General features: G+C 73.1%; 45 protein-coding genes and 1 pseudogene. 32 read left to right on the top strand and 14 right to left on the bottom strand.

The window, feature by feature from the left end; genetic code table 11:
• Positions 1–341 precede the first annotated feature (341 nt).
• Positions 342–1,097, top strand: a complete 756-nt coding sequence (locus AB0K25_RS29775; RefSeq protein WP_357534184.1) for an IclR family transcriptional regulator — start codon at positions 342–344, stop codon at positions 1,095–1,097.
• A gap of 21 nt (positions 1,098–1,118) precedes the next feature.
• Here AB0K25_RS29775 and AB0K25_RS29770 read toward each other — a convergent pair whose 3' ends face one another.
• Both AB0K25_RS29770 and AB0K25_RS29765 read right to left on the bottom strand, forming a co-directional pair.
• Positions 1,119–1,928 carry an IclR family transcriptional regulator gene (locus AB0K25_RS29770; protein ID WP_357534186.1) on the bottom strand — a complete coding sequence of 270 codons (810 nt, stop codon included), beginning with the start codon at positions 1,926–1,928 and terminating at the stop codon, positions 1,119–1,121.
• Between the two features lie 49 nt (positions 1,929–1,977).
• A complete protein-coding gene (locus AB0K25_RS29765) occupies positions 1,978–3,309 on the bottom strand; it encodes a hypothetical protein (protein ID WP_363823809.1) in 1,332 nt (443 codons plus the stop codon).
• A gap of 212 nt (positions 3,310–3,521) precedes the next feature.
• Between AB0K25_RS29765 and fdxA the strand changes: the two genes are divergently transcribed.
• Genes fdxA through AB0K25_RS29730 form a run of 7 tightly spaced genes read left to right on the top strand, consistent with a single transcriptional unit; the run spans position 3,522 to position 9,151 of the window.
• Entirely contained in the window at positions 3,522–3,833 is a 312-nt protein-coding gene (gene fdxA, locus AB0K25_RS29760) for a ferredoxin (protein ID WP_219463032.1), read from the top strand.
• Positions 3,833–4,813, top strand: a complete 981-nt coding sequence (locus AB0K25_RS29755) for an NAD(P)/FAD-dependent oxidoreductase (protein WP_208570009.1) — start codon at positions 3,833–3,835, stop codon at positions 4,811–4,813. The genes fdxA and AB0K25_RS29755 overlap by 1 nt, the downstream gene beginning before the upstream one ends.
• The gene (locus AB0K25_RS29750; protein WP_219463030.1) at positions 4,810–5,730 is read left to right on the top strand and encodes a fumarylacetoacetate hydrolase family protein; all 921 of its coding nucleotides are present in this window, start codon (positions 4,810–4,812) and stop codon (positions 5,728–5,730) included. Before AB0K25_RS29755 ends, AB0K25_RS29750 begins: the two co-directional genes overlap by 4 nt.
• Positions 5,727–6,893 carry a hypothetical protein gene (locus AB0K25_RS29745; protein ID WP_219463029.1) on the top strand — a complete coding sequence of 389 codons (1,167 nt, stop codon included), beginning with the start codon at positions 5,727–5,729 and terminating at the stop codon, positions 6,891–6,893. Before AB0K25_RS29750 ends, AB0K25_RS29745 begins: the two co-directional genes overlap by 4 nt.
• A gap of 7 nt (positions 6,894–6,900) precedes the next feature.
• Entirely contained in the window at positions 6,901–7,854 is a 954-nt protein-coding gene (locus AB0K25_RS29740; protein ID WP_363823806.1) for an aldolase/citrate lyase family protein, read from the top strand.
• A gap of 17 nt (positions 7,855–7,871) precedes the next feature.
• Entirely contained in the window at positions 7,872–8,246 is a 375-nt protein-coding gene (locus AB0K25_RS29735; protein ID WP_208570005.1) for a cupin domain-containing protein, read from the top strand.
• Positions 8,247–8,251: 5 nt separating this feature from the next.
• The gene (locus AB0K25_RS29730; RefSeq protein WP_219463024.1) at positions 8,252–9,151 is read left to right on the top strand and encodes a ribokinase; all 900 of its coding nucleotides are present in this window, start codon (positions 8,252–8,254) and stop codon (positions 9,149–9,151) included.
• 247 nt (positions 9,152–9,398) lie between these two features.
• Here the strand turns inward: AB0K25_RS29730 and AB0K25_RS29725 are convergent, their stop codons facing one another.
• Positions 9,399–10,508 (bottom strand): acetamidase/formamidase family protein, encoded by a 1,110-nt coding sequence (locus AB0K25_RS29725; protein WP_363823804.1) that lies wholly within the window; start codon positions 10,506–10,508, stop codon positions 9,399–9,401.
• Between the two features lie 309 nt (positions 10,509–10,817).
• On the opposite strand from AB0K25_RS29725, the gene AB0K25_RS29720 reads away from it, so the two are divergent.
• The 8 genes from AB0K25_RS29720 to AB0K25_RS29685 all read left to right on the top strand — a co-directional run bounded on the left by AB0K25_RS29720 (position 10,818) and on the right by AB0K25_RS29685 (position 17,540).
• The gene (locus AB0K25_RS29720; RefSeq protein ID WP_208570002.1) at positions 10,818–12,191 is read left to right on the top strand and encodes an aromatic ring-hydroxylating dioxygenase subunit alpha; all 1,374 of its coding nucleotides are present in this window, start codon (positions 10,818–10,820) and stop codon (positions 12,189–12,191) included.
• A complete protein-coding gene (locus tag AB0K25_RS29715; protein WP_219463020.1) occupies positions 12,188–12,724 on the top strand; it encodes an aromatic-ring-hydroxylating dioxygenase subunit beta in 537 nt (178 codons plus the stop codon). The genes AB0K25_RS29720 and AB0K25_RS29715 overlap by 4 nt, the downstream gene beginning before the upstream one ends.
• A gap of 11 nt (positions 12,725–12,735) precedes the next feature.
• Positions 12,736–13,065 (top strand): Dabb family protein, encoded by a 330-nt coding sequence (locus AB0K25_RS29710; RefSeq protein WP_088647650.1) that lies wholly within the window; start codon positions 12,736–12,738, stop codon positions 13,063–13,065.
• Positions 13,062–13,955 carry a VOC family protein gene (locus AB0K25_RS29705; RefSeq protein WP_219463018.1) on the top strand — a complete coding sequence of 298 codons (894 nt, stop codon included), beginning with the start codon at positions 13,062–13,064 and terminating at the stop codon, positions 13,953–13,955. Before AB0K25_RS29710 ends, AB0K25_RS29705 begins: the two co-directional genes overlap by 4 nt.
• Positions 13,956–14,265: 310 nt before the next feature.
• A complete protein-coding gene (locus AB0K25_RS29700) occupies positions 14,266–15,519 on the top strand; it encodes a S1 family peptidase (protein ID WP_363823801.1) in 1,254 nt (417 codons plus the stop codon).
• A gap of 29 nt (positions 15,520–15,548) precedes the next feature.
• The gene (locus tag AB0K25_RS29695; protein WP_219463014.1) at positions 15,549–16,109 is read left to right on the top strand and encodes a hypothetical protein; all 561 of its coding nucleotides are present in this window, start codon (positions 15,549–15,551) and stop codon (positions 16,107–16,109) included.
• Between the two features lie 124 nt (positions 16,110–16,233).
• Entirely contained in the window at positions 16,234–16,635 is a 402-nt protein-coding gene (locus tag AB0K25_RS29690) for a MerR family transcriptional regulator (protein WP_255598293.1), read from the top strand.
• On the top strand, positions 16,632–17,540 hold the full coding sequence (locus AB0K25_RS29685) for a TIGR03619 family F420-dependent LLM class oxidoreductase (RefSeq protein ID WP_357534199.1): 909 nt from the start codon (positions 16,632–16,634) through the stop codon (positions 17,538–17,540). The genes AB0K25_RS29690 and AB0K25_RS29685 overlap by 4 nt, the downstream gene beginning before the upstream one ends.
• 195 nt (positions 17,541–17,735) lie before the next feature.
• Here AB0K25_RS29685 and AB0K25_RS29680 read toward each other — a convergent pair whose 3' ends face one another.
• From AB0K25_RS29680 to AB0K25_RS29670, 3 genes are all read right to left on the bottom strand, one after another.
• Positions 17,736–18,602: a hypothetical protein gene (locus AB0K25_RS29680; RefSeq protein ID WP_219463009.1), complete on the bottom strand. Its 867-nt coding sequence runs from the start codon at positions 18,600–18,602 to the stop codon at positions 17,736–17,738.
• A complete protein-coding gene (locus tag AB0K25_RS29675) occupies positions 18,599–19,750 on the bottom strand; it encodes a DUF916 domain-containing protein (RefSeq protein ID WP_357534201.1) in 1,152 nt (383 codons plus the stop codon). Before AB0K25_RS29675 ends, AB0K25_RS29680 begins: the two co-directional genes overlap by 4 nt.
• Before the next feature lie 71 nt (positions 19,751–19,821).
• Complete coding sequence (locus AB0K25_RS29670; RefSeq protein WP_363823798.1) at positions 19,822–21,330, bottom strand: HtaA domain-containing protein; 1,509 nt, start codon at positions 21,328–21,330, stop codon at positions 19,822–19,824.
• Positions 21,331–21,525: 195 nt separating this feature from the next.
• Here AB0K25_RS29670 and AB0K25_RS29665 point away from each other — a divergent pair, with 195 nt between their 5' ends.
• The 6 genes from AB0K25_RS29665 to AB0K25_RS29640 are packed head-to-tail and all read left to right on the top strand — an operon-like array spanning position 21,526 to position 26,357.
• Complete coding sequence (locus AB0K25_RS29665) at positions 21,526–22,362, top strand: hypothetical protein (RefSeq protein WP_357534204.1); 837 nt, start codon at positions 21,526–21,528, stop codon at positions 22,360–22,362.
• The gene (locus tag AB0K25_RS29660; protein ID WP_308290803.1) at positions 22,359–23,375 is read left to right on the top strand and encodes an ABC transporter substrate-binding protein; all 1,017 of its coding nucleotides are present in this window, start codon (positions 22,359–22,361) and stop codon (positions 23,373–23,375) included. The genes AB0K25_RS29665 and AB0K25_RS29660 overlap by 4 nt, the downstream gene beginning before the upstream one ends.
• A complete protein-coding gene (locus AB0K25_RS29655; protein WP_219463004.1) occupies positions 23,372–24,469 on the top strand; it encodes an iron ABC transporter permease in 1,098 nt (365 codons plus the stop codon). Before AB0K25_RS29660 ends, AB0K25_RS29655 begins: the two co-directional genes overlap by 4 nt.
• Positions 24,466–25,374 carry a heme ABC transporter ATP-binding protein gene (locus tag AB0K25_RS29650; protein WP_357534208.1) on the top strand — a complete coding sequence of 303 codons (909 nt, stop codon included), beginning with the start codon at positions 24,466–24,468 and terminating at the stop codon, positions 25,372–25,374. Before AB0K25_RS29655 ends, AB0K25_RS29650 begins: the two co-directional genes overlap by 4 nt.
• Complete coding sequence (locus AB0K25_RS29645) at positions 25,375–26,052, top strand: biliverdin-producing heme oxygenase (protein WP_357534210.1); 678 nt, start codon at positions 25,375–25,377, stop codon at positions 26,050–26,052.
• Positions 26,049–26,357, top strand: a complete 309-nt coding sequence (locus AB0K25_RS29640) for a DUF2470 domain-containing protein (protein ID WP_307799991.1) — start codon at positions 26,049–26,051, stop codon at positions 26,355–26,357. Before AB0K25_RS29645 ends, AB0K25_RS29640 begins: the two co-directional genes overlap by 4 nt.
• 104 nt (positions 26,358–26,461) lie before the next feature.
• Here the strand turns inward: AB0K25_RS29640 and AB0K25_RS29635 are convergent, their stop codons facing one another.
• From AB0K25_RS29635 to AB0K25_RS29620, 4 genes are all read right to left on the bottom strand, one after another.
• Positions 26,462–28,564 carry a UvrD-helicase domain-containing protein gene (locus AB0K25_RS29635; RefSeq protein WP_357534212.1) on the bottom strand — a complete coding sequence of 701 codons (2,103 nt, stop codon included), beginning with the start codon at positions 28,562–28,564 and terminating at the stop codon, positions 26,462–26,464.
• A gap of 748 nt (positions 28,565–29,312) precedes the next feature.
• Positions 29,313–29,684: a metalloregulator ArsR/SmtB family transcription factor gene (locus AB0K25_RS29630; protein WP_219463000.1), complete on the bottom strand. Its 372-nt coding sequence runs from the start codon at positions 29,682–29,684 to the stop codon at positions 29,313–29,315.
• A 263-nt stretch (positions 29,685–29,947) separates the two neighbouring features.
• Positions 29,948–31,258 carry a cellulose binding domain-containing protein gene (locus tag AB0K25_RS29625; RefSeq protein WP_357534215.1) on the bottom strand — a complete coding sequence of 437 codons (1,311 nt, stop codon included), beginning with the start codon at positions 31,256–31,258 and terminating at the stop codon, positions 29,948–29,950.
• Between the two features lie 343 nt (positions 31,259–31,601).
• A complete protein-coding gene (locus tag AB0K25_RS29620) occupies positions 31,602–33,170 on the bottom strand; it encodes a cellulose binding domain-containing protein (protein ID WP_219462998.1) in 1,569 nt (522 codons plus the stop codon).
• Positions 33,171–33,558: 388 nt separating this feature from the next.
• On the opposite strand from AB0K25_RS29620, the gene AB0K25_RS29615 reads away from it, so the two are divergent.
• Positions 33,559–34,437, top strand: a complete 879-nt coding sequence (locus AB0K25_RS29615; protein ID WP_208570836.1) for an SGNH/GDSL hydrolase family protein — start codon at positions 33,559–33,561, stop codon at positions 34,435–34,437.
• A 132-nt stretch (positions 34,438–34,569) separates the two neighbouring features.
• Here AB0K25_RS29615 and AB0K25_RS29610 read toward each other — a convergent pair whose 3' ends face one another.
• Positions 34,570–36,231, bottom strand: a complete 1,662-nt coding sequence (locus tag AB0K25_RS29610; RefSeq protein ID WP_357534219.1) for a cellulose binding domain-containing protein — start codon at positions 36,229–36,231, stop codon at positions 34,570–34,572.
• A gap of 116 nt (positions 36,232–36,347) precedes the next feature.
• On the bottom strand, positions 36,348–39,194 hold the full coding sequence (locus AB0K25_RS29605) for a glycoside hydrolase N-terminal domain-containing protein (protein WP_219462995.1): 2,847 nt from the start codon (positions 39,192–39,194) through the stop codon (positions 36,348–36,350).
• A gap of 765 nt (positions 39,195–39,959) precedes the next feature.
• On the opposite strand from AB0K25_RS29605, the gene AB0K25_RS29600 reads away from it, so the two are divergent.
• The 9 genes from AB0K25_RS29600 (at position 39,960) to AB0K25_RS29560 (ending at position 50,434) form a co-directional block, all read left to right on the top strand.
• Entirely contained in the window at positions 39,960–41,567 is a 1,608-nt protein-coding gene (locus tag AB0K25_RS29600; protein WP_219462993.1) for a glycoside hydrolase family 43 protein, read from the top strand.
• A 10-nt stretch (positions 41,568–41,577) separates the two neighbouring features.
• Positions 41,578–42,618: a LacI family DNA-binding transcriptional regulator gene (locus tag AB0K25_RS29595; RefSeq protein WP_219462991.1), complete on the top strand. Its 1,041-nt coding sequence runs from the start codon at positions 41,578–41,580 to the stop codon at positions 42,616–42,618.
• Between the two features lie 314 nt (positions 42,619–42,932).
• Positions 42,933–43,361 carry a Fur family transcriptional regulator gene (locus tag AB0K25_RS29590; RefSeq protein ID WP_219462990.1) on the top strand — a complete coding sequence of 143 codons (429 nt, stop codon included), beginning with the start codon at positions 42,933–42,935 and terminating at the stop codon, positions 43,359–43,361.
• A gap of 23 nt (positions 43,362–43,384) precedes the next feature.
• Positions 43,385–45,661 carry a catalase/peroxidase HPI gene (katG, locus tag AB0K25_RS29585; protein ID WP_363823793.1) on the top strand — a complete coding sequence of 759 codons (2,277 nt, stop codon included), beginning with the start codon at positions 43,385–43,387 and terminating at the stop codon, positions 45,659–45,661.
• Between the two features lie 121 nt (positions 45,662–45,782).
• Positions 45,783–46,313 (top strand): hypothetical protein, encoded by a 531-nt coding sequence (locus tag AB0K25_RS29580; RefSeq protein ID WP_219462985.1) that lies wholly within the window; start codon positions 45,783–45,785, stop codon positions 46,311–46,313.
• A 56-nt stretch (positions 46,314–46,369) separates the two neighbouring features.
• Positions 46,370–46,909, top strand: a complete 540-nt coding sequence (locus AB0K25_RS29575) for a hypothetical protein (protein ID WP_219462983.1) — start codon at positions 46,370–46,372, stop codon at positions 46,907–46,909.
• Positions 46,910–46,922: 13 nt separating this feature from the next.
• Positions 46,923–47,915, top strand: coding sequence for a DUF916 domain-containing protein (locus tag AB0K25_RS29570; protein ID WP_219462981.1), 993 nt, complete (start codon positions 46,923–46,925; stop codon positions 47,913–47,915).
• Positions 47,916–47,983: 68 nt separating this feature from the next.
• Positions 47,984–48,604, top strand: a complete 621-nt coding sequence (locus AB0K25_RS29565; protein WP_219462978.1) for a TetR family transcriptional regulator — start codon at positions 47,984–47,986, stop codon at positions 48,602–48,604.
• Positions 48,605–48,874: 270 nt separating this feature from the next.
• Positions 48,875–50,434 (top strand): FAD-dependent monooxygenase, encoded by a 1,560-nt coding sequence (locus AB0K25_RS29560; protein WP_363823791.1) that lies wholly within the window; start codon positions 48,875–48,877, stop codon positions 50,432–50,434.
• 59 nt (positions 50,435–50,493) lie between these two features.
• On the opposite strand, the gene AB0K25_RS29555 is transcribed toward AB0K25_RS29560, so the two are convergent.
• Complete coding sequence (locus tag AB0K25_RS29555; protein ID WP_363823789.1) at positions 50,494–51,798, bottom strand: GTP-binding protein; 1,305 nt, start codon at positions 51,796–51,798, stop codon at positions 50,494–50,496.
• Positions 51,798–52,111, bottom strand: a pseudogene (locus AB0K25_RS29550) (sulfate adenylyltransferase small subunit); the annotation flags it as partial. The pseudogene AB0K25_RS29550 and the gene AB0K25_RS29555, both read right to left, overlap by 1 nt.

Below are 52,111 nucleotides of genomic sequence, written 5' to 3'. Positions count from 1 at the left end.
CGCGGTGGTGGGCGCAGCACCCCTGGGGGCGGCCCACCACCCCCCCGCCCCCCCGCGGGGGGGGGGCGGGCGGCCCGGCGTAACCCGCCCCCGCGCCGCGTCCCCGGGCGGCGATCTTGGTGGCAGATGGCCCCTCCGGGGGCCACGATCCTCCAAGATCTGTCGGGACACCGCGCGTCGCCGTGCGGGACCGGCCGCGTGCCGGGCCTGTCCGTTGTCGGGCGGGACGCCGGTTGCGGGGGAGAAGTCGGCGGCGTGGTGTGGTGTCCGTGTCGCCGGATGCGGTCCGTGCTCGGTAGAGTTCGCCTTTCGGTGGACGGCGGCGAGTGCGGGGTGACGTGGTGACGGGCGGAGTCGACGAGCCGGCCGGTGACGCGCCGGCGATCCAGACCGTGCAGCGCGCCGCCACGATCCTCCAGGCGTTCTCGGTCGAGCGGCCCCGGCTCACCCTGGCCGAGTTGACCGCCGACCTGGCCATCAGCCGGGCCACCGCGCACCGGTACGCCCGCGCGTTGCGGGCGGCCAACCTGCTGCGCTTCGACGTGGCCACCGCCACCTACACGCTGGGTCCGCAGGTGTTGGCGATGGAGGCCGCCGCCCGTGCGGCGCTGCCCATCGTCACCGCCGCCGAGCCGTACCTGGACCGGCTCACCCGGTTGACCAACCAGACCTCGGTGCTCAGCGTCTGGAACGGTGAAGTGCCGACGGTGGTCCGCTGCATGGACAACACCAGCGGTGACGTGCGGTTGAGTGTGCGCACCGGCTCGCCGTTGGACCTGCTCCGCTCGGCGCAGGGCCGGGTGTTCTGCGCCTACCTGTCGGCCGCCGAGGCGCCCGCGGTGGCCCGCCAGTTGCGACTGTCGGCGGGGTTGCGGGTGGTGGTCGAGCAGGTCCGCCGGGACGGTTTCGCCGCCAACTCCCCGGAGGATTTCGGGGTACGCGTACTGGCCGCGCCGGTGTTCGAGCGTACCCAGGTGGTGGCGGCGTTGGCCGTGCTGGGCACCAGCACGACGCTGTCCGGCGCGGTGGAGGCCGCCGCGGCGGACAGCCTGCGGCTGGTGGCCCGGGAGTTGTCCGAGGCGCTCGGCGCGAGCTGACGCCCGGGGCCTGCCCGCCCGTCAGCGGTGACCGTTGCTGCCGACCGGGGGGTGGTGGCCGTTGCCGCCGCTGCCCAGCTCGGCGGTGACCAGGGCGGCGACGCGTTGCAGGGCGATGGCGAGCGGGCTGTCGGTGCCCTCGGGGACCGAGGTGGTGGTGCCGACGATCGCCATGGCGGCGATCAGGGTGCTGCCCCGGAAGATCGGCGCGGCGATGCTGCGGACCCCGTTGGCCGAGGGCGTGTTGGCCGAGATGCCGGTACGCCGGATCTTGTCGACCTCCCGGCGCAGCTCGGCGGAGGCCGCGATCTCGCCGGCCAGCCCCGGGACGTCGGCCTCGGGGAGGAAGGCGCAGAACACCCGGCCCTGGGCGGACTCGGTGCGCGACAGCCGCGAGCCGGTACGCACGCTGACCCGGATGACCCGGTCGGTGTTGTCGTCGGCGCGGACCACCACGGCGGTGTCGCCGTCCCAGACGCTGAGCACGACGGTCTCGTCGATCTCACGGACCAGTTGCTGCATGCGCGGGCCGGCGATGCTGATCACCGGCATCGCCGCGCGGGCGGCGGCGGAGAGGGTCAGGATCTGCGGACCGAGGGAGTAAAGTCCCTCCCGCTCGTCGTAGCGCAGCAGGTTGCTCTCCCGCAGCGCCTTGGTGTAGCGGTGCGCGGTGGCCTTGCTGGTGCCGAGGCTGGCGGTGAGTTCGTTGAGGCTCAGGCGCGGACGTGCCGCCGTGAACGCGTTGAGGATGACCGCCGCGCGCTGCACGGTCTGGATCGCCGGTGAGCTGGGATCAGCGCTCTTGACCGGCGAAGGGGCATCGTCCGCCATCTGGATTCCTTTGTGCGCAGAGTGAGACAGTATCATGGCATATGACACGTCAGCCTGTCGATGCCTGCTGGTGCCGCAGTGCGATGTCGGCGTACAACCGGGCGAAGCGCATCAGTTCCGGCACCGCGTACCTTTCCCGTCGGGGATCGGTCGGATCGGGCGGTAGCGCCGGCGGGCCCAGTCGTACCGTCGGCACCCCCCGTCGACGCAGCACCACCCCGTCGGTCGAGCCGGTCCAGCCGCGCACCGGTGGAGCCGGCCGACCGTATGCGGCGAGCCAGGCTCTGCCCGCGTGCCGGCAGATCGGCGCGTCCGTCGGGGTGGCGGCGGACGGATGGGCCGGGTGGCCGGCCACCGCCAGCCCGCAGCCGGCCAGGGGAGTGCCCCGCAGTCGCTGGACCAGGGTCGCCCGCAGCGCGTCGGTGATCTGCCCCGGATCGTCTCCGGGCACCGTGGTCAGGTAGAGGTGGACGTCGACCACCCCGGGCAGCAGGTCGGGTTTGCCCGGTTGGCCGGCCCGGACCGCCCCGATGCCCAACTCCGCGCCGACCGGTGCGTCCGGGTCGGCCCGACGGGCCAGGTGTGCTTGCCGGAATTCCTCCAGCGCCTCGACGAGCACGCCCAGGTGGACGAGCAGCCCGCCGGGGGGCGTGGCGGTGTCCCGGAACAGGGCGGGATGGAACCCGCTGGTCAGCCGTACCCGCAGGAACATCGCCCCGGGCTCGGCGGTGAGGATGCCCGGGCTGGTCTTGGCCACGATCGCGGCGGCCGGCAGTGGCCGGTCGTCCAGGTGGTGGAGCACCCCACCGACGGTGGGGGCCGGCGCGACCCCGTCGTCCGGCCCGGCGGTGGGATCGTCGCGGTGGGTGCCGGTGGCGGCGAGCAGCAGGGTCAGCCGGTGCGGCCGGCCGGCGGCCCGGCAGGCCTCGGCCGCGGCGGCGTAACCGACCAGGGCGGCGGCGGCGGCCGCCCGCGCCACCCCGAGACCGAAGCCGCTGACCACCTCGCCGGCCGGGCCGGACAGCTCCAGCGCGGGGGCGGGGGTGTGCCGGCCGGTGATCGGGGCGTCGAAGTCGGTGGCACCGGTCAGCGAGGTGTCCAGGTGCGAGTAGATCAACAACTCGGGGCGCTCGCCGAGGTCGGAGCCGCCGACCAGGTTGGCGCTGTCCGGCGTGGTCGCCGTGCGCGGCACCGGGTCGACCCGCCAGGACAGCTCCGGCCAGCGGGTGGCGGCCCAGTCGGCGACGCGGTGCGCGGTGGCCCGCTCCCGGCCGTACGGGGTCGGCTGCGCGGTGAGCGCCGCCAGGGCGTCGAGCAGGGTGGCCTCGTCGACCGCCCGTTCGGCGGCGTGGCGCAGGGTCGCCGGCACCTCGTCGTCCATCCGGTTCCTCCCGCCTGCGTGACTTCATTCAAGATGACGTCTCGTATGTTGACATACTCTGGGCCAGGTCTCTAGCGTGGCCTGACACCAAACGACATCGCCCCCGCATCCGGCGACGTCGCGGAACGGGCCCGGCACGCCGGATCGGCTGCGCGCCCCGACCTGCCGCGTCGGCTCGGATGTGGCCGGCCGACCCAACCGCAGGAGGACCGATGGCCTACGTGGTCACCGACGAATGTGTGGACGTACAGGATCGGTCCTGCGTCGAGGAATGCCCGGTGGACTGCATCTACGAGGGCGACCGGATGATGTACATCAACCCGGACGAGTGCGTCGACTGCGGGCGCTGCGAGCCGGTCTGCCCGGTCACCTCGATCTTCCACTTCGACGACCTGCCCGCCGACCGGGCCCGGTTCGGCCCGATCAACGCCGAGTTCTTCTCCGAGATCGGCACCCCGGGCGGCGCCCGCAAGATCGGCCGGGTCGGCCACGACCACCCGGCCGTCGCGGAAAGCGCCAGCTGATGGCCGAGCGGCACGAGGTCGACCTCGCGATCGTCGGCGCCGGCCCGGCCGGGCTCTACGCCACCTACTACGCCGGCTTCCGCGGGATGAGCGTGGCGGTGATCGACTCGCTGCCCGAGGCCGGCGGGCAGATCGCCGCCCTCTACCCCGAGAAGGCGATCTACGACATCGCCGGACTGCCCGCCGTTCGGGGCCAGGAACTCGTCGACGCCCTGCTCACCCAGGCCGCCACCGCCAAGCCGACCTTCCTGCTCGGGCAGAGCGCCATCGAGCTGACCTGCGCCGAGGACCACGTGCTGATCGGCACCGACACCGGCACCGAGGTCCGGGCGGCCGCCGTGCTGCTGACCGCCGGCATCGGCACCTTCACCCCCCGCGAGCTGCCGGTCGGCAGCGGTCACCTCGGCCGGGGGCTGCGCTACTTCGTACCCCGGCTCGAGGAACTCGCCGGGCAGGAGGTCGTGGTGGTCGGCGGCGGCGACTCCGCCGTCGACTGGGCGCTGGCCCTGGAGCCGTACGCCAGCAGCGTCACCCTGGTGCACCGGCGACCGCAGTTCCGTGCCCACGAGCACAGCGTCACCCAGCTGCACGACTCGACCGTGCGGGTGCTCACCCCGTACGAGGTCTGCGGGATCGACGGGGAGCAGCACATCGAGGCGGTGCAGATCGCCGAGGTGCGCGGCGAGGGCCGCCAGACGCTGCCCGCCCAGGCGGTGGTGGCCGCGCTCGGCTTCATCGCCGACCTCAGCGCGATGGAGCAGTGGGGGCTGGAGATGCGTCGCCGGCACATCGCGGTGGACCGGTCGATGCGCACCAACCTGCCCCGGGTCTTCGCCGCCGGCGACATCACCGACTACGACGGCAAGGTACGCCTCATCTCGGTCGGCTTCGGTGAGGCCGCCGCCGCCGTCAACAACCTGGCTCCGCTGGTCAACCCGGCGCTCGGCACCGTTCCCGGCCACTCCTCGGACGCGGCATGACCGCCCCGGGGCCCGCCGACGCGCACCTGGTGGTCACCCGGTACGGGCTGGGCCGGATCGTCGGTGACGACGTCGAGCTGCTCGACCTGCCGTACCCGGACGTGGCGGCCATGCTGCGCGCCGGACTCGGCTTCACCCCGGCCGTCGAGGCCCGGGTCCGGCGGCGGCTGCCGCTGGAGACCCTCGTCGGCGACCTGCGCGCCCCGCTGTCCGGCACCCGGGCGGTGTGGGGGGTCGGGCTGAACTACCACTGCAAGGCCCGGACCACCGGACGGGCGCTGCCCACCCGACCGGTGCTCTATCTCAAGTCGCCAAGCGCCGGCTCCGGCCCGGGGGACACCGTGCCGCTGCCCGGCTCGGTCAGCGAACAGTCCGACTACGAGGGTGAGGTCGCCCTGGTCGTCGGTACGCGGATGCACCACACCCCGGCCGGGCAGGTCTGGGCGCACCTCGCCGCGATCACCGCCGCCAACGACCTGACCGCCCGGGACGTGATGGCCGCCACCGGCAACCCCACCCTGGCCAAGAGCTTCCCCGGCTTCGGCGCCCTGGGCGCCTCGGTGCTCGGCCTCGGCGCGGTCGCCGACCGGGAGGCCATCGGGGTACGCACCACCGTCAACGGGGAGCTGCGCCAGCAGGCCAGCACCGCCGACCTGATCTTCCCGGTGCCCGACCTGCTCGCCTGGATCACCAGTTACGTGGTGCTGGAGCCCGGTGACGTGGTGCTCACCGGCACCCCGACCGGCACCGGCCAGGACCGGGGCTGCTTCCTGAGCCCCGGCGACCAGGTCGAGGTCACCGTCGCCGGGGTGCTGCCCCTGCGTACCCGGTTCCGTGCCGAGGGCCCGGACCATCCCGCGCCGGCCGCCGTCAGCGCGTCGACCTACTCGCTTCGCACAGAGAGCCCGATGTCATGAGTGAGAATTCCGACCGATACGACCTGGTGCTGGCCGGCGGCCAGGTGTTCGACGGCGAGACCGGGGCCAGTCGGGTAGCCGACGTCGCGGTCACCGGCGACCGGGTGGCCCGGATCGCGCCCGGCCTCGCCGCCGACGCCGACCGGGTGATCGACTGCACCGGGCAGTACGTGCTGCCCGGCCTGGTCGAGGCGCACACCCACATCTTCGCCGAGGTCTCCAAGGTCGGTGCCCCGCCGGACGAGGCGCACCTGCACCGGGGCGTCGTCGCCGCCTGCGACGCCGGCACGGTCGGCGCGTCCACCTTCGCCGCGTTCGAGAAGTACGTCGCCGTCCCGGCCCGGATGCGGCTGGTCAACTTCCTCAACGTCTCGGTCCTCGGCCTGATCGACTTCCGGTTCGGTGAGCTGATCAACCCGGGCACGCTGGTCCCGGAGGACGCGCTGGCGGTGGCCGAGGCGAACCCGCACCGGGTGCGCGGTTTCAAGATCCGGCTCTCCGAGGACGTCGTCGGGATGGACTGGCGTCCGCTGCTCAAGCGGTCCCTGGCGCTCGCCGCCGAGGCCGGCCTGCCGCTCATGATCCACATCGGGGAGACGCCGGAGCCGCTGCCGGTGATCCTGCCCCTGCTGCGCCCTGGCGACGTCGTGGCGCACTGCTACACCGGCAAGCCGTACGGCATCCTCAACGACGGCACCGTGCTGCCCGAGGTGTACGCCGCCCGGGAGCGCGGGGTGCTGTTCGAGTCCGCCCACGGCAAGAGCAATCTCAGCTTCGCCGTCGCCCGCCCGGCGATCGAGCAGGGCTTCCTGCCCGACGTGGTCACCTCCGACACCAGCGCCCGCAACTGGCGCGGCCCGGTGTTCGACCTGGTCACCAGCATGGCCAAGTTGCGCGCGATGGGGATGACCCTGGAGCAGCTGGTGCCCCGGGTGACCTCCGCACCGGCCCGGCTGACCGGCCTGGAGGCCGAGGGCTACGGCAGCCTGGTCGAGGGCGGCCCGGCCCACGTCACCGTGCTGGCCGAGGCCGAGGAGGCGGTGCTGCCCGACGCCGCCGGCAACAAGATCACCGCGCCCCGGCTGGACCCGGCCGTGGTACTGCTCGCCGGTGAGCAGGTGCCGACCGTGCCGTGGCGCGGCCTGCCCGCCACCGGGGCGTGACCCGCTGATGTCCGCCGTCGAGCCGACCCCGCCGGGGCGTGCGCAGGTGTTCGCCGGGTCGACGCCACCGGGTTCGGCGTCCGCCGGGTCGATGCCACCGGCGTCCGCCGGGTCGACGCCACCGGCGTCCGCCGGGCCGCCAGCAGCGGGGGCGGCGTCCGCCGGGACGACGCCGCCCACCGGCGTGCACGCCGCCCGGGCCCGGCTGCGGGGCACGCTGCGCGACGGCGGGCAGCTCGTCGGCACCTTCGTCAAGCTGCCCGGTGCCGACGTGATCGCCCTGGCCGCCCGCGCCGGCCTCGACTTCGTCGTGGTCGACCTGGAGCACTCCGGGCTGGACGAGCGCACCGCCACCGACCAGCTCCGGCTCGCCGCCCTGGCCGGCCTGCCGGCGCTGGTCCGGGTCCCGGCCGTCGACCCCGGCCAGGTCAACCGGCTGCTGGAGGCCGGGGCCGTCGGGGTGCAGCTGTCGACCGTGCGTCGCCGGGCCGACGTCGAGGCGCTGCGCGCGGCCAGCCGGTACGCCCCGCACGGGCGGCGCAGCATCAGCCTGGCGCACCCGTCGGCGGGGTACGGCGGTGACGGCCTCGACCGGTACCTGGCGGCGGAGGCCGAGCACCCGCCCGTACTGGTGGCGCAGATCGAGACGGCGACCACCGACGACCCGCTGCCCGCCCTGCTGACCGGGGTGGACGTCGGCTTCGTCGGGACCACCGACCTGGCGGTGAGCCTGGGCCTGTCGACCACCGACGACCGGGGGCCGCTGCTGCGGCGCACCGGGGACATCGCCGACGCGGCCCGCGCGACCGGGGTCGCCCTCGGCGGTTGGGTCGCCGAGCGCTCCGCCGAAACGCTGGATGGCTGCGGCCTGACCGACGCGCGGTACCTCGTCGTCGGCTCGGACCTGCAACTGCTCGGGGCCGGCCTGCGTCGGCTCGCCGCACCTGCCCGACCCGCCTGAGAAGGGGACGCGTTCACATGCTCAATCCGCAGCTGTACGGCATCTCGGTCAACTGGGACGACATCCCGGCCACCGAGGTCCGGCCCGGGGTACGCCGCAAGGTGTACGCCACCGACGAGGTCCTCTTCGCCTGGCACGAGCTGGCCGTCGGGATGGACCTCAACCCGCACCACCACGACGACTTCGACCAGTTGGTGCTGATCCTCGGCGGCCGGTGCAACTACTACGTCGACGGCGTGCCGCACCCGATGGGGCCGGGCTCGCTGCTGCTCGTGCCGCGGGGCGCGGAGCACTACATCGAACCGACCGAGGGCCCGTGCATCAACGTGGACGTCTTCGCCCCGCCCCGGGCGGACTTCCTGCCGCACGCCTGGCGTCCGGGGCAGGGCTGACCGCGATGACCGACATCGTCGTGGTGGGCAGCCTCAACGTGGACGTGGTGGTGCCGCTGCACGAGCTGCCCGCCCCCGGTCAGACCGTGCTCGGCGCGGCCGACCACCGGCGTACCGGCGGCGGCAAGGGCGCCAACCAGGCGGTCGCCGCCGCCCGGCTGGGTCGCCGGGTGGCGATGGTCGGCGCGGTCGGCATCGACGCCGACGGGGACTGGCTGCTCGGGCTGATCGCCGCCGAGGGGGTGACCACCGAGTCGGTGCTGCGCGCTCCCCGGCCGACCGGGCAGGCGATCGTCCTGGTCACCGCCGACGGCGACAGCACCATCGCGGTGAGTTCGGGGGCGAACATGTGGCTCGCGCCCGAGCACCTCGCGCCCCTGCGTGACCTGCTCGGGTCGGCGCGGGCGGTGTTGCTGCAACAGGAGGTCGACGCCGCGGTGGTGGCCGAGGCGGTACGCCTGGCGGAGGGCCTGGTGGTGCTCAACCCGGCCCCGGCCCGCCCGGTCGACCCGGCGACCCTGGCCCGGGTCGACGTGCTGGTGCCCAACCGGGGTGAGCTGGCCGCCCTGGCCGGTGCGCCGACGCCGGACGTCGGGGTCGACGGGTTGGCCGCGATGGCCCGCTCGCTGGGCACCCGGGGGCCGGTGGTGGTGACCCTCGGCGGCGACGGCGCGCTGGTGGTGACCACCGACCGGCAGTGGCTGGTGCCGGCGGAGCAGGTCGACGCGGTGGACGCCACCGGTGCCGGGGACACCTTCTGTGCCGCCCTGGCCGACGCGCTGCTCGACGGCGCGGCGATCGACGAGGCGGCCCGGTGGGCGAGCCGGGCGGCGGCGGTCACCGTCACCCGGGCGGGGGCGATGGCCGCCGCGCCCCGCCGAGCCGAGGTGCCCACGGCCGCCTGACCTGTTCTCCCTGATCCTGCCGCCCGTCGTGCTGTTTCCGGCGACGGAGCGGCCCGGCTCCGGCCGGCTGCGCGTCGCCCCCGGTCTGTCCCGGTCGGGGGCGACGGCGTGGCGGCGGTGCCGCTGTGGGCCTCGCCGGTGCACCGTGCGGTGACCCGGGTCCGTTGGTGACCCCTTCCGGTCGTCCCGGCCGGTGGCGCGGTGCCACCGGCCGGGACCCGTGCCGTCGGTCAGCAGGGGCCGTCGGTCAGAAGTGGGCCGGGAAGTCGGCCTTGCGGATCAGGCAGTGGATGCCCTTCACCCCGTCGACGACCTGGCTGACCTCGAAGTCGGCGGCGGCGCTGAGGTAGGCCAGGGCGGTCTGCGAGGGCATGCCCTGGGTGCGGACGAGGAAGTCGACGGCGGCCCGGACGGCCCGCCGCATCGCCTCGTCGAGGTCGGCGTGCAGGCCGACCGGCAGCCAGTGGGTGGCGGTCTCGCCGAACGGCCCGTCGACCCCACCGAGCAGCAGGCCGGCCTGCGTACGGGGGATCACCGACAGCCGCAGGGTGGCCCGCAGCGGTGCCTCCAGGGCGGTCAGCGCCACCTCGCCGTCGCCCTGGGCGTAGTGCGGGTCACCGGCGTAGAAACCCGCCCCGGGCAGCTGCACCGGCAGGTAGAGGGCCGAGCCGACCTGCAACTCGTTGATGTCGAGGTTGCCGCCGAACGCGCCGGGTGGCACCGAGTGGACCGGCTCGTCGGTGTCGACGGCGACGCCCATCAGGCCGAGGAACGGTGCGAGCGGGAAGCGGGCCGCGCGGCCGTCGCCGTACGGCAGGGTGCCGAACAGCCGGCCGCCGTGGTGGATCACCTCGGTGAAGTGGCTGACGGTGCCGTACTCCCGGGGGCCGTCGCCGTCCGGGCCGGTGTCGGTCGGGGTGAGCGGGTACTCCCCGGGCAGCGCGCCGTAGCCGTGCCGGCTGCTGATGAAGCCGTACGGGGCGCGGACGAGCAGGTCGAGCACCTCGATCCGGAGCAGGTCGCCGGGTTCGGCCCCGGCCACCGCGATCGGGCCGGTGACCACGTGCGGGCCGTCGGCGTCGTAGTCGTGGGCGACGTCGGAGGCGGCCAGGTCGCGGGCGTCGGTGAGCACCCGGTCGGTGGGCACGTCGAACTGCTTGAGGTAGCCGACGGGGTCACGCCCCTGGTCCTCCAGGATCCCCTCGTGGCTGAGCGTGTCGATGGTCACGGTCTCCCCGGAGCCGACCCGCAGCACGGGGTCGTGCCGCCGGTTGGGCAGCCGGCCCCACAGGCAGGTGTCCGGGGTGCTGGGCAGGTAGTGGGTTCCACCGATCGGGCCATCGTGCGGCTGGAGCATGACATCCTCCGGGAGGGGTGACACCGGCTGGCGGTGCGACGGGACGGCGCTGCCCGGTGCGGGTGGCCGGCGGCCGGCGACGGGGTGCGCGGGCCGCATCCGGGGCCGGTGATCGCCGTGGGGCGGATCGGCCGGGCCGAGTCGGATGTGGGGCATCGTGGCCGGCGAATCAGCAGGTACGTGTTGCGTTCGTATTAACAGCGAGTAACCCGGTGCCGGAGTCTTCCCTGCTCTTGACAGTTGCCATGGCGGAGTAGCAGCATCGTGTAGCGAGATGCTGTCTCGCATGACGTAGAAGGCGGTGAGGTGATGGCGCAGCAGACGCCGGTACGTCCGCTCGGTGCAACCGGCGCGATGATCGACGAGGACTGGGAGGCGCTGCGGTTCCGGGTGCACCGCTCGGCGTACCGCGATCCGGAGGTCTTCCGGACCGAGGTCGACCGGATCTGGAATCACACCTGGCTCTATCTCGGTCACGAGACCGAGATCCCGAAGGCGGGCGACTTCAAGACCCGTACCCTCGGCGGTCGACCGCTGATCTTCTGCCGGGACGCCGACGGCCAGGTGCGGGCCTTCTTCAACGCCTGCACCCACCGGGGCACCGTGCTGTGCCGGCACAGCGAGGGCAACACGAAGTTCTTCCAGTGCTTCTACCACGCCTGGGCGTTCAGCAACTCGGGCGAGCTGGCCGCGCTGCCCGGTGACGACGCGTACCCCGACGACCCCGCCTTCCGGGCCTCGATGGCCCTGCGGCAGGTGCCCCGGCTCCAGATCCACGAGGGCTTCGTCTTCGTCGCCTTCGACCCGGACGTGCCGGACCTGCTGACCCACCTCGGGCCGGCCGCGCACTACATGTCGCTGACCGCCAAGATCGGCGAGCATGGCATGACCACCCTGCCGGGCGTGCAGCTCTACAGCGTGAAGGGCAACTGGAAGCTGGCCGTCGAGAACGCGATGGACGGCTACCACTTCGCCCCCACCCACAACACCTTCGTCGGCTACCTGCGCGAGACCGGCTTCGCCGTCACCGACGACGACCAGTACGCCTACGACCTCGGCGGCGGCCACGGGCTGCTCGTGCTCACCGGGCACAACGGCCGGATCGGCATGGTGTGGGAGCCCCGCTTCGGCGACGAGGAGAAGACCCGCACCGTCACCAAGCGCCGCGAGCTGGAGGCCCGCCTCGGCCCCGAACTCGCCGCCGAGGTGGCCGACGCCAGCCGCATCCTGTTCGTCTTCCCCAACCTGCTGCTGTTCGATCTGGAGGCGCTGACCATCCGGCAGCTCGAACCCGTCGCCGCCGACCGCACCGACGTGCGGGCCTGGCAGTTCGTCGAGGTCGGCGAGCCGGAGTCGGTCCGCGCGCTGCGGATCAAGACGATGGTCAGCTTCGTCGGACCGGGCGGTCTGGCCACCCCCGACGACATCGAGGCGTACGAGGCGGTGCAGCGCGGCATCACCGCGACCGCCGACTCGGTCGACCCCGCGCACGACTGGAGCGACATGTCCCGGGGCATGGCCAACGAGAAGCAGGGCAACCAGGGCCGCTCCATCGACGAGGGCGCGATGCGCAGCTTCTGGCGGCGCTGGGCCGAGGTCGTCGGGGCGGGCACCAGCGTGGCCGGCGACCCGCCGGCCGGTACGCCCGCCGCCGGACCCGCCGCGGGGGGTGCGGGCAAGTGAGCGCGTTGTCAACGACGGCCGGGAGCCGTGGGGGAGTGGTCAAGGTGGAGTCGCGCGAGGTGACCCGGGCCGAGGTGGAGGACTTCCTCTACCGGGAGGCGCAACTGCTCGACGAGTGGCGACTCGACGAGTGGCTCACCCTGATCGAGCCGGGTGGCCGGCTGGAGGTGCCGACCACCGACTGGGCCGGTTGGGACGCCACCACCGCCGGGTACTTCGTCGCCGACGACTACGAGCTGATCCAGGCCCGGGTCAAGCGGCTCAAGAGCCGCAAGGCGCACGCCGAGAACCCGCACTCGCGGACCCACCGGATGATCTCCAACGTGCTGCTGCTGGAGGCCGGCGCGGAGACCGTCTGGATCAGCGCCAACTTCCTCATCCACCGCTACCGCGACAACGGCGCCTACACCTACGTCGGCCGGTACGAGCACGTGCTCAAGGTCGACCCGGACGGGCTGCGGTTCCGGCTGCGCCGGGCCGTGCCGGTGATGGAGTCGATGGATCCCGGCGCCCGACTCAGCTTCATCCTCTGAGCCGGCCCGCCATGATCACCCACATGCTGGTCTTCCGGTTCCGCGACGACCTGCCGCCCGGCGCGGCCGAGTCCGTCCTGGCCGAGCTGGAGACCTTTCCGAGCCGGTATCCCGCGATGCGCAACTGGCGCAGCGGGGTCAACGTCAGCACCCGCGACACCAGCATGACCCACGGCTTCGTCGTGGAGTTCCCCACCGAGCAGGACCTGCTCGACTACCTGCACAGCGACTCGCACGAGCGGTTCGTCCGGGAACGCTGGCGGCCGGTCATCGAGCGTCAGGCCATCGTCAGTCTCCCCACCGCCGGGGACGCCCAGCCCATCGAGAGGGGTCACAGATGACCACCGAGGCCACCGCCCGCCGCCGTGGGCCCTACGGCATGGAGTACGCCCGGATCGAGGTGCCGGACCTGGCCGCCTCCATCGAGTTCCTCCAGTACCACGTCGGGCTGCAACTGGAGCAGCACGACGACGAGTACGCGTTCCTGCGCGCCGACCTCGAACACCACAGCATCGAGCTGGTCGCCGCGCCGCAGCGCACCGAGTCCTGGACCACCGCGGTCGGGTTCAGCGTCGAGAACGACGCCGTCCTCGACGACCTGCGCGAGCGGGTCACCGCCGCCGGGCACGAGGTCTTCGAGCTGGCCGACCGGGTCAAGGGCCTGGTCCAGCGGGGCTTCGCCGTCCGCGACCCCAACGGGCTGATCGTCGAGCTGTTCACCGAGTTCCAGGAGTACGCCGAGCCGCCGCTGATCGAGCTGCGCCCGCTGGACCTGGTGCACCCCTTCCTCGCCACCGACAAGTACGACGAGACGCTGGCGTTCTACACCAAGGTGCTCGGCTTCCAGGAGTCCGACCACGTCGGCGACGTCACGGTCTTCCTGCGCAGCGAGGACCGCTACCACCACAGCCTGGCGATCCAGCGCAACAACGAGTTCTACGTCGCGCACCTGTGCTTCATGATGAAGAGCTTCGACCACGTGATGCGCGGCCGGGCGCGGGCCCAGTACAAGCAGGTCCCGATCGCCTCGGACCTGGTCAACCACTCGGCCTCGACGTCGATTGCCTTCTACATGCACGACACCCGGCACGGGCCGCGCTACGAGCTGTGCGACAGGCACCGGGTGTTCACCCCCGAGGAGCACGAGACCCACCGGGCCCGCCGGATGGCGGTCGACCCGCGCAACATCGACGTGTGGCGGCCGGCCGCCGACGACTGGGCGCGCTTCTGACCCCTCGCCCGTGACCGGCGGGCGGGGCCGCACACCCGACCGGTCGGCGCGGTGCAGCGGGCGAGGGAACCTCGGACTCCTGATCTGCGGGTTCGGGGTTCGAGCCGCGGTGGACATGAACACGAAAGGCCCCGACCCGGGGACACACCCGGGTCGGGGCCTTTTCGGGCTCATGCCCGGTGTCCGGGTGTGTCCAGTCGCGTCCAGCATCCCGCCCCCAGTCTGCTGCCTGTTGCGAGGCTTGCCGTCCCGGTCCGGGGCGTTCGGCTCCTGACCCGGCCGACCAGTCCCCTTGCGATGGGAGCGGTGAATGTCAGAACGTGCCGTCAGTTACCCGGAATTGAGAAGACCAGGCCGCAGGGCCCTGCTCGCCGTGGCACTCGCCGCCGTGACGTCGGTGGCCTTCGTCCCGACAGCCGCAGCGGCCGGACCGGCCGGTGACCGTCCGGCCCGGCCCGGGGGCGGGGTGGATCTGTCCCGCACCGACGGCCGGGCAACCCCGGCTTCCATCGGCGGCGTCGCCGACCGGGGCCGGGCGGGCGGGGCCCCGGACATGGCCGAGGCGATCGCCGAGCAGCGCGGCATCAGCCGTGCGGCCGCCGAGAAGCTGATCAGCATCGAGAACGCCAACGTGCGACTCGCCAACCGGTTGACCACCGAGCTGGGTGCCAGCTCCGGCGGCGCGTACCTGTCCGACGGCAACCTCGTCGTCACGGTCACCGACGCGGCGGCTGCCGCGAAGGTGACCGCCGCCGGCGCCAAGGCACGCCTCGTCGCCCGCGGCGAACGGCAACTCCAGAGCATCCAGCGCGCGCTGGAGGCCGCGGCGAGTGAACCCGACACGACGTGGGGGGTGGACCCGCAGACCAACCAGGTGGTGGTGAGCCTGCCGGCGTCGGGGGCGAAGAACGCCGTGCAACGCTCGGCGGCGCGCAGGTTCGGCTCGGCGGTCCGGTTCGAGACCAGCACCGGCCGGATCCAGCCGAACGTCGGGATCTCCAGCGGGGACGCGATGGGCGGCTGTTCGGTCGGCTTCACCGCCACCGACTACACCTTCAACTACATCATTACGGCCGGCCACTGCACCCAGGGCTTCCCGCACTGGACGCTGCCCAACGGGCAGGACGTCGGGCCGACGCTGGAGAGCCACTATCCGGAGAACGACTTCGGTCTCATCTGGATGAACGGTCCGTCGGTCTGGGCCACCGGCACCATCAACCTGTGGAACAACACCAGCCGCAGCATCCACGGTTGGGCGACGGCCGTGAGCGGGCTGTCGGTCTGCAACTCGGGCCGGACCACCGGCTTCCGGTGCGGCTCCGTGCTCAAGACCAACGTGACGGTCAACGGCGCGGGCGGCACCGTACGCCAGATGATCGAGACCAACATCTGCACCCTTGGCGGCGACAGCGGAGGGCCGCTCTTCGCCACCAACACCGGGTACGGGCTGAACTCGCACGCCAACCGCAACGGCAGCCAGTGCAACTCCTCGCCCCGTACCTGGCACCAGCCGGTGGGAGAGGCGATCACCACGTACCAGGTCGTCATCTACGGCGCGCCGTGACGAGCGGCGACGAGCAAAAGGAGACCGCGATGAGAAACGCATTCACCCGCGCCGCACGCGTCACCGCCGCGGCCGTCATGGCGACGACGGTGGCCCTCACCGTGGCCGTCGGCCCCGCCCAGGCGGACCTCTGGCAGCACACCGACGGGTTCGAGAGCAGTCCGGCAGCGGTGTGGGAGTTCCACCGCTCCGGCGCCGGGAGCGGAGCCTTCGAGCTGGGCGCGGGGAAGGCCCGCTCCGGTGCCAACAACGCCATTCTCACCACGTCCGCCGGCGGCTGGTCCGGGGTGGGCAAGCTGCTCACCGTACGGCCGCGTACCGCCGGGCACAACACCACCTGCGGCGGCGGGTTCTTCGTCCAGGCGGTCAGCGGGCCGGCGGTGCTCAACGTCGAGGTGATCGATCCGGCGAGCTGGACCTATCTCGCGCTGCGCACCGTCCGGATCACCGACACCGTCTGGCGGCGGCACGACGTGGCCAGCTACGCGAACGGCCCGAGCCAGGTGTTCGTCCGGGTCTCCCTGCTGGGTGGCAGCGGCCCCGTACGGGTGGACGACATGGCGTTCCAGTGCACCTTCTTCAGTAACTGAGCAGGTCGACCACGGCGGGGCCGGCGCGCGTGGCGTCGGCCCCGTGACGCCCGCACGTGATGACTTGACCGTGACATCAATGTCAGGGTTTTAGCATCGCCGGGTGCGTAAGGGGACCAGTGACATGCGGATCGGAGAATTCGCGCGCCGCTGCGGCGTCAGCGCCCGTTCGGTGCGGTACTACGAGCAGCAGCGCCTGATCGCCCCGGGCCGTGCCGCCAACGGTTATCGGGAGTACGACGAGTCGGCGGTGGTCCGGGTCCGGAACATCCACGAGCTGCTCGACTCCGGCCTCACCATCGAGGACATCCGGCTCTCGATCGATGAGGGGTGCCTCGACGAGCCGTTGAGCACCCTGCCCCGGTGCCCCGACGCGCTCCGGGTCGCCACCGACCGGCTCGGTGCCCTGGACCGGCGGATCGCCGCTCTCCAGGACCTGCGCGGGCGGCTCGCCCGGCAGCTCCTGGCGACCAGGTCGGCGATGGCCTGCGGCGGGGAAACCGTGACCGACGAGTGGTCACGATGAGATTCGGACTCTCCCTCGAACCGCAGGCGTGGCCGGGCGACGCGGGTGCCGCCGTGCTCCGGGCGGCGCAGGACGCCGAGCGGATCGGCCTGGACTACGTCCTGATGGCCAACCACGTGCTGGAGAACCCGCACGGCGTCGGCTTCGACCCGGTGGTCCTGCTGGCGGCGGTCGCCGGGGCGACGACCCGTCTGGGGATCGCGACGAGCGTTCTGGTCCTGCCCTACTACCAACCTGTGGTGCTGGCCAACCAGCTCGCGACGCTGGACGTCGTGTCGGCGGGGCGGCTGGCGGTCGCCGTCGGCACCGGATGGAACCCGCAGGAGTTCACCGCGCTGGGGATGCCGCTGCGGCTACGTGGCCGGCGGACCGACGAGAGCCTGGAGGTCATGAAGGCCCTGTGGGCCGGCACCACCGCAGACCTGGACGACAGGTTCGCCGGCCTGCGTGACACCCGCATCGGTGTTCTCCCGTACCGGTCCGGCGGGCCACCGGTCTGGGTGGGTGGGCACAGCGACGCGGCGATCCGGCGGGCACTGCGGTTCGGGGAGGGCTGGCACGGTTCCGGCCTCGACCACGAGGAGGCCCGCTACTTCCGGCGTCGGATCGAGGAACTGGCCGACGGCACGGGACGTGACCCGGCGACGATCGAGATCAGCACGGTCGGGTTCCTGGTACCGCCGGGAATGCCGGCGGTCCGGCCCGCGCCGGGCCGGCTGCTCGGCGGCACCGACGCCAGCACCGAGGCGATCGTCGAGGACCTGGTCCGGCTCGGCGATGCGGGGGTGTCGATGTGCTCGCTGTGGATGCCGATCGACGGTCGCCTGCTGGATGCGGCGTTGGAGTGGCTCGCCGGCGAGATTCTGCCCCGGGTGCGACGCACGAGCGGGTCGGGCCCGCGCTAGCCGCCGCTCGGCGGGCGGCCGGAGTCGGTCCCGCCCGGCGTGCCGGCTCTGGCGGGGCGGGGCCCGTCGCCTCAGGGCGGTGGGACGACAGTCGACCGAGCGCGGCGAAGGTCGAATCGAGATCCGGGCCGGGTACGACGGGTACGGGGGCGGCGGGCACGGCCCCACCCCAGGCCAGGCACCCTGCGCGAACGGCTATTCGTCGACTGGATCCGCCGGTGTCGCGTCGGGCGTCGGGCGTCGTGCCGGCCGGGTGAGCAGCAGCACGACCGTGAGGACGGCGGCGGCGACCGGGAGACCCCAGGGCCGCCGGGTAGCCGCCACGGTGAACGCGAGCGGCCGACCGGGCACCGCGATCCGGCCGTCCACCTCGTACCGGCCGAACGGGGCCGCGTCGGTGGGCACCGGGACGTGGTACTCCCGGGTCTGCCCGGCGGCGATGGTGCCCAGCGCCGGGGCGGCCACGATGGTCCGGGCCCGGCCGGGTGGCCCGACGGTCAGTGCGAACGCCGGGTCGGTGATCTCCTGCGGGCCGGTGTTGTGCACGGTGATCCGGACCGCGAGTTCGCCCGGCAGGCCGAACCAGCCGCGCGGCCCGGACCGGTCGACGGCACGCAACGCCACCAGGGTCAGCTCGGGCGGGGCGATGGGCGCGGCGGCCGGGGCGGTCACCCCGGCCAACGTCAGGTCGGCGACGGCGGTGGCCGTGCCCGTCGGCGTCCGGACCCGCAGCACGCACGGGCAGGCCACCGGCGGGGCGACCAACAGCACCGGCAGGGTGGCCCGGCCGGACGGCGGCACCTGCCCGTGGGTGGCGGCCCCGGTCGCGCAGTCGAGCGCGCCGCGCCGGGCCGCGTTGCCGCACACCTCGGCCTGCACTGTGCCGGCCGGCCAGCCGTCGAGGCCGACCAGCATCCGCTGCCCGACCCGCAGCATCCCTGCCGGCACGGTGACGCCGGGACCGCCGCCCGCCGGGGTGCCGGCCGGGGCGGGTGTCCCGGGGGCCGGAGCCAGCGCGGCGGCCACGGCCAGCAGGGCGACGGCACGCAGCGGCCCGGTCATCGGGCGGGCGGGGCGTCGGGACGTGCGTCGACACCCGGGGTCGGCCCGGCGGCAGCGCCGGACGCGGCGGAGGCGGTCGCGGCCGGTCGCGGGGTGTCGGCAGGGTCCTGCTGACCGGGGGCGGGGTCCGGGGTGGACAGTCGACCGGCGGCAGCGGCCTTCCGTCGCCACCACCGTAGCCCGGCCCAGCCGGCCGCCCCGGCGAGCAGGGCCAGCAGCAGCCACGGCGCAGCCCACACCCCGGCGGTACGGACCACCGGCGGCAGGGCGGTGTCCGTGCTGGTGGCCGCGATGTCGACCTCGGCGGTCAGCCGCAGCAGCGGGGGTACGCCGGTGATCCGCTCGGTGACGGTGAAGGTGGCCCCGGGCAGCAGCTCCGGCAGGTCGGTGGGGGAGGTGCGGGCCTGTTCCCTGCCGAACGGCGCGCGTACGGTCACCGTGGCGCTGCCGCCGAGCCGGACGTTGCCGTCGTTGCGCAGCCGGTAGCGGACCACCACGTCGCCACCGGCGAACGGGTTGACCGGGTTGGCGTAGGAGACGTCGACCGCCTCGACGGTGACGGCCGGCCGGACCGGGCCGTTGACCCGCAGGTAGACCCGGGCGGCCAGGCGCTGGTCGACCAGCACCCGCTGCCCGTCGGCGGTGGTCCGGACCCGGGCGACGGCACCGATCACCCCGCCGGTGTGGTCGCCCGGGGTGGCGTTGGCCGGCACGGTGAGCCGGAACGGGATGTCGACCCGCTTGCCCGCCGGAATCGTCCATTCGCGCCGGTCGACCCTGATCCAGGAGCCCACGTCGGTGGCCGGCCGGTCCGCCGGCAGCAGGGCGAACGCGCCGTCGGTGGAGGTGTAGGCGTCGGTGCCGTACACGTCGAAGGTGACCGGGCGGTCGCCGAGGTTGGTGATGCCGACGTGGTCGGTCAGGGTGCTGCCCGGGGCCAGGTCGTAGATGAAGTAGTTGCGCCCGGTCGGGCCCTTGGCGCTGGACGGCTGGACGGCCCAGCGCGCCGCGCCGGTCTCCCCGGCCCCGGCTGCCGGGCCGGGCGACGGGGCGGGCGCGGCGGGGGCCGGCGCGGGCGGGGCCGTCGCCACGAGCAGCGCGGCGGCGAGCACGGCGCTCGCCCGGATCAGGGTGGTACGCAGGGACATGCCGGGCTCCGCAAGGGTGATCGGGCCCGGTGGGGCGGGTGGCGAGCCCGTCCCACCGGGGTGTTGCCGAATCAGGAGAGGGTGAGGGTCAGCACCGCGCTGTAGTCGCCTGCCGCAGCGGACGCCGGAACCCCGAGCTGGAGTTCGGCGCCACAGGTGAAGGTGCCGTTGCTCGCGCCGGTGGCCGAGGTGCACAGCGCACGTGCCGTGCCCAGGCCGGCACCGGGCGCGGCGGGTGCGCCCGGGGTGACCACGCCGGGGGTCCCGGCGAGGCCGTCGACGCCGACGGTGGCGCTCGGCGTCCAGCCGAGGTTGTCCGCGGCGATGGTGCCGCCGCTGGCCGAGGCGAAGTCGGCGACCTGCCCGACCAGGCTCCAGCCGGCGTTGGTGCCGCGCAGGTCGGCCACGGTGGCGGCGTTCAGCGCCCCGGTGGTGACCTGCCCGTTGCTGACCGCCGGCAGGGTGACCGAGGAACCGGTCACGCCGAGGGTCAGCGCACCACCGGTGACGGTGGTGGTGATCTGCTGGCTGGCGTCGCCGCCACCGGCCGGGGTACGGCTGAACGTCACCGGGGTGAAGGTGTCCTGGCTCCGGTCGGCTGCGCCCCGGGCGGCGAAGGTGATCACATAGCACTGGACCTTCGTGCAGTCGACGGACGTGCCGGTGCGGTCGGTGTAGACCGCGCTGATCGGCAGGGTGGTGCGGAACGTGCCGTCGGCGTTGAGCCGGTCGCGGGCCTCGGTCGGCTCGTTGGACTTGTTGACCCACTTGGTGACCTGGAGGACGCCGGCGTTCGTCCAGTGCTCGTCGACCTTGCGGCCGAAGGAGACGTAGATCCCCGCCGCCCCGTTGGCCTCCGGGTCGAAACCGCTGCCGGTGACCGTGATCGTCGCCCCGGCCGGATCGAGCCCGGTGGCCGGGGTGACGCCGACCGCCGGGCCGGCCGGTTCGCCGCCGCCACCGGTGGAGAAGGTGAACGACAGCGGGTCGAGTGCGGAGCCGGCGGAGTAGAAGCCGTTGAACGCCGAGGCGCCCTCGGCGGTCAGCGTCGCCGCCAGGTCGGTCGCGGTCACCGTGCCGCCGCTGCCACCGGGGTTGCCGTCGGTGACGGCGATGGTGGCGATGGTGGCCTGGCGGACCGAGACCGGCTCGGCCGCCGTGGTGGTGAGGTCGACGTCCGCGGTGACGGCGGCGGTGCCACCGGTCACGACGACCGTCGGGTTGGCCAACGAGATGGTGAAGAAGTGCGCCGGGTACGAGAAGACGATCTTCCCGCCGTACCGGGCGTCGATGGCCCCGGTGCCGGCGTCGTGCGTCCCGCCCTTCGCCGGGAAGGTGAAGGTGCCGTCGCTGTTGATGCTGGCGCCCTCGCTGGCCGCGATCGGCGGGTTGCCGTTGCCGGTGTTCAGGTAGGCGCGGAACGATGCCTTGAATCCCCAGGCCAGGCTGCCGGAGCGGATGTCCGCCCCGGCGGCCTGGGCGGGGCTGACCCCGACGAGTGCGGCCGACGCGCCGAGCAGGGCGACCGCCGCCCACCGCGCCGACCGCCACCGACCGGTGCCGGTGCTGGATCTGACCATGCTGCTCCCTCTGTTGTCCCCAATACGGACAGTGGTTGAGGTTAGGCAAACCTAACTACCACAGCACAGTGGGCGGTGGGTTGAAGATCTTGACCCGAAGAACCCCTTGTGAACTGCGGATCTCTCGCTTAGGTTAGGCAAACCTTAGCTACGGTCGGTGTGTCAGCCGGCCCGATCAGTCATGTGGGGAGCCTGATGCGAGCACTGCGTCGCGCCGTCCTGACCGCCGCCCTGATCACTGTCGGTGTCGGCCTGCTGCCGATGTCGGCCCACGCCGGCACCGGTCGGGGCGCCACCGGGCAGACCCTCACCGTCACCCCGAGCGCCGGGGTGGGCCGCAACGGGGCCACGGTGACCGTCACCGGCAGCGGATACGACGTCACCAAGGGCATCTACGTCGCCTTCTGCGTGGACAACGGAGCCGGCGTCGCCCCCAGCCCGTGCGGCGGCGGAGCCGACACCACCGGCAGCACCGGCGCCTCGCACTGGATCTCCTCCAACCCACCCTCCTACGGGGAGGGCCTGGCCGTGCCGTACGGCACCGGAGGCTCGTTCCGGGTCAGCCTCACCGTGGCCACCCGCATCGGCGACGTGGACTGCACCGTCCGCCGGTGCGTGGTCGCCTCCCGGACCGACCACACCCGCACCGCCGACCGTTCCCAGGACGTCCGGGTGCCGATCACCTTCGCCGCCGCGCCCACTCCGGCGCGTACCACCGCCGCCGCCCCGGCGACCACCGGCGTCGGCGGCGGCACCGGTCGGACCACCCCACCGGCGGCGGCACCGACCGGCGGGGCCGCCGCGCCCACCGGCGCGGGCCCGGCGGCGACCGCCGACGGGAGCGTCCCCGCCGGGGCCGGTGGCGGGACCGACCAGGCGGGCCGGGTCGGGCAGACCGACCAGGCGCAGGTGACCCGGGTCAGCGCCGCCTCCGACACCGGACGCTGGTGGCTCGCCGTGCTGGTCGTACCCGTGCTCGGGGTGGCGCTGCTCGCCGGCCTGCGCCGTCGTCGTCGCCGGGCCACGTCGTGACCCGACGCGCGCTGCCGCTCGTCCTGCTGCTGCTCGTCGGTGGCCTGACCGCCTGCACCGACCCGACGGCGCAGGCGCAGCCGACCGCACCGACGTCCTGCGGCCCGGTCACCGCCACGCTGCCCGACACCGACGTCACCCCGCTGGTCCCGCCGCCGACCCCGGTCCTGCCGGTGACCGTCACCTCCACCGACGGCGTCGCCAGCACGGTCACCGATGCCACCCGCATCCTGCCGGTCAACCTCTACGGGTCGATCGCCGAGATCGTGTTCAGCCTCGGGCTCGGCGGCAACGTCGTCGGCCGGGACACCTCCACCACCTTCCCCGCCGCCGCGCACCTGCCGGTGGTCACCCCGGCCGGACACGACCTGTCCGCCGAGGCGGTGCTCGCCCTCGCCCCCACGGTGATCCTCGCCGACGACAGCATCGGTCCACCCGAGACGCTGCGGCAGCTGCGCGCCGCCGGTATCCCGGTGGTCCTGGTCGCCGCCGAGCAGAGCCTCGACGCCGTCCCCGCGCACGTGCGGGCCATCGCGGCGGCGCTCGGCGTCGGCGCGGCCGGCGACCGGCTGGTCACCCGGATCGAGGCCGAGATCGCCGCCGCCCGCGCCGCAGTGCCCGACGGCCAGGCCCCCCGCGTCGCCTTCCTCTATCTGCGCGGCACCGCCGGGGTCTACCTGATCGGCGGGCGGGGCGCCGGCTCCGACGCGATGATCGAGGCGGCCGGGGGAGTGGACGCCGGCACCGCGATCGGTCTGGCGAAGTTCCGCCCGCTGACCAGCGAGGGCCTGATCAACGCGGCCCCGGACGTGCTGCTGGTGATGAGCGGTGGGCTGAAGTCCGTCGGCGGCGTCGACGGCCTGCTCAAGCTCCCCGGGGTGGGGCAGACCCCGGCCGGGGCCGCCCGTCGGGTCGTCGACATGGACGACGGCGTCCTGCTTACCTTCGGCACCCGATCCGGGCGGGTGGTGCGGGCCCTGGCCGACGCGCTGCACTGCCGGACTCCCCGGTGACCGCCACCGACATCCGACCGGCCACCGGGGAGACCGCAGCCGGCCGCGACCGCCGCCGTCGGGGCCGTCACGGACCGGTCCTGCTCGCCGGGCTCACCGCCGGGCTGCTGCTGGTCGCCCTGATCGCCGCCGGCCGGGGGCAGGTGGCCGTCTCCCCGGCCGAGGTGCTCGGCTCGGTGCTGCACCGCCTCGGCCTGGACCTCGGCCCCCGGCCCGCCGCCCCGCACGGCGAGAGCGCGCTGTGGCTGGTCCGCTTCCCCCGGGTCGCCCTCGCCGCAGTGGTCGGCGCCGCGCTCGGCTGTGCCGGTGCGGTGATGCAGGGGGTGTTCGGCAATCCGCTGGCCGAGCCGGGCGTCATCGGCGTCTCGGCGGGCGCGGCGGTCGGCGCGGCGCTGGCCATCGTCACCGGTGTCACCGTCCTCGGTGGCTGGACGGTGCCCGCCGCCGCGTTCGCCGGTGGCCTCGCCACCACCTGGCTGGTCTACCTGCTGGCCCGCTCCGGCGGCCGGACCGAGGTGGTCACCCTGGTGCTCACCGGGGTAGCGGTCAACGCCGTCGCCGGTGCCGCCATCGGGCTGCTGATGTTCGTCGCCGACGAGTCGGGCGTGCAGGCCATCGCCTTCTGGAACCTCGGCAGCCTGGCCCAGGCGAACTGGTCGGCGGTCGCCCTGGCCGCGCCCTGCCTCGCGGTCGGGCTGCTCGCCACCCTCGCCGACGCCCGCCGGCTCGACCTGCTCGCCCTGGGTGAACGGTCCGCCCGCCACCTCGGGGTCGACGTGGAACGGCTACGGGTCCGGATGATCGTGGTCACCGCACTGCTCGGCGCGGCGGCGGTCGCCTTCACCGGCATCATCAGCTTCGTCGGCCTGGTCGTGCCGCACCTGGTCCGGATGGTCGCCGGCCCCGGGCACCGGCTGCTGCTGCCGGCCAGCGCCCTCGGCGGCGCGATCGTCGTCATCGTCGCCGACCTCGCCGCCCGGACCCTCGTCGACTACCAGGAACTGCCGTTGGGGGTGCTGTCCGCGATCGTCGGCGGCCCCGCCTTCTTCTGGCTGCTGCGCCGCACCCGCGACCGCGCGGGAGGCTGGGCATGAGCGGGGACGGCCCCCGGGAACGGGACCGCCGCCGACGGGTCCGGCTGCGGCTGACCGGCCGCCGGTCGGCCCCCCGGACACCGGCGCCGGCGACACCGGGCGGCACCCGGGTCCAGGTCACCGGGGTCCGGGTCGAGCGCGCCGGCCGACCGGTGCTCGACCAGGTCGACCTGTCCATCCGCGCCGGTGAACTGCACGCCCTGGTCGGCCCGAACGGCGCCGGCAAGTCCACCCTGCTGGCCGCCGTCAGCGGTGACCTGCCGCTCGCTGCCGGGACCGTCGAGGTGGACGGTCGTCCGCTGGCCGAATGGTCGGCCGTGGAGTTGGCGATGCGCCGGGCGGTGCTGACGCAGCGCAGCACCCTGAGCTTTCCGTTCGCGGTGGTCGAGGTGGTCCGGATGGGCCGGGCGCCCTGGGCCGGCCGTCCGGAAGAGGCCCACGACGATGCGGTCGTCGCCGAGACCATGCGACGCTGTGACGTGATCCGGTTCGCCGCCCGCCCCTTCCCGTCGTTGTCCGGGGGCGAGCAGGCCCGTGCCGCCCTGGCCCGGGTGCTGGCCCAGCAGGCCGGGGTGCTCCTGCTCGACGAACCGACCGCCGCCCTCGACCTGCACCACCAGGAGCTCGTCATGCGGATCGCCCGGGACCGCGCCGACGCCGGCGACGCGGTGGTGGTCGTGCTGCACGACCTCGCCCTGGCCGGGGCGTACGCGGACCGGATCACCCTGCTCGCCGACGGGCGGGTACGCGCCGCCGGCCCCCCCGACACGGTGCTGACCGCGCCCCTGCTCAGTGAGGTCTACCGGCACGACATCGAGGTCGTGCCGCACCCCGACACCCGCCTGCCGCTGGTCGTGCCCCGCCGTCGGGGCCCCGCCCGGAACACCCCCCTCACGGAGGAATAGATGGACACCCCGCCCATGCCGTTCTCGGCCCGGCTGCGGGCCGCCACCCAGGGCGCCCACGCCGCCGCCGAGAGCCAGCGCTACGTCTCCGCGCTGGTCGCCGGTGAGCTGGACCTCGCCGGCTACGTCGACCTGGTGGTCCAGCACCACGCCCTCTACCAGGCGTTGGAGTCGGTCGCCGGGGTGATGCGCGACGACCCGCTCGCCGGTGGGTTCGTCGACGACGCGCTGACCCGGCTGCCCGCGCTGGAGGCGGACCTTAGCCGGCTGGTCGGCCCGGACTGGGCGTCGCGCACCGCGCCGAACCCGGCGACGGTGGCCTACGCCGACCGGATCCGGGCCGTCTGCGGCACCTCCCCGGTACGGTTCATCGCCCACCACTACACCCGCTACCTCGGTGACCTCTCCGGCGGCCTGTACATCGGACGGGCGGTGTCCCGGCGGTACGGGTTGACCGACGGGTCCGGAGTGGCGTTCTACGCCTTCGACCAGATCACCCGGCCGAAGGCGTACAAGGACGCGTACCGGGCGCGGTTGGACGCCCTGCCGATGAGCGCGGCCGACGAGGCGGCGCTGCTGGACGAGGTGCTGGTGGCGTACCGGCACAACATGGCGGTCTTCTCGGCCCTGGCCCGGCACGTGCCGGACGGCCCGGACGCCACGGAGGCGGTGGCGTGACCGGGCAGCCGTTCGACGCCGACGTCGTCCGCGCGGTCAGCCGGCACATGAACGACGACCACGCCGGGGACGCGCTGCTGATCTGCCGCACCCTCGGTGGCTGCCCGGACGCCAGCCGGGCGCGGGTGACCGGGCTGGACGCCGACGGGATGGACTTCGCCGTCACCCTCGACGACATCGAGGTGCCGGTGCGGGTTCCGTTCGCCCACCGGCTCACCGAGCGGGCCGAGATCCGCCGGGAGGTGGTCCGGATGTACGAGCAGGCGTGCGCCGCGCTCGGCGTGCCACCGCGCCGGGCCGGCTGAGCACCCGCCGGCGTGCCACCGCGCCGGGCCGGCTGAGCACCCGGCGGTGGGGCGTCGCGGGGCCGGCCCGCGCCGGGCCGGCCCCACGGGCGGGGCCGACCCGGTCAGGTCGTGCCCGGGTGGGGTGGGGTGGGCGCCGCCGGACGGCTCAGCTGCTCCGGCAGCGGCTTGCTGTGCAGGATCACCAGTTCTCCGACGGCCCGGGTCAGGGCGACGTAGAGCCGGTTCATGCCCCGGGGTTCGGCGGCGACGATGTCGGCGGGTTCGACCAGCACCACCCGGTCGTACTCCAGGCCCTTGACCTGGCTGACCGGGACCGCGTGTAGGGCGTCGGCCAGGTGGTCGGGGGCGATGACGGTCCCGGTCTCCCCGGCCACGGCCGCGGCGAGGTCGTCGACCCGGCGGATCTCCAGGCTGCCGCCGGGCCGGAACGACCGGGTCGGGGCGATGCCGGGCGGCAGGGCCCGGGCCGCGAAGTCGGCGATGACCTCGGGCACCCGGTAGCCGGTGGGCAGGTCCAGCGTTCGGGCGGTCCGCTTGCCGAGCCGTTGCACCAGCTCCGGCCACGAGCCGCAGGCCAGCGGATGGGTCGCCTGACCGAGGTCGCCCACGATGGTCATCGAGGCGTACTCGGCCCGTCTGGCGATCATCCGGCACTCCATCGGCGACAGGTCCTGCGCCTCGTCGAGGATGACGTGCTGGTAGGCGTCCTCGACGGGATCCTCGGCCTCGGCCACCGGCAGCGGCTCGGCCAGCACCGGAACGTAGCCCTCCTCGCCGTACGGGTCGAAGCCGTCGACCCAGCCCACCACCTGGTGGCCCTCCCGCAGGATGATCGCCGCCGCCCAGCGCTGGGCACCCCAGTGGCCGCTGTCCAGCGACTGCCCGGACTGCGCCATGGGGGTGGCCAGGCCGGGAGCGAAGAGCTGCCACCCGTCGGCGAGGCTCGGGCTGAGCACGAAGGTCTCGGCCAGCCGGGTGCCGCTGCCCAGTTCCCGGCGCTGCCACTCGGGCCGGACCTCGGCGACCCGTGGCGGCCGGCCCAGGATCTCGGCCAGCTCGTCGAGCAGCGGGACGTCGTCCACCGACCATCCGCCCCGCTGGGCGGGGAGGACGTCCTGCGGGGTCAGTGCCGGCCACCAGGCGGTCAGGAAGGCGTCGGGGACCTCCCGGCCGTCCAGCAGTTCCGCCAGCACCGTCGCGGCCTGCGGCCGGGCGGCGTTGGGGGCGATCCCGGCGGCCTCGCACCGGCGGCGGATTTCCCGGCGGGCGCGCGCCAGGTCGTCGGCGTCGAGACCCCACAGCCGGTCCGGCACGTTCGGCGGGGTGTCCCAGGCCAGGTCGGTCAGCACCCGCACCATCCGCAGGTCACCCTTGGTGCGGGCCACCTCGGCGCTGTCCCGTCGGGTCGCCACGACACCGTCGAACAGCTCACCGATCGCGCGCAGGTGGACGCTGTCCTCGCCGAGACCGGGCAGCACCCGGCCGATGTAGGCGGTGAACACCGTGGACGGGCCGACCACCAGCACCCGGCCGTCGGCGAACCGGCCCCGGTCGCGGTAGAGCAGGTAGGCGGCCCGGTGCAGGGCCACCTGCGTCTTGCCGGTCCCCGGACCGCCGGTGATCAGGGTGACCCCGTGGGTCGGTGCCCGGATCGCCTCGTCCTGCTCGCGTTGGATGGTCGAGACGATGTCGCGCATGTGTGCGCCGCGTTCCCGGGTCAGCGACGCGAGCAGGGCACCCTCGCCGACCACCCCGTCGACGGGCGTGGTCGACAGCACCTCGTCGTCGAGGCCGACCACGGTACGCCCGGCGCAGGTGATCACACGGCGACGGGTGACCCCGAGCGGTTCGCCGGGGGTGGCCCGGTAGAACGGTGCGGCGGCGGGGGCCCGCCAGTCCACCACCAGCGGCTCCCGGTCGGCGTCGCGGACACCCAACCGACCGATCCGGTACGTCTCGTCGTCGTCGAAGTCGAGCCGGCCGAAGACGATGCCCTCTTCCTGGTCGTCGAGATCGGACAGCCGGGTGGCGGCACCCAGCACCATGGCGTCCCGCTCGACCAGGCCGGCGACCGGTCCGCCGCCGGCCCGCCGGTGCCCCTCCTCGTTCAGCTGTCTGGCCTGCGCTCGCATGACCTCCAGGCGGGCGTACACCGCGTCGACCACCTGTTGTTCGATGGCGATCTGCCGGGCTGTCTCGGACACGTGCTCCCCGTTCTCCCGCCGGCCGGTCCGGCGTGGACCGGTCGAGCGTAGGCGGGTCCCCGGGGGCAAAAATCGTTATCCGGGACGATCTGGGCGGCTTGACCGGCGCATATGATGAATGTGGCGGCAGGGGACGGATGCTCCGTTTCCGGGGATCGAGCGCTGCGACGCGACCCCCCATCTCACCGGCCGGACGCCGCCCCGGCGGCCCCGGTCGGACGATCACTCGTTCCACGGCGTGGGCCACTGTTTGTCTGAGACCTGGTTGGCCCTCACTCGGCCCGGGCCGCACTGCGCCGCCCGGCTGGTCGGGCTCGACCTCGACCGGGGCACCGACGCGGAACTCGCCGCCGTGCGTGCGGCCCTGGTGGCGCACAAGGCGGCATCTTCGTCAACCCGGGCTCGACGTCACACGTCTTCAGTGTCTCCCCGGCGGCGAGCCGGGCCGTGTTGGATCTGCTCTACGCCCACCTCACCGAGCCGGAGCACCTGGTCCGGGGGACCGTTCCCGGGGGGCCGGGCGACCTGTGGCGTCCGCCGGTGGCTTGATCACCGGTGTCCGACCTGCTCGCATCCCGGCGCGACCCTGTCGTCGGACGGGTGGGACCCGGGCGCGGCTGCGGTGCCGGCCGCGGCGGACCGGGTGTGACCGGGGGTCCGTCACCGAACGGGGATCGGTCGGGGTCGGCCTGGGTCGGGTGGTCCGTCGAGCTGCGGACCGGGATCGTGCTCGCTGCGGTACCCGCCGTCAGCGGGTCTTCCTGGTCGCCCGTTTGCGGGGCGGGGTCAACAGGTCGGCGATCGCGCTGATCGCGGTGGGCACCGTGCGGTAGTACGCCCAGACCCCGCGCTTCTCGCGTTCGATCAACCCGGCCTCGGTGAGGATGCGCAGGTGGTGACTGACCGTCGGCTGGGACAGGCCGAGCGGCGCGGTGAGGTCGGTGACGGACGCCTCGCCCTCCGGGGCGGACTGGATGAGGCTGAGCAGTCGCAGGCGGGCCGGGTCGGCGAATGCCTTCAGCACTCCCGCGAGCCGTTCCGCGTCGGCACGTTTGATCGGCTCGCCGGCCAGCGGCGAGACCACAGGTGTATTGATTTTCGCAGCTCCCACGTCCGCCATCATGGCAGCAAGTGCCCCGTCCGACCGCTGGATCGACAATCGGCCGGCACGAATTCGCGGATCGGGTGACTCCTGCCGGCGAGTCGGCCGACCCGCCGTGGTGGGAGTGGACGACACCCGGGGGCGGGGGCACAGGACGTCACTCCCGTGCCCCCGCCCCCGGGTCGCCTGCCTGCCGCTTCCCGGTGGCGCAGCCGTTCAGCGGCCGGTCCGTTCAGCGGGCGGTCCGTTCAGCGGGCGGTGCGGCCGGCGGGCGGCCCGGGTCAGCGGGCGGTGCAGGTGGGTGTCAGCCCGGACCCGCTGCCGTTGCCCTGGAAGCCGAATTCCGCCACCTGGCCGGCACCGAGCTGGCCATTGTAGCTGACGTTGGTGAAGCGCACCGTGCCGGTGCTGCCGCTGGCGGTGGCGTTCCAGGTGTTGGTGACGCTCGCGCCACCGGGCAGGGTCGTGCTGACGGTCCAGCCGGTGGTGCCGGAGGAGCCGGCGGTGACCCGTACGGAGGCGGTGAAGCCCCCGGTCCACTGGTTCACCGTGACGGTGGCGGAGCAGCCGCTACCGCCGGGCGGTGGCGTGGTCGGGGTCGCGGGGGGAGTGGTGGGGGTGGCCGGGGGAGTGGTCGGCGGCGGCGTGGTGGGCGGCGTCGTGCCGTCGAACTGGGTGAAGAAGCTCCACACCACCGGTCGGGTCCAGGACTTCTCGCCGGGCGCGTAGGGGTCGGCGGTGCCGTCCACGGCGTTGGGGGCGTGCCCGCCGTCGAACGGCGCCCAGGCGACCGGGTATCCGGCCCGGCAGCCCGAGTAGTAGGTGATGGTGTGCGTCAGGCTGCCCTGCGCCGGCTCCGGCGGGTTCTGCGGGGTGCAGCCGTTGTTGCGGACGAACCGGTCGCGCAGCGACCGCCCGGTCGCGATGGGGAGCACGCTGTCCCGCAGCCCGTGGATGCCGATGTACGCGATCGGCTGGGTGCCGCCGTTGCAGCCGCTGAGCTGGCCGCCGGAGTAGACGGCGACGGCGCGGAAGACGGTGGCGCGGGCGCAGGCGATGGCGTAGCTCATGCCGCCGCCGTAGCTGAAGCCCATGGCGAACCGCTGGGTGGTCTCGACGCACAGGGCGGACTCGATCTGGCGCATCATGTCGTCGACGAATGTCAGGTCCCGGTCGCCGCTGTTGGCCCAGCCGTTGCCGATGCCCTGCGGTGCGACGAAGATCGCGCTGTTGTTCGACAGCGCCCGGATGCCGTAGTACGACCAGGGATAGCCGCTGGTGCCGCCCGAGTCGACGTCGTTGGCGGTGCCACCGTTCCAGTGGAAGCCGAAGATCAGCTTGTAGGGGTGGTTGCGGTCGTAGTTGTCGGGGATCCGCAGGATGTACGAGCGGTTCTGGCCGCCGCTGGAGATGGTGCGGTTGCCGCTGGTCAGCGTGGGTGCCTTGCCGCAGCCGGCGGTCGCCGCGAGCGGGGTGACGTCGTTGGCGTACGCGGGCGGGCTGGCTCCGGCGGTGATCGCGGCACCGCCCAGCGTGAGGGCGAGCGTCGCCGCTGCCGCGACGATGCCGGCCGCGAGTCGGTGTCTCGACATCAGGGGAACTCCTTCGACGTCAGCGTGGTGGTGGGGGGTGTGACTTGCCCGCCTGCCCGGCGCGGACGGCGGCGGTCGTGGGGTGACCCGGTCGCGCCGGTGGTGGGTCACCGGATCGGGACAGGCGTTCACATTCATCGATGATTACGAACGTAATCCGTATGACGTATGATGTCAACGAGCGGGCGGTCGGTGGTGGCCACGGAGCGGGTCCGAGGCGTGCCGGTCCGGAGCCCGGCCAGGCGGGCACCGGGTGCGCGACGACGGGGCCGGCGACGCGGACCGGTCCGCATCGCCGGCCCCGTCGTCGTGGGCCCGTGCCGGCGTCAGCCGGGAGGGTGGTTCACCAGGTCAGGGGCAGGGTGTTGACGAACCGGGTGAGCGCGCCGGCGAGGAGCTGGTCGTCGCGGCGGGAGGGGTGCCAGTCGCAACCGAGCTTGTCCAGCCCCAGCGCGTTGTCGTCGTAGTAGAGCGAGCGGATCCGGGTGTCGCCCCGGCTGGTGCGGGTCTGCACGATCTGCTGGACTGAGCTGGCGAGCGCCGTGGTGGGGGACAGGTCGGGGTAGGTGAGCACGATGAACGTGTCGGGGCCGTACCGGCTGCGCAGCTTGTCGATGAACGCCAGGTAGGCGGTCCGGTAGTCGGCGGCGAGCTGGTCGACGGTGGACCAGCGCTCACCGGGGTTGAGGGCGGTGGAGAAGTCGTTGATGCCCAGCCCGACCACGACCAGCTGCGGCTTCCAGGTGCCCGGGTTCTGCCACGTCGTGCTGTTCCACAGGGCCTGGAGATCGGTCTCGTAGTAGGTGCGGAAGTTGTCCGTGCCGCCACCGTTGTAGTTGCGCACCATGCCGAGGCCGGACCAGGCGATGAGCTGGTAGTCGGCGTTCAGGCTCTGCGCGGTCAGCGCGCCGAAGGTGACGTCGGCGTTGGAGTTGCGGGTGACCCCGCCGTTGCTGTTGCAGTCCCGGGTGGTCGACATGTTGCCGTACCCGGCGGTCCAGGAGTCGCCGATGAACTCGATCTGCCGACTGCGCGGGGCGGGTCTGGCCAGGATCGCACCGCCGGAGGCGGCGACCAGACCACCGAACTCGCCGGCGGCCCACGGGCTCTCGGTGCGCTTGGCCAGTCGTACGGTGTGCTCGGTGTTGGCGAGGTTGCGCACCCAGTAGGTGGTCCGACCCGGGGTGACCAGGGTGGCGACGGTCGCCCCGTCGATCTGCACGACGTAGTCGTTCTGCGCGTCGTTGAGGACGATCCCGACCCCGGTGCCGCGGAACCGGCCCTCGAAGTAGACGCCGGGCCAGGTGTACTGCGCGCTGCTGCCGACCGCCTTGACCCGCCCGACCGTCGACGTCTGGTCCAGCGCCCCGGATGCCGGCGGCGCGGTGGTCGGCGGCACCGTCGTGGGCGGCGCGGTGGTCGGTGGTGCGGTGGTGGGCGGCGTGGTCGTCGGCGGCGCGGTGGTGGGCGGCGCGGTCGGGCTGGTGGTACGCCCGGTGCACGGCACCCCGTTGAGGGCGAAGTCGACAGGCACCGGGTTCGCCGCGTTGTTCCATGAGGCGCCGAAGCCGAACTGGGTGCTCGCCCCGGAGCCGAGGGTGCCGTTCCAACCGGCATTGGTGACCGTGACCCGACCGGCGGACTGGGTCACCGTGCCGTTCCACAGCTGGTCGATCACCTGCCCTGCGGAAAAGGACCAGGTCAGCCGCCAACCGGTGAGCGGATCGCCGAGGTTGGTGAGGTCGACGCTCGCGCCGAACCCGCCCGGCCACTGGTTCGTGACCGTGTAGGTGACCCGACAGCCGGCAGCTGCCTGGGCGGGTACGGTGCCGACGAGCGCGGCAGTGGCGGCGACGGTGGCGGTGGCGAACAGCGACACCGCCAACCGGAACCGGGAACGGGTGAGTCGCATCGATGGTCCTTCCGCGAGGGTGGCGGCGACTGTTGTCGGCCGTGGTTCGGGGCGGCTGCACCGGATCTCCCGTTCGGGGCGGTGGCCGCGCAGGCGTCGAGGGGATGCGCCGGGTGGTGGCGTGCCGCCAACGGCCCTGATCCGCCGTCGGTCGACTCGCGTCTGTTGGTGTCGTGCGGTGTCTCGTCCGCAGCCAGCCCGGCTCCGCAGGCATTATCCCGCCCGGCTTTCACGTCCGTCAATCGAGACGGTCGTCGTGCGGGGCGTCGGCCGGTGGCGTCCCGGCCGTACCCGGACCGGAAATTTAGCGAGATCCATCTATATTGACGTCGGGCGTCGGCAGCGGCAGGATCGCGGCACCACCCCCGTGATCTGCCCTGGAGGCGTCATGCCCCGTCCCCGTCTGCCGCTGCTGCGGGCCGCCACCCGGACGGTCGCGCTCGCCGCGGCCACCGCCGGTGTGCTGTCCGTCGCCGCCGCGCCCGCCACCGCCGCCGTCCCCACCGGCCGCTACGTCGCGCTCGGCGACTCGTACACGTCCGGTCCGCTGATCCCCACCCAGGTCGACCGGAACTGCCTGCGCTCCAACCGCAACTACCCGTCCCTGGTCGCCGCGTCCGCCGGCTCCTCGTCGTTCACGGACGTGAGCTGCTCCGGGGCCACCACGGACGACATCCGCTACGGCAGCGGCACGCTGCCCCCGCAGCTCACCGCGGTCACCCCGGACACCGCCCTGGTGACGGTGCAGATCGGCGGCAACGACATCGGCTTCTCCAGCATCATCGGCGACTGCGCGCAGGCGAGCTTCAGCAGTCCGCTCGGCTCGCCGTGCAAGAACCTCTACACCGCCGGCGGCACCGACCAGTTGCAGGCCCGGATCACCGCCACCGCGCCGAAGGTGACCGCCGTGCTCCAGGCGGTCCGCCAGGCGGCGCCCGGCGCGCGGATCGTGGTGCTCGGATACCCGGCGATCGTGCCGGACTCCGGGTACGGCTGCTGGCCACTGGTCCCGATCGCCTACCAGGACGTGCCGTACCTGCGGGGGGTGGCCAAGTCGCTCAACGCGATGCTGGCCGGTGCCGCCGCCGCCAACGACGCCGTCTACGCCGACGTCTACACCCCGTCGATCGGACGCGACACCTGCAAGAGCAGCGGCACCCGGTGGGTGGAGGGGCTGCTGCCGGAGAACGCCGCCGCGCCCTTCCACCCGAACGCCCGGGGCGAGCAGGGCATGGCCACCGCACTGCTGGCCACCTTGGACGACTGAACCGACCGCACCCTGCTCACGCCGGTACGGCGGTGCGTCCGCCCGGCGGGGACCCCCCGGTCCTGAGCTGTCGGATCCCGGAGTCGGGGCCGACGTCATGACCGGGGGGCCCGCCGTTGCGGGGGACACCCGTCAGGCCACGGCGCATTCCTGGCCGTTGAGGGTGAACCCGGTCGGCTTGGCGTTGCCGCCGGACCAACTGGAGATGAAGCCGAAGTTGGCGCTGCCACCGGGGCTGATGGTGCCGTTCCAGCCCACGTTCGTGGCGGTGACCTGGGCCCCGCTCTGCGTGTAGGTGGCACCCCACGCCTGGTTGAGCTGCTGGCCGTTGGCGAACGACCAGCGCAGGCTCCAGCCGTCGACCGCCGTGGTGCCGGTGTTGCGGACGATCACCTCGGCCTGGAACCCGTCCGGCCACTGGCTGCTGATCGCGTACGTGACCTGGCAGGACGCGGTCGACGGCGGCGGCGTGGTCGGGGCCGGGGTGGTCGGGGCCGGCGTGGTGGGCGTCGGGGGCGGGGTGGTCGGGGTGGGGGTGCTGGTCGCGCCGCTGACCCGGTAGACGACCGTCCCGTGACCCGGCACGCTGGCCGAGATGGCCCCGGAGGTGGTGCTGGTCGTGTTGGCCCACGCGTCACGCAGGGTGAACGAGCCGCCCGACAGCCCGATCGCGGCGGCGGTGGTGCTGATCGTGGTGGCGGCCGTCCCCTGGTTGAACAGGGCGACGGCGACGTCGCCGTTGGCGAGCCGCTTGGCCAGCACCCGGCGGGTGCCGTCGAAGGAGACCTGGCTGGCCTGGAGCGCGAGCGGGTCCTGGCTGATGCCGAGGAGATTGGCGTTCTTCAGGATCGTCTGGGTCGCCGCGTTCATGTTGCGCAGGTCGTTCCCGGCGATCATCGGTGAGGCCAGGATGGCCCAGAGCGCGAAGTGGCTGCGCATCTCGGTGTCGGTCATGCCACCGCGGCCGACCTCCATCATGTCCATGTCGTTGAACGCGCCGGGCTTGGCCCGCGCCGCGAGCGGCACGGTGACGTCGACGATGTTCTGGATGCCCATCGGGTAGCCGTTGGTCTGGCCGCTGTTCCAGGTGTTGGTGATGTCCTCGGTGGTGCGCCACATGTTCGACACGTCGCCCCAGTTGCGCTGCGGCCCGGTCTTGGAGTGGATGCTGTTCGAGTTGATGCTCAGCACGATGGGTCGACCGGCCGCGGCCAGCCCGTCGCGCATCTTGGCGAAGGCCCGCACCTGGTCGTCGATGCTGCCGCTGGGCGAGCACCAGTCGTACTTCAGGTAGTCGACGCCCCAGGCGGCGAACTGCCGGGCGTCCTGGGCCTCGCGGCCCTGGGAGCCGGTGGCGCCGGGGTAGGAGTTGAAGTACTGGGCGCAGGTCTTGTCCAGCGGCGCCTGGTAGATGCCGAACTTCAGCCCCCGGGCGTGGATGTAGTCGCCGAGCGCCTTCATGCCGGAGGGGAACCGGGTCGGGTCACCCTGGAGGTTGCCGGCCGAGTCCCGGTTCGGGTTCATCCAGCAGTCGTCGACCACGACGTACTGGTAGCCGGCGTCCTTCATGCCGGAACTGACCATCGCGTCGGTCATCTGCCGGATCAGCGCCTCGCTGATGTTGCAGCCGAAGGTGTTCCAGCTGTTCCACCCCAGCGGCGGGGTGCGGGCCACCCCGTTGTCCAGGGCCAGCGCCGGGGAGGTCCGCAGCACCACCGCCGGGCCCGCCACCAGCAGCAGCCCGGCCGCCAGGGCGGTCAGCAGGCGACGCCTGCGGGTAGATGGTCTTCTCATGTTCTTCCGTCCGTTCCACTCGGGGATCATGTGTGCCGGCAGGGGGCGGGACGCGTCGTCGCCACCTCGGCCGGCCCGGGGGCGGACCGAGGCGGCGACGACACGTCCGGTGCCGGTCAGCTCGTGGTGCAGGTGAGGTTCGTCGGCGCGTTGTTGGTGCCGCTCACCGTGCCGATGAAGCCGAACGTGGTGGAGGCACCGGCGGCCAGCGCCCCGTTGTAGTCGACGTTCTTCACGGTCACGTTCGCGCCGCTCTGGGTGTGCGACCCGCCCCAGATCTGGCTGACGGTCTGTCCGTTGGGGAACGTCCAGGACACCGTCCAGCCCCGGATCGCGGTCGCGCCGGCGGTCACGGTGACCTCGGCCTGGAAGCCACCCGACCACGAGCCCGTCACCGCGTACGTCGCCCGTGCTCCCGAGGGTGCGGGCGAGCTGGTGGTCGGGACCGGGGTCGTCGGCGGTGGGGTCGTCGGCGGCGGGGTGGTCGGGACGGGGGTGGTCGGCGTGGGGGTCGGAGTCAGCGTCGGGGTCGGCGTCACGCCCGGCCGGGCCGCCCGGTAGGTGTGCCCGGCGCGGACGGTGAACTGGACGACGTCGGTCTCCGGGCGGGTGGTGGCCGGTGCGCTGCCGTCGGCGACATCGACGAGGGTGAAGCTGCCGGTGAACAGCCGCGACCGCACCCGCAGCGTGCCGTCGCGGTCGGCGCGGATACCGATCTCGTCGGGCTGCCCGCTGCTCCACGCCACCCCGACGGTGTAGCCGCCGCGCCCCCGCAGGCCGGCGACCTGGCCGGTGGGCCAGGCGCTGGGCAGCGCGGGCAGCACGTTCAGCTCACCGGTGTGGCTGTGCAGCAGCATCTCGGCGATGCCGGACGTGGCGCCGAAGTTGCCGTCGATCTGGAACGGCGGGTGCAGGTCGAACATGTTCGGGGCGAGCCGGTCGGTGCGCACCAGGTCCTTCAGCAGCTTGTGGGCGCGGGCGCCGTCCTCCAGCCGGGCCCAGAAATTGATCTTCCAGGCGAGGGACCAGCCGGTCCCGTCGTCGCCCCGCAACTCCAGGGTCTTGCGGGCGGCCTCGTACAGGGACGGGGTGCCCCGCTTGGTGATCTGGTTGCTGGGGTGCAGTCCGTACAGGTGCGAGACGTGCCGGTGGTTCCGCTCGGTCTCCACCCAGTCGGCCAGCCACTCCTGCACGTTGCCCCGCGAACCCACCCGGTTCGGGGGCAGCCGGTCCTTGGCGGTGCGTACCTGCGACCGGAAGGTGGTGTCCACGCCGAGGGTCTCGCTGGCGCGGGCGGCGGCGTCGAAGAGGTCCCGCAGGATCTGGTTGTCCATCGTCGGCCCGGCGCAGACGCTGGCGTTCGAGTGGTGCGGCAGCTCCGGTGAGTTCGACGGGTTCGTCACCAGGTAACCCAGCGTCGGGTGGGCGACCAGGGTGTCGAGGAAGAACTGCGCGGCGCCCTTGAGCGCCGGGTAGTTGGCCTGGAGGAAGCCCAGGTCACCGGTGAACAGGTAGTGGTCCCAGATCAGGGTGCCCAGCCACGCGCCACCGGTCTGCCACATGCCCCACAGCGCCCCGTCCACCACCGACGCGCCCCGCCAGGCGTCGGTGTTGTGGTGGGTGACCCAGCCACCCGCGCCGTACTGCGCCTGGGCGACCCGGGCACCGGTCACCGTCAGGTCCTTGACCATGTCGAAGACCGGCAGGAAACACTCGGCGAGGTTGGTGGTGTCGGCCGGCCAGTAGTTCATCGGCAGGTTCGCGTTGATCGTGTACTTCGAGTCCCAGGACGGCGTCAGCGAGTCGTTCCAGATGCCCTGCAGGTTCGCCGGCTGGGTGCCCGGCCGCGACGACGAGATGAGCAGGTACCGCCCGAACTGGAACAGCAGCGCGGCGAACTGCGGGTCGTTGCTGCTCGCGTGCTGGGCGATCCGTACGTCGGTCGTCTGGTCGGCCGCGGCCGTCCGACCCAGGTTGATGCTCACCCGGTTGAACAGCGCCTGGTAGTCGGCGAGGTGCCGGCTGCGCAGCTGCTCGATGGCGACGCCCTTGGCGGCGTTGAGCCGGGTGCGGGCGATGCCCTGGTAGTCGCCGTTGACGGTGCGGTAGTTGACGTAGCTGGAGCCGATCGAGATCAGGATGGTCACGCTGGTGGCCCCGGACACCCGCAGGGTGCCCCCGGAGCTGCTGACCGTGCCACCGGTCGCGGCGGCGTTGGCCAGGGCCAGGAACCGCACCGAGCCGGTGACCCCCTCCTGGCTGCCGGAGATGCCGTCCAGCCCGATGGTGGCGGAATCCGGGCTCGACACGGTGGTGCGCTGCGGGCTGTCGAAGGTGGCGGAGAACGTGATCGCGTTGGCCCGGTCGGCGGTCAACCGCACCACGATCACCTGGTCGGCTGCGCTGGCGAACACCTCCCGCTGGTGCCGTACCCCGTTGAGCAGGTAGGTCGTGGTGACCGTGGCGGTGGTCAGGTCGAGGGTCCGGACGTACTGGCTCGTCCCGCTGGCCGAGCCGAAGGCCAGCCGCAGGTTGCCCACGGTCTGGTAGGCGAGCTGGCCGCCCGGGTTGCCCATCATGGTCTGGTTGATCAGGTCCTGCGCCGAGGTCCACTGGTCGGCGAAGACCCGCCGCCGGATCTCGGCCAGGTTGGCCGCCCCCCGGGTGTTGGCCGAGTCGTACGGGCCGCCGGCCCAGACGGTGTCCTCGTTGAGCTGGAGCCGCTCGGTGTCGACGTTGCCGAACACCATCGCGCCGAGCCGTCCGTTGCCGATCGGCAGCGCGCGGAGCCAGTCGGTGCCGGCTCCCTCGTCGTACCACAGGGCCAGGTCGTTGGCGGCCAACACCTGGGGCGGTGCGACCGAGTCGGCGCGGGCGGTGGCGGTCCAGGCGACCGGGACCAGCGCGGCACCGGCCCCTGCCGCTCCTGCCTTGAGGACGTTCCTTCGGGTCACTTCAGACATGATCACTCCCAGCAGTGCGGATCAGGGACGGGTGCGGGTGGGGGGACGGGCGTCGCCGCCGGGCCGGGTGCTCAACCGTCACGCCCGGCCCGCCGTGGCCGGCGCATCGGTGCTGGCCGGACGTCGTGCCATGGCATGACTCCTGTCGGTGCTACGCAGTGGTGGTCCGACCGCAGGGCAGGGTGGGACGGCCGTCGTCGTGGTCCCGGGACGGGGACACGGCCGATCGCCAACCGGCCCGAGTCGGTGTTTCGATCAGCCGGCGACGGGATACGCCGCTGTGAGCGTTAACAGGTGCGGCCCCTCGCACCCTGACGTCGACATCCGCGAATGCCGTGACGGCGCGTCGAGCTCCCGGCGGCGCACCATCTCGCCTTATATGGACTCTCGTGGATTCGCGGGGTCCCGTCAAGATATGACGGCCATGTTGCGCGAATGTTCCTGCCGGGTGCCGGCGGTCCGGCCGGCCGGCCGTGTCCCGTCGCGCCGGGTGGGTGGACGCCCGGTGCCGTCGGGGGAGCTACCGACTCGGGCCCGGGGTGCGGGGTTTCTTGCCAGCTCAGGGCGCTGTCCTGGCGGGGTGCCGGTGGGTGCGCCGCCGGGGGTGGGGGTGTGCCGGCAGCCGGGGACCTTGAACCCCGGGCGGGTCTTCCGTAGCATTCGGGTCGCGAAATGTTATCGCAAACATTTCTGGACCGTGGCAGCGTCGCGGGCCCACAGGCACCGTCCACTGTGGTGAAATTCCCCTCAGGGAGGTGATGCCCGGTGTCCGCCGGACCGTCCTACCGCAATCCGGTCGTCCCCGGTTTCCACCCCGACCCGAGTGTCTGTCGGGTGGGCGAGGACTACTACCTGGTCTGCTCCAGCTTCGAGTACTTCCCCGGCGTACCCCTGCTGCACAGCCGTGACCTGGTCAACTGGCGGCAGATCGGCAACATCCTGGACCGGCCGGGCCAGTGCGAACTGCCCCCGGACGCCGAGGCGTCCCGGGGCATCTTCGCGCCGACCCTGCGCCACCACGACGGACGGTTCTGGCTGATCACCACCAACGTCAGCCTGGGGCGGCACCTCATCGTCACCGCGCCGCACCCCGACGGCCCCTGGTCCGACCCGGTCTATCTCGACCTGCCGCACGTCGACCCCTCGCTGGCCTGGGACGACGACGGCAACTGCTGGCTGACCACCTCCGGGGTGGACGCCTACCGGATCGACCCGGAGACGGGGGAGGTGCTGGAGGGCCCGATCGCGCTGTGGTCGGGCACCGGCGGCCAGTACCCCGAGGCGCCGCACCTCTACCGGATCGACGGCTGGTGGTACCTGCTGCTCTCCGAGGGTGGCACGCACACCGGCCACGCCGTCTCCGTCGCCCGCTCGCGCAGCCCGCGCGGCCCGTTCACCCCCGCGCCCACCAACCCGATCCTGACCCACCGCAGCAGTGACCGCCCGGTGCAGGCCACCGGGCACGCCGACCTGGTCCAGGCCGTCGACGGCAGCTGGTGGCTGGTCCTGCTGGGCATCCGGGCCAAGGGCCACTGGCCGCCCTACCACGTCCTCGGCCGCGAGACCTTCCTCGCCCCGGTGCGCTGGGTCGACGGCTGGCCGGTCGTCGACCCGGTCGAGGAGCTCACCGTGGCACCCGCCGGCAGCGCCCCGGCCGGTGCCGCCCCGCCCGACCCGGGCGACCACCACGACGACTTCGACGCGACCACCCTGGCACCGGAGTGGATCTCGCCCCGCCGCCGACCCGCCGACTCCTGGTCGCTGACCGCCCGGCCGGGCTGGCTCACCCTGCATGCCGAGGGCGCGACGCTAGACCTGGCCGGCGCGACGATCGTGGCGCTGCGGCAACGGCACCACGACTGCCGGGCCAGCGTCCGGGTGGACCCGGGCGACGGCACCGCCGGGCTCACCATCCGGATCGACGAGGCGCACCACTACGACCTGGAGGTAGGGGCCGGCACGGTCCGGGTCGTCGGCCGGGTCGGGCCGTTCCGGCAGGTGTTCGCCACCCGTGCCGTGCCGCCGGGCCCGCTCGTGCTGACGATCGCCACCCGCACCGACGACGTCTTCCCGCCGACCGTGACGTCCGCCGCCGAACTGGCGGCCGGAACCGCACCCCGGGGGGTACGCGCCGCCGGCTGCGACATGGTCACCTTCGAGGTGGCCGGCCCGACCGGCCCGACCGTGCTGGCCGAACTGGACGGGCGCTACCTGTCCACCGAGGTCGCCGCCGGCTTCACCGGCCGGGTCATCGGCATGTACGTCACGCAGGGCAGCGCCGCGTTCGACTGGTTCGCGTACCGGCCGGTGGCGGAGCGCGCCGGTGCCGGGCCCGTGGGCGCTACCGGGCCGTCGGTGGAGCCCGCACCGTAGACTTCGTCCCGTGATCGAGGAAGGTCGACGCCGTGGCTCGCGCAAGCCCCGGCGGGGCGACCTGCCCATCGCCACCATCGCCGAACTCGCCGGGGTGTCCCCGCCGACGGTGTCCAAGGTGCTCAACGGCCGCCGGGGGGTGGGCGAGCAGACCCGGCAGCGGGTGGAGGCGTTGCTACGCGACCACGGCTACCGCCGCCGACCGGCCGGTGGCGTGGCACCCTGCATCGAGGTGGTCTTCCACCAGATGCTCTCCTCGATCGCCATGCCGATCCTGCGCGGGGTCCAGGAGGTCGCCGGCCCCCGCGACCACACGGTCGGCTTCACCGACGTGCACCACCGCCTGCGGGCCGGGCAGCCCTGGGTGGAGTCGCTGCTGCTGCGCCAACCGGCCGCCGTGATCACGGTGTTCTCGCTTCTCACAGCCGAGGACGGGGCGCGGTTCAGCGCCGCCGGCATTCCGTTGGTGGCGGTCGATCCGATCGGCGACCTGTTTCCCGTCCCCGCCGTCGGGTCGAGCAACTGGAGCGGGGCGCTGTCCGCCACCCGGCATCTCCTGGATCTCGGCCACCGGCGGATCGGGGTGCTCAACGGTCCGGTCGGGGACCTGTCGGCGCGGGCCCGCCGGGACGGCTTCCGCGCCGCGTTGGACTACGCGGGTGTCCCATTCGACGAGCGCCTCGAACGCGGCGGGGTGTTCACCTTCGAGGAGGGCCGACGCCTCGCCGCCGAGCTGCTCGGCCGGCCGGAGCCGCCCACCGCCGTCGTCTGCGGCAACGACCTGCAGGCGTTGGGCGTCTATGCGGCGGCCCGGGAGGTCGGACTGCGGATTCCCGACGAGCTCAGCGTCGTGGGCTTCGACGACGTCGACGAGGCGGCCTGGCTGGCGCCGCCGCTGACCACGGTGCGGCAGCCGTTCGGGGAGATCGGGGCCACCGCCGCCCGGCTCGCGTTGACCCTGGCCGACGGCCACCCGCTCACCCAGGACCGCTACGAACTCGGCACCTCGCTCGTGGTGCGGGGCAGCACCGCCGTACCACGGTCCCGCTGACCCCGGGCGGGTCGCGGACCCGTGCGCCGTGCCGTCGGCAACAGGTGCCGTCGGTCCCGGGCGGTGGCGGCCCCGCCGGTCCGCCCAGCTCCTGTGCTGCCGGTCCGCCCTGTGCCTGTGCTGCCGGTCCGCCCAGTGCCTGTGCGGTCGGGGGTCGCCCTGTTCCTGTGCTGCCGGGGGTCGGCCGGTGCCCGTGCCGCCGGGGGTTGCCGGTTTGCCCGATTCGCCCGCCGGTGTCATCCGGTGGGGGGACATGGGTCGACGCGCCGCAGCTAAACTTGATTTGTTCCAGAACAGCGGGCTAGGGTCGTGCCATGACGGCCGACCTCGAGGCACAGTTGCGGGCGGCATCGCTGCGCGTGACCCGGCCCCGACTGGCCGTGCTCGCCGCGCTGCGCGACCACCCGCACGTCGACACCGACACGGTGATCGCGCTGGTCCGGGCCGACCTGCCCACGGTCTCCCACCAGGCGGTCTACGACGTGCTGCGGGCGCTCACCGACGCCGGCCTGGTGCGCCGCATCCAGCCGGGGCGGGCGACCGCCCGCTACGAGTCACGGGTGGGGGACAACCACCACCACGTCGTGTGCCGCTCCTGCGGTGCGATCGCCGACGTCGACTGCGCCGTCGGTCACGTTCCTTGCCTCACCGCCTCCGACGATCACGGTTTCGTGGTCGACGAGGCGGAGGTCGTCTACTGGGGCACCTGCCCCGACTGCGCGGCCGACCGCACCTCCCAGTGATCCACCAGTTCGGAAGGAAGCACATGAGCGACACCCAGGACAACGCTCCCGCCAGCGCGCAGGGCGTGGACCAGAAGGCGGCGGCCGGTTGCCCGGTCGCGCACGACTCGGTGACCGCGCACGGCAGCGAGAGCGAGAACCCGGCGATCGACTCGCCGACGCCGAAGACCGGTGGGCGTCCGCGTACCAACCGGGACTGGTGGCCCAACCAGCTCGACCTCTCGGTCCTGCACGCCCACTCGGCCAAGGGCAACCCGCTGGGGGAGGACTTCAGCTACGCCAGGGAGTTCGCCAAGCTCGACGTCGAGGCGCTCAAGCGGGACATCACCGAGGTGCTCACCACCTCGCAGGACTGGTGGCCGGCCGACTTCGGCCACTACGGCGGCCTGATGATCCGGATGAGCTGGCACGCCGCCGGCACGTACCGGATCGAGGACGGCCGTGGGGGTGCCGGTGACGGCGGGCAGCGGTTCGCGCCGCTGAACAGCTGGCCGGACAACGCCAACCTGGACAAGGCCCGCCGGCTGCTCTGGCCGGTCAAGCAGAAGTACGGCCAGCAGATCTCCTGGGCCGACCTGCTCGTGCTCGCCGGCAACGTGGCCCTGGAGTCGATGGGCTTCAAGACCTTCGGCTTCGGCTTCGGCCGGCAGGACGTCTGGGAGCCGGAGGAGATCTTCTGGGGTCCGGAGGACACCTGGCTCGGCGACGAGCGCTACGCCTCCGAAAGTGAGATGTCGGCCGGCGTCGGGGCGACCGAGATGGGCCTCATCTACGTCAACCCGGAGGGCCCCCGGGGCAACGCCGACCCGCTCGCGGCGGCGCACTTCATCCGGGAGACCTTCCGCCGGATGGCGATGAACGACGAGGAGACCGTCGCCCTCATCGCCGGCGGCCACACCTTCGGCAAGACCCACGGTGCCGGCATCGCCGACGACCACGTCGGCCCCGAGCCCGAGGGCGCCCCGCTGGAGGCGCAGGGCCTGGGCTGGCTGAGCACCCACGGCAGCGGCAAGGGCGGCGACACCATCACCAGCGGTCTGGAGGTCACCTGGACCGACCGGCCGACGCAGTGGAGCAACCGCTTCTTCGAGATCCTCTTCGGCTACGAGTGGGAGCTGACCACCAGCCCCGGCGGGGCCAAGCAGTGGGTCGCCAAGGACGCCGAGGCGATCATCCCGGACGCCCACGACCCGGCCAAGAAGCACAAGCCGACGATGCTCACCACCGACCTGTCGCTGCGCGTCGACCCGGCGTACGAGAAGATCTCGCGGCGCTTCCTGGAGCACCCGGACGAGTTCGCCCTGGCGTTCGCCAAGGCCTGGTACAAGCTGCTGCACCGCGACATGGGCCCGGTCAGCCGCTTCCTCGGCCCCTGGGTCGCCGAGCCCCAGCTCTGGCAGGACCCGCTGCCGGCCGTCGACCACGAGCTGGTGTCCGACGCCGACGTCGCCGGCCTCAAGGCGAAGGTGCTCGACTCCGGCCTGACCACCGCGCAGCTGGTCAGCACCGCCTGGGCCTCCGCCGCGAGCTTCCGGCACACCGACAAGCGCGGTGGCGCCAACGGCGCGCGGATCCGGCTCGAACCGCAGCGCAACTGGGAGGTCAACCAGCCCGAGCAGCTCGCGACGGTGCTGGGCACGCTGGAGGGGATCCAGCGGGAGTTCAACGCCGCCGGTGCGGCCAAGATCTCCCTCGCGGACCTGATCGTGCTGGCCGGCTCGGCGGCCGTGGAGCGGGCGGCCCGCGAGGCGGGTGTCGAGGTGACCGTGCCGTTCCGGGCCGGCCGCACCGACGCCAGCCAGGAGGAGACCGACGTCGAGTCCTTCACGGTGATGGAGCCGCGGGCCGACGGGTTCCGCAACTACCTGCGTCCGGGTGAGAAGACCCAGCCGGAGGTGCTGCTCGTCGACCGGGCGTACATGCTCAACCTGACCGCGCCGGAGATGACCGTCCTCGTCGGCGGTCTGCGGGCCCTCGGCAACAACGTCGGCGGCACGGCGCACGGCGTGCTCACCGACCGGCCGGGCGTGCTCACCAACGACTTCTTCGCCAACCTGCTCTCGCCGGGCACCCGGTGGCGGGCGTCGGAGTCCGACGAGCACGTCTACGAGATCCGGGACCTGGCCACCGACGAGGTGAAGTGGACCGCCACCGCGGTCGACCTCATCTTCGGGTCCAACTCCCAGCTGCGGGCCCTCGCCGAGGTCTACGCCAGCCAGGACGCGGGCACCAAGTTCGTGACCGACTTCGTGGCGGCCTGGACCAAGGTCATGGAGCTGGACCGGTTCGACCTGTCCTGACCCCAGGTTCCCTGAAGGGCCCCGGCCGATCGACGATCGGCCGGGGCCCGTTCCGGTTCGGGGGCGGGTGAACCCACTTCATATTGGACAAAAGCTGCCAAAGCGCCATATAGTCTCTTCCGTGTATTTCCTGGCAGCCCTGGTCAGCCCGTTGCTGCTCGTCGGTGGCGTCGCGCCGCCCGGCGTGGCACCCGTCGCCCGTGTGCAGGCGATGGCGCTGGTGGTCGGGCTGGACATCACCGTGCCCCCTACGGCCAGCCTCGGTGCGGGCCTGGCGGGGACCACCCTCAGTCGCTCGTTGGGCACCGTCACCGTGGCGGACACCCGGACGACCAACCCCAACACCTGGACGGCCACCGTGTCCGCCACGGCGTTCATCACCGGCGGGGGTGGCCCGGCCCAGACCATCGCCACCACCCAGGTCTCCTACTGGTCGGGCCCGGTGACCAAGCAGAACGGTGGGGGTACCAAGGTGCCTGGTCAGGCCACCGCAGCCCAGGCGGTGACGCTTACCGTGCCACGGATCGCGTTCAGCAAGACCACGGGCAACCAGCGAAACAGCGTGAGCTGGGCGCCCACCCTCCGCGTGGCGATCCCCGCCGGAGCGGTGACGGGCGTCTACTCCGGCACCATCACACACTCTGTCGCCTAATGGGTGATTTGACGCTAATGCAACCTATGGGCTTTTTGAGTGTTTAGCGTGGAGGCATGAAGAAGTCATTGCTCGCCCTGGCCGCCGGGGCGGCGGTGCTCGCCGTAGCGTCGCCCGCCGCCGCCGCCCCGTCGGGCGACACCATCGTCACCTTCACCGTGTCGACCGCCAACCTGGACATCGCCGTGCCCGCCTCGGTGAACCTGGGCGCGGCCTTCGCCGGCTCCACCATCACCGGCTCGCTCGGCAACGTCACGGTCACGGACAGCCGGGCGGCGCTCTCGGCGACCTGGACCGCGTCGGTCACCAGCACCTCGTTCACCACCGGTGCGGGCTCGGGTGAGGAGACCATCCTGCCCAACCTGGTGGAGTACTGGTCCGGGCCGGCGCTGTCCACCACGGGCACCGGCACCTTCGTGCCCGGTCAACCCACCGTGGCCGACGCGGTGACGCTCAACCTGCCCCGGACGGCCTTCTCCAAGACCTCCGGCAGCGGCAACAACTCGGCCACCTGGGACCCCAGCCTCCGGATCACCATTCCGCCCGCAGCCGTCGGCGGACTCTACTCGGGGGTGATCACCCATTCGGTGGCCTGACCGACTCCGTGTCGTGATCCTGGCCGTCACCGTCCTGGTGGCGGCCGGGACACCGGCGATTGCCGCGTCGCCGTCGCCGCAGCCGAGCCCGAGCTTCAGCGGGCCGGCCGCGGCGGTCGGCATCCGGCTGCTCGACGCCCCGGTGAACCGGCGCGACGACAGCCGCGCGCACAAGTACATCGTCGACCACGTCCACCCCGGGACGACCATCAGGCGGCGGATCGTGGTGGAGAACGTCTCGGAGGTCGAGCGGAAGATCGCCGTCTACGCCGCCGCCGCCGAGATCGACCGCACCGGCTTCGTCTTCGCACCCGACCGGACGCCCAACGAGCTGAGCAGCTGGATCACCGTCGACCGCGACGAGGTGGAGCTGGAGCCCGACGACGAGGCGGTGCTCACGGTGACCATCACGGTGCCGAAGAAGGCATCCGCCGGGGAACGGTACGCGGTCATCTGGGCCGAGGTGTCCACCACCGACGGCGCGAACGTCCGCAACATCGGTCGGGCCGGAATCCGGGTGTACCTGTCGGTCGGGCCGGGCGGCGAGCCGCCGTCGGGCTTCGAGGTGTCGGGGCTCACCGGCGACCGCGACGGCGACGGCGCACCGGTGGTGACCGCCGAGGTGCGCAACACCGGGCAGCGGGCGCTGGATCTCGCCGGCCAGCTACGCCTCACCGACGGCCCGGGTGGGCTGTCGGTCGGGCCGGTGCGCGCCGAGGCGGACACGCTCGCCCTCGGCGCCACCACCACCGTACGCGTGGTGCTGGACCCCCGACTGCCGGACGGCCCGTGGGCCGCCCGGCTCGACCTCGCCAGCGGGTGGACCAAGCGCACCGCGACCGGCACGGTCTCCTTCGGTGGGCCGACGGCCGCCGCCGCGACCAGCACGGACCGCTCCGGACTGGTGCTCACCGGCGGCTTCGTCGCGTCGGCCGTGGTCCTGCTCCTGTTCACCGGCTACGTGTTCCGCCGTCGAGGCCGGTCGCGGCAGGCGCTACCCGCCTGAGCGGATCGACAGTGAAAGTGCGCGCCACGTAATATTGCGTGGTGCGCACTTTCCTGTACGGTGGTCACATGAGCGGCCTCCGTGAGCGCAAGAAGATCGAGACCAGGGCGGCGCTGAGTTGGGCGGCCATCCGGCTGACCGTGGCCCGGGGCTTCGACAACGTGCTGGTGGAGGACATCGCCCAGGCCGTGGGCGTCTCCCCGCGAACGTTCAACAACTACTTCTCCAGCAAGGCCGAGGCGATCGCCTTCCGGCATCTCGACCGCAGTCGCCGGGTGGCCGAGGCGCTGCGCCAGCGGCCGGCCGGCGAACCACTCTGGGCGGCGCTGGTCGAGGCGACGCTGACCCGGTTCACCCCCGGCCCGGAGGTCGCCCAGTCGCCACCGGGCGCGCACGCCGAGTGGGTCGACGGGCTCGCGGTGATGCTCGCCGAGCCGGCGTTGCAGGCGGAGATGCTGCGCGCCAGCGCGATCGCCGAGGCCGACCTGGCCGCAGCCGTCGCCGAACGCACCGGCACCGACCTGGGACGCGACCTCTATCCCCATCTCGTCGCGGCCAGTGTGACCGCCGCCGTGAACGCGGCGATCCGGCACTACCTGCGTGCCGATCCGCCCGTTCCGATGGAGCGGTTGCTCCCCGACGCGCTGGCCCAACTCGCCGCCGGCCTGCCGGCGCCCACACCACGATGACCGCATCCCCTGCCCTGCCTCGGCCATGTCCCTGCCCCGGCCCGCTCTCCGCGTCACCGCTGACCGTGCATCCCTGACCATGCGCACGCCGGCCTGACCCACGCGCGCCGGCCCGACCGTACGCCGGCATCATCCGCGCACCGCGACGACCGCCCGCTCTGAACCGCAGCTCACCGCGTCCACCCCGAGGCCGTCGGGGTGTCCTGTCCTGCCCATGGTCCGCCGCCGTCCCGGCGAGCGGGGCCACCCTGCCCCCGAAAGGATCTTGCGATGATCGATGTCGTAATCGTCGGTGCCGGCCCGAACGGCCTCCTGCTCGCCATCGAACTGGCCCTGGCCGGCGTTCGGCCCGTCGTGTGTGAGCGGCTGTCGGCACCCACCACCGAGCAGCGTGCCAACGGACTGGTCGGACAGGTGGTTCGGATGCTCGACCGGCGCGGCCTGCACCACCGTCTGGTCGACGATCCGGCACCGCCACAGCCCGCGCCCGGGTTCGTCTTCGGGGCGCTGCCGCTGGACCTGCGGGCGGTGCCGGACAACCCACTGCACCTGATCGAGGTTCCGCAGGCCCACCTGGAACGGGTGCTCGCCGAGCGGGTCGCCGAACTGGGCGTGCAGGTCCGCCGGGGGCACGAGGTGACCGGGCTGACCCCGGGCGCGGACGACGTACAGGTCGCCTTCTCCGACGGCACGACCCTGCGCTGCCGCTACCTGGTCGGCGCGGACGGCGGACACAGCATCGTCCGCCGGCTGGCCGGGATCGGTTTCCCCGGGGTGTCGACGGACCGCACCGTCTCCCGTACCGCCCAGGTCAGCCTGCCGGCGGAGCTGATCGACGCGTCGACCGGCGGCCTCGCGATCCCCGGGTACGGCACCGTCGCGCCGTTCCGGCACACCCGTACCGAGCGGGGGCTGATCGCGTGGGCCCCCTTCACCGGGCGTCCGGCGGGCCTCAGCACGATCGAGTGGCCCGACGCGAGGCAGGTCGACGGGCCACTCACCCTCGCCGAGCTGCGGGCCAGTGTCGCCCGGGTGCTCGGGGTCGACGTGCCGATCGGTCCGCCGGCCGGCCCCGGGCCGCACCTGCTGCGTCGCCTGGTGGGCGGCAACACCCGGCTCGCCGAGCGGTACCGCGCCGGGCGGGTGCTGCTGCTCGGCGACGCCGCCCACGTCCACTCCGCGATCGGCGGGCCCGGACTCAACCTCGGCCTCCAGGACGCGGTGAACCTGGGCTGGAAGCTGGCCGGGCAGCTGCACGGCTGGGCCCCGGACGGGCTGCTGGACTCGTACGAGGCGGAGCGTCGCCCGGTGGCGCGTCGGGTGACCATGTCGACGCAGGCCCAGTCGGCGCTGATCGCCCCGGGCAGTGACGTCACCGCGCTGCGGGTGCTCCTCGGCGAGCTGCTCAGCCGGCCGGAGAACGCCGCCCACGTCGCCGCCCTCCTGGCCGGCGCGGACATCCGCTACGAGACGGGGACGCCGGGCGGGCCGCTGGTCGGGCGCTGGGCACCCGACCTGGTGTGGCACACCGACGCCGGCCCGGTACGGCTGGCCGGGCTGACCCGGACCGCCCGTGCGCTGCTGCTCGACCCCACCGGCGAGCTGGCCGAGGTGGCCGGGCCGTGGCGGGACCGGGTCGACGTGGTCACCGGGCGGTTCGCCCTGGACACCGCAGCGGCCGACGCGCCCGGCGACGGCACGTCGACCGCGCTGCTGCTGCGTCCGGACTGCTACGTGGCCTGGCAGTCCACCCGGGACGACGCGGACCGCGACGGGTTGCGGGCCGCGCTCACCCGCTGGTTCGGCCCGCCGCGCGCCGACCGGTCCTGAAGGCCGGGGTCGGCCGGCCCGGCGGGGAGGTGCCGGGCCGGCCGGTGCGTGGTGCGGCGTCAGTCCCGCTGGATGACCATGCCGGCGGCGACGGTGCGGTTGGTGGTCTCGTCGATGATGACGAAACCGCCTGTGGTGCGGTTGCGGTGGTAGTCGTCGGCCAGCAACGGCACGGTGGTCCGCAACCGGATCCGCCCGATCTCGTTGAGCGCGAGCGACGTGCTGCTCTCGTCCCGGTGCAGGGTGTTGATGTCGAGCCGGTAGTGCAGCTCGCGGACGATGGCGCGCGCCGTCCGGGTGGTGTGCTTGACGACGTACCGGCCGCCGACCTCCAACGGGCGGGTCTCGTCCATCCAGCAGACCATCGCCTCGATGTCCTGCGAGACGGTCGGGGTGTTGTTCGGCCGGCAGATCATGTCGCCCCGGGAGACGTCGATCTCGTCGTCGAGGCGGACGGTGACCGACATCGGCGGGAACGCCTCGTCGACGGGGCCGTCGGCGGTGTCGATGGCGGCGATCCGGCTGGTGAAGCCGGACGGCAGCACCATCACCTCGTCGCCGGGCTTGAGGACCCCGGAGGCGACCTGCCCGGCGTAGCCCCGGTAGTCGGTGACCGTGGTCGACTGGGGGCGGATCACGTACTGCACCGGGAACCGGACGTCGACCAGGTTGCGGTCCGAGGCGATGTGCACGTGCTCCAGGTGGTGCAGCAACGACGGGCCCTCGTACCACGGCATGGTGTCGGCGCGGGTGGCGATGTTGTCACCCTGCAACGCCGACACCGGAATCACCGCCAGGTCGGGCACGTCGAGTTTGGTCGCGAAGGCGGTGAACTCGTCGGCGATCTGCTCGAAGACCTCCTGGGAGTAGTCGACCAGGTCCATCTTGTTGACGCACAACACCAGGTGCGGCACCCGCAGCAGCGAACACAGGAACGCGTGCCGCCGCGACTGCTCCACCAGGCCCTTACGGGCGTCCACCAGGACGAGGGTGAGGTCGGCGGTGGACGCGCCGGTCACCATGTTGCGGGTGTACTGGGTGTGGCCGGGGGTGTCGGCGATGATGAACTTGCGCCGGGGCGTGGCGAAGTAGCGGTACGCCACGTCGATGGTGATGCCCTGTTCCCGTTCGGCCCGCAGGCCGTCGGTGAGCAACGCCAGGTTGGTGTACTCGTCGCCCCGGGCCGCGCTGACCGCCTCCACCGCCGCCAACTGGTCGGTGAACAACGACTTCGTGTCATACAGCAACCGACCGATCAGGGTCGACTTGCCGTCGTCCACACTGCCCGCCGTGGCGAACCGCAGCAGGTCCATCGGTCGGGCCTCGGCCGGGGAACCGGCCGGTGCCAGCATCTCGGTGCTCATCAGAAGTAGCCCTCCCGCTTGCGGTCCTCCATGGCGGCCTCGCTGACCCGGTCGTCGCCCCGGGTGGCGCCCCGCTCGGTGATCCGGGTCGACGCGACCTCGTCGATCACCTTCTCCACCGTGTCCGCGTCGGAGCGGACGGCGGCGGTGCACGACGCGTCGCCGACCGTGCGGTACCGCACCCGGGCGGTGAAGGGTTCCTCGCCGGCCCGGGGGGTGAAGAACTCGTTGACGGCGTAGAACATGCCGTCGCGTTCGATCACCTCACGGTCGTGCGCGTAGTAGATCGACGGCAACGGCACCCGCTCCCGCG

Source organism: Micromonospora sp. NPDC049257, assembly GCF_040678915.1.
GTDB lineage: Bacteria > Actinomycetota > Actinomycetes > Mycobacteriales > Micromonosporaceae > Micromonospora > Micromonospora antibiotica.
The sequence above is the reverse complement of the archived record's forward strand: the minus strand, read 5'-3'. Positions and strand labels throughout refer to the sequence as shown.

What these genes read in the sequence shown, in the direction of transcription:
- AB0K25_RS29765 (WP_363823809.1), bottom strand. Translation starts at nt 3,309, where the DNA reads ATGGACGACGAGGTGCCGGCGACCCTGCGCCACGCCGCCGAACGGGCG.
- AB0K25_RS29645 (WP_357534210.1), top strand. Translation starts at nt 25,375, where the DNA reads ATGGACACCCCGCCCATGCCGTTCTCGGCCCGGCTGCGGGCCGCCACC.
- AB0K25_RS29650 (WP_357534208.1), top strand. Translation starts at nt 24,466, where the DNA reads ATGAGCGGGGACGGCCCCCGGGAACGGGACCGCCGCCGACGGGTCCGG.
- AB0K25_RS29605 (WP_219462995.1), bottom strand. Translation starts at nt 39,194, where the DNA reads ATGTCTGAAGTGACCCGAAGGAACGTCCTCAAGGCAGGAGCGGCAGGG.
- AB0K25_RS29680 (WP_219463009.1), bottom strand. Translation starts at nt 18,602, where the DNA reads ATGACCGGGCCGCTGCGTGCCGTCGCCCTGCTGGCCGTGGCCGCCGCG.
- AB0K25_RS29620 (WP_219462998.1), bottom strand. Translation starts at nt 33,170, where the DNA reads ATGCGACTCACCCGTTCCCGGTTCCGGTTGGCGGTGTCGCTGTTCGCC.
- AB0K25_RS29770 (WP_357534186.1), bottom strand. Translation starts at nt 1,928, where the DNA reads ATGGCGGACGATGCCCCTTCGCCGGTCAAGAGCGCTGATCCCAGCTCA.
- AB0K25_RS29710 (WP_088647650.1), top strand. Translation starts at nt 12,736, where the DNA reads ATGATCACCCACATGCTGGTCTTCCGGTTCCGCGACGACCTGCCGCCC.
- AB0K25_RS29670 (WP_363823798.1), bottom strand. Translation starts at nt 21,330, where the DNA reads ATGGTCAGATCCAGCACCGGCACCGGTCGGTGGCGGTCGGCGCGGTGG.
- AB0K25_RS29665 (WP_357534204.1), top strand. Translation starts at nt 21,526, where the DNA reads ATGCGAGCACTGCGTCGCGCCGTCCTGACCGCCGCCCTGATCACTGTC.
- AB0K25_RS29610 (WP_357534219.1), bottom strand. Translation starts at nt 36,231, where the DNA reads ATGAGAAGACCATCTACCCGCAGGCGTCGCCTGCTGACCGCCCTGGCG.
- AB0K25_RS29720 (WP_208570002.1), top strand. Translation starts at nt 10,818, where the DNA reads ATGGCGCAGCAGACGCCGGTACGTCCGCTCGGTGCAACCGGCGCGATG.
- AB0K25_RS29575 (WP_219462983.1), top strand. Translation starts at nt 46,370, where the DNA reads ATGAAGAAGTCATTGCTCGCCCTGGCCGCCGGGGCGGCGGTGCTCGCC.
- fdxA (WP_219463032.1), top strand. Translation starts at nt 3,522, where the DNA reads ATGGCCTACGTGGTCACCGACGAATGTGTGGACGTACAGGATCGGTCC.
- AB0K25_RS29630 (WP_219463000.1), bottom strand. Translation starts at nt 29,684, where the DNA reads ATGGCGGACGTGGGAGCTGCGAAAATCAATACACCTGTGGTCTCGCCG.
- AB0K25_RS29700 (WP_363823801.1), top strand. Translation starts at nt 14,266, where the DNA reads ATGTCAGAACGTGCCGTCAGTTACCCGGAATTGAGAAGACCAGGCCGC.
- AB0K25_RS29625 (WP_357534215.1), bottom strand. Translation starts at nt 31,258, where the DNA reads ATGTCGAGACACCGACTCGCGGCCGGCATCGTCGCGGCAGCGGCGACG.
- AB0K25_RS29615 (WP_208570836.1), top strand. Translation starts at nt 33,559, where the DNA reads ATGCCCCGTCCCCGTCTGCCGCTGCTGCGGGCCGCCACCCGGACGGTC.
- AB0K25_RS29590 (WP_219462990.1), top strand. Translation starts at nt 42,933, where the DNA reads ATGACGGCCGACCTCGAGGCACAGTTGCGGGCGGCATCGCTGCGCGTG.
- AB0K25_RS29745 (WP_219463029.1), top strand. Translation starts at nt 5,727, where the DNA reads ATGAGTGAGAATTCCGACCGATACGACCTGGTGCTGGCCGGCGGCCAG.
- AB0K25_RS29740 (WP_363823806.1), top strand. Translation starts at nt 6,901, where the DNA reads ATGTCCGCCGTCGAGCCGACCCCGCCGGGGCGTGCGCAGGTGTTCGCC.
- AB0K25_RS29705 (WP_219463018.1), top strand. Translation starts at nt 13,062, where the DNA reads ATGACCACCGAGGCCACCGCCCGCCGCCGTGGGCCCTACGGCATGGAG.
- AB0K25_RS29725 (WP_363823804.1), bottom strand. Translation starts at nt 10,508, where the DNA reads ATGCTCCAGCCGCACGATGGCCCGATCGGTGGAACCCACTACCTGCCC.
- AB0K25_RS29565 (WP_219462978.1), top strand. Translation starts at nt 47,984, where the DNA reads ATGAGCGGCCTCCGTGAGCGCAAGAAGATCGAGACCAGGGCGGCGCTG.
- AB0K25_RS29750 (WP_219463030.1), top strand. Translation starts at nt 4,810, where the DNA reads ATGACCGCCCCGGGGCCCGCCGACGCGCACCTGGTGGTCACCCGGTAC.
- AB0K25_RS29735 (WP_208570005.1), top strand. Translation starts at nt 7,872, where the DNA reads ATGCTCAATCCGCAGCTGTACGGCATCTCGGTCAACTGGGACGACATC.
- AB0K25_RS29675 (WP_357534201.1), bottom strand. Translation starts at nt 19,750, where the DNA reads ATGTCCCTGCGTACCACCCTGATCCGGGCGAGCGCCGTGCTCGCCGCC.
- AB0K25_RS29755 (WP_208570009.1), top strand. Translation starts at nt 3,833, where the DNA reads ATGGCCGAGCGGCACGAGGTCGACCTCGCGATCGTCGGCGCCGGCCCG.
- AB0K25_RS29695 (WP_219463014.1), top strand. Translation starts at nt 15,549, where the DNA reads ATGAGAAACGCATTCACCCGCGCCGCACGCGTCACCGCCGCGGCCGTC.
- katG (WP_363823793.1), top strand. Translation starts at nt 43,385, where the DNA reads ATGAGCGACACCCAGGACAACGCTCCCGCCAGCGCGCAGGGCGTGGAC.
- AB0K25_RS29685 (WP_357534199.1), top strand. Translation starts at nt 16,632, where the DNA reads ATGAGATTCGGACTCTCCCTCGAACCGCAGGCGTGGCCGGGCGACGCG.
- AB0K25_RS29690 (WP_255598293.1), top strand. Translation starts at nt 16,234, where the DNA reads ATGCGGATCGGAGAATTCGCGCGCCGCTGCGGCGTCAGCGCCCGTTCG.
- AB0K25_RS29555 (WP_363823789.1), bottom strand. Translation starts at nt 51,798, where the DNA reads ATGAGCACCGAGATGCTGGCACCGGCCGGTTCCCCGGCCGAGGCCCGA.
- AB0K25_RS29730 (WP_219463024.1), top strand. Translation starts at nt 8,252, where the DNA reads ATGACCGACATCGTCGTGGTGGGCAGCCTCAACGTGGACGTGGTGGTG.
- AB0K25_RS29560 (WP_363823791.1), top strand. Translation starts at nt 48,875, where the DNA reads ATGATCGATGTCGTAATCGTCGGTGCCGGCCCGAACGGCCTCCTGCTC.